Raw genomic sequence first — 57671 nt, 5'->3', positions numbered from 1 at the left:
TTGGAAGCGGCCCGCAATGAGCTCGTCCAGGCGCAGCGCCGCGGCGAATTCCAGCGCGCTGGTGAATTGACCTATGGCATTATTCCGGGTCTGGAACAGCAGCTTACCGAATTCGAGGGCAAGCGCGGCGATGTCCTGGTCGAGGAAGCGGTGACTGCCGATCATGTCGCGCAGGTCGTCTCCCGCTGGACCGGTGTGCCGGTGGACAAAATGCTCGAGGGCGAGCGCGAGAAGCTCCTGCATATGGAGGAATTTCTCGCCAAGCGCGTGGTCGGTCAGGCGGAAGCGGTCAAGGCCGTCTCGACGGCCGTCCGTCGCGCGCGGGCCGGCTTGCAGGATGCCAATCGGCCGATCGGTTCGTTCATGTTCTTAGGACCGACCGGCGTCGGCAAGACCGAACTGACCAAGGCGCTGGCTGGCTTCCTGTTCGATGATGAAAGCGCGCTGCTGCGTATCGACATGTCCGAATATATGGAGAAACATTCGGTCGCGCGGTTGATTGGCGCCCCTCCCGGCTATGTCGGTTATGAGGAAGGTGGCGCCCTGACCGAGGCGGTGCGCCGCCGCCCCTATCAGGTGGTTTTGTTCGACGAGATCGAGAAAGCGCATCCGGATGTGTTCAATGTCCTCCTGCAAGTGCTGGACGATGGACGTCTGACTGATGGCCAGGGCAGGACAGTCGATTTCCGCAATGTCCTGATCGTCATGACCTCCAATCTCGGTGCTGAATTCCTGGTCCTCCAGAAGGAAGGTGAGGATTCCTCCGCCGTCCAGACGGAAGTCATGCAGGTGGTGCGCAATCATTTTCGGCCCGAATTCCTCAACCGGATTGACGAGATCATCCTGTTCCACCGGTTGCGGCGCGAGGATATGGACCAGATTGTTGACATTCAGTTCAGCCGACTCGGCAGGCTTCTGGAAGAGCGCAAGATCCAGCTCGACCTGACGCCGGAAGCCCGCACCTGGCTCGCTGAGAAAGGCTATGATCCCGCCTATGGGGCGCGGCCGCTGAAGCGGGTGATCCAGAAAAATGTTCAGGATCCGCTCGCCGAGCAGATCCTCGCCGGCACGATCCACGATGGCGAGACCGTCACCATTGGTGCCTCGCCCAATGGCTTGCTGATCGGTGACAAAGCGATGCAAGTCGCGGCGGAATAAGCCGAAATTAAAGTCCCCGGTCCCATTTAAAATGGACCGGGGACTTGATTTTACGTAAAATGCGATTTACAAAAAGGAATAGCTTTAACGAAAGCTGCCCCGACCCTAGCACCGCCCAGATGTTTAGGGCCTAAGGTCGAGGTTGTAGACGTTCATTTTTGTGTTCTACTTAGGCCTTGCTGCTCTGTCATTGGTCTGTTATTTGCCTCTCCACAATTGCTTTGTTCAACATTGAGGAGAAGCTTACATGCAGCTGGCCGAGGCCTATGCCAACAAGAGCGTGGACGAAATCAAGGCGGCGCTCGCTGGCGCGACCTTGCGTATTTATTCCTGCCCGCAGCCCGAAAATGCGGACAAGCCGATCATCCGCAACGGCCTTCTCGGCGAATGCGTGCTGAGCGGCATTGAAGGCGATCAGGCGAATGTCGCCGAAGCTTTCGTGGCCAAGAACGTTGGTACCCCTCTGTTCTCCCGCGCCACAACCCCTGACGGCGCCGTGATCGGCGATTTCAGCACGGGCCCTGGCGATTCCGACATCAAGCTCGCCGAAGTGTCCTGCTCGAAGGGTGCTCCCATCAAGATCACCCTGTTCCAGGTCCGCCCGGGTGTCGCCAATGGCGTCATGCCGGTGAACCCGCGTGATAAGATGGTCGACAAGTTCGGCATTACTCAGCTCTCGCATGAGAACACCTATGCCTGGAACGCTGATTTCGCGTCCCGCAAGACCAAGTAAGATTTGATCCTTATTTGTCGTGTTTGCACACTCGTTTCCGATTGCCTCCTCAGGCAATCGGTAAATGTGCACTGATGATCAACGAATACTAAAAAGGACCGGCGAAAGCCGGTCCTTTTTTTGCTTTAATGTGTCTTCCTGCCGCATCTTGATCTGGCGTCTTTTCCTTGACCAACTATGCGGCGTCACCGGGAATCGACGGTAGCGAGGACCAAGTCATGAAACTGGCCGAAGCCTATGCGCAAGCCAATGTTGAAGAGATCAAAACGGCTCTAGCGGGCGCTACGCTGCGTATCTATTCCTGCGCGCAGCCGGCAAGCCCGGAAAAATCTGTTGAGCGCAATCGCTTTCTGGCGGAATTCCAACTCGCTTCACCGGCTTTCGAGGGTGATCAGATCAAACCCGTCGAGGAAACCGTCAAGGCCCAGGATGTCGGCGTTCCACTTTTTGTCCGTGCTACCACGCCGGAAGGCGTTACCATTGCCGATTTTTCGGCGGGTCCTGGCGATATGGATGTCAAACTGGCGGATGTCTCCTGCACGAATGGCGCGCCTGTCCGCATCACCAAATTTCAAATCCGGCTCAAGGCCCCTCACCCGGAGCGTCACCTCAGCCCACGCGACCGCATGATGGGCTTGAAATAAGCGAGAGACGAAAAGACGAAAATCGGACCGGGAGTGAACCCGGTCCGATGGGCTGATCTCAATCTCGCGAGGTAATTTTGATTGCCGCGGAAATATCGGCGTGAACCACCTTGATCCCGGCTTTTTCGACATCCGCGACCGTCGGATACCAGGTCGATTCATGGTCGAGGCCGCCGTATTTGTTCAGGACCATCACATATTTTGATTTCTTATCCACTTCACAGCGCAAGCCCTTACCCGGATGCGCGATCGGCCGCGTCTTGCCGTCCCAATCGATAAAATAGCCATCCGGATATTCGTTGGCTTCAGACATTGTCGTCTCCCGTACAATTTATGTCGGCTCAGCATCAAACCCGCAATGGGAAGCCCCTTTGGGATCAATTCGATGCGGCCCGTGCAAGTTCGGTGCGACGCCATCGACGGATTTCCCTCCAGCCCTCATGACGCCCGTATTTTCCCTTGTGAATCAAAGCCCATGAACCGCTTTGAAATGCACTGGAAAACATGACCCGCCTGTCTTTTCGGTTTATAAGAAAGGACGATCCTTTCACCTTTTCCAATCAACAAGAGTTTCGAATTCCATGGATGAACCCGCATCGGCTCCGCTGACGAACGAAGAACAGGCCTATGGTGCCGATTCTATCAAAGTGTTGCGTGGCCTCGATGCCGTTCGCAAGCGGCCCGGCATGTATATCGGCGACACCGACGATGGCTCCGGCCTGCACCATATGATCTATGAGGTCGTCGACAATGCCATCGACGAGGCGCTCGCCGGCCATGCCACGCGCGTCACGGTCACGCTCAATGCTGATGGCTCGGTCACGGTGACGGATGATGGGCGCGGCATTCCAACCGATATCCATGCCGAGGAAGGCGTGTCGGCGGCCGAGGTCATCATGACCCAATTGCACGCCGGCGGAAAATTCGACCAGAATTCCTACAAGGTCTCGGGCGGTCTGCATGGCGTCGGTGTTTCTGTCGTCAACGCACTCTCAACCTGGCTGAAACTCCGGATCTGGCGCGACGGCAAGGAACATGAAATCACTTTCGAACATGGCGTGGCGAAGAGCTCGCTGGCCGTGGTTGGTCCCGCACCGGAAATCGACGGCAAGCCGAAACGCGGCACGGAAGTCACATTCCTGCCCTCGCCCGAAACTTTCAGCATGGTCGATTTCACTTATGCGACCATCGAACACCGTCTGCGCGAACTGGCTTTCCTGAATTCAGGCGTCCGTATTCTTTTGACGGATGCGCGCGGCGCGGAAGTCAAAGTCGAAGAACTGCATTATGAAGGCGGGCTCGAAGCCTTCGTCCGCTTCCTCGATCGTGCCAAATCGCCCCTGCTCGATCAGCCGATCCTAATTGCCGGCGAGCGTGATGGCATTACCGTCGAGGCCGCACTCTGGTGGAATGATTCCTACCATGAGCATGTATTGGCCTTCACCAACAATATCCCGCAGCGCGACGGCGGCACACATCTCACCGGCCTGCGCAGCGCCCTGACGCGTCAGGTGACAGGCTATGCCGATCGCTCTGGCCTGATCAAACGCGAGAAAGTCGATCTCGCTCCCGACGATTGCCGCGAGGGCCTGACCTGCGTGCTCTCCGTCAAGGTTCCCGATCCGAAATTCTCCTCGCAGACCAAGGAGAAACTGGTTTCCTCGGAAGTTCGGCCCGTGGTCGAAAGCCTCGTCAACGACAAGCTCGGCCAATGGTTCGAGGAACATCCACAAGAAGCACGCTCGATCATCGGTAAGGTTGTCGAAGCCGCGCAAGCGCGCGAGGCCGCCCGCAAGGCACGCGAACTCACCCGCCGCAAGGGCGCGCTTGATGTCGCTAATCTGCCCGGCAAACTTGCCGATTGTCAGGAACGCGATCCCGCCAAGGCCGAACTCTTCCTCGTCGAGGGTGATTCCGCCGGTGGCTCGGCCAAACAAGGACGCAACCGCGAATATCAGGCTGTGCTGCCTTTGCGCGGTAAAATCCTCAATGTGGAACGCGCGCGTTTCGACAAGATGCTGTCGAGCCAGGAAATCGGCACTTTGATCACAGCGCTCGGCACCGGCATCGGGCATGAGGATTTCAACCCGGACAAATTGCGCTATCACAAGATCATCATCATGACCGATGCGGATGTCGACGGTTCGCATATCCGCACGCTGCTTTTGACCTTCTTCTTCCGGCAGATGCGTCCCTTGATCGAACGCGGCCATCTGTATATCGCGCAACCGCCGCTCTATAAGGTCAAACGTGGCAGTTCCGAACAATATTTAAAGGACGAGCGCGCGCGTGAGGATTATCTGATCAATAGCGGCCTCGATCATGCTGTGCTCCGGCTTGCCAATGGCGTGGAACGCGGCGGCGCCGATTTACGCGCTATTGTCGAAAACGCCCAGCTTGCACGCCAGATCCTGAGCGGGCTGCATTCACGCTATAATCGGCGGATCGTCGAACAGACCGCCATTGCTGGCGCCCTGCAGCCAATCACCCCGGACCAAGAAACCGAGGCTCCTGCTCTGGCTGTGGAAGTCGCCGCGCGGCTCGACGAATTGGCCGAGGATATGGAACGCGGCTGGACCGGCACGGTCGAAAATGGCGGTTATATTTTCGCGCGCACTCTGCGCGGCGTGCGCCAGGCCGCCATTTTAGATGCGGGTCTCTTGGCCTCGGCCGAAGCGCGTCGCCTCAACGATCTCGCCCCTGTCTTCCACGACATTTTCGCGAGGCCCGCGCTCTTTCTGCGTCAGAATGATGAGAAACCGGTTTCGGGACCAAGCGATCTGCTCGATGCCGTCATGGCGGCGGGCCAAAAGGGCATATCACAGATGCAGCGCTACAAAGGCCTTGGCGAGATGAATCCCGATCAGCTCTGGGAAACCACTCTCGATCGCGAGGCACGTTCGCTGCTTCAGGTGCGGATCAAGGAAGGCGACGACGCCGATGATATCTTCGTCAAATTGATGGGTGATATTGTCGAACCACGGCGCGAGTTCATTCAGGACAATGCCTTGAACGTTCACAATCTCGATGTGTGACACTGTCCCACATTCAATACACATGGGCGGATAGAGATCAACAAAAGCGACATTCTCTACAAGACTCTTTAAATGGACACGCGTGATGGCAAGCACGCGTGTCTTGCGGATGAGCCTTTCAAGCTTGAGTCAAAAAAGCGACAAGCAGAGATTATCGGCCAGTGAAAACGATCAACTCACCGTCACCGGACCGCAAATTCACACATCAATCGGACACCCAAGAAATAACAAGAGAATAGTGTCCATCCATTCGGTTTTCGTGACTGGCGGCATCCTGGCCACTTGTTGCGCAAATGAAACAACAAGATTTTCCGTTTCATTTGCAACTGAAAACATACTAGCTCTCACTTTCGCGAGAAACTAACATATCTCTCAATTCACGGCTTGAGAGATCGCATGAGTGACGATGCTAATATTGGTGATATTCATGACAAGAAACGCAATGCTTTCTTGGACTTCGTCAAAGGGATCGCCATTTTTCTTGTCGTAGCTGTTCATACAGCGGCTCCGTTTTCAGTCGCCTACAAAAAAATTCCTGCCTTAGACTGGCAAATTCTCAATGTTTATAACAGCCTGTCTCACGTATGCGTGCCATTGTTCGTGATGACAACAGGCGCATTATTGCTCCCAAGAAAAATAGAGAGGCTGGACACCTTTCTCCTGCGGCGCTTGCCGCGCTCATTGATTCCCCTGGTCGGTTGGGTTGTTATCTATAGTCTCGTGGATAGCGGGGGAAAAGCAACAATTTCGGACATGACCACCGCCTTTTTCACTGCATCCGGCAAATATCATTTATGGTTTCTTTATATGATATCCGGTCTTTATCTAGTGATTCCATTCCTATCTGCGTTTTACCGCGCTGTTAATATGTCAATGAAGACACAACTGCTGGTCATATGGTTCTTGTGTGAGGCCATCCAGATGGCTGGCATTCTCACTCATGGCGCTATTTCCGGAATTTCTTTTGTGACTGCACAAATGGCTAACACTTATGCTGGATATCTTGTGCTAGGGGCCGTTCTCGCAGAAGGAAATTTCGTTGGGAAATGGTGGCATGGGCCAGCTTTTTTCACATCGGGAATGATTGCGGCGGGACTAACATGGTTCGCGACCGACAGACAGCAATCAGCGGTCACAACCTTCATTGACTATGGCTCTCCTTTCATTATTATCATGAGCGTCTTGGCTTACTTGTTCTTGAATTGGATATGGACACGACTCCGCACCGATATCCTTCTGAAGCCATTCGTCTTTTTAGGGAAATTGTCACTCGGTATCTATGTTCTCCATTTATTGATCTTAGATTTCATCTGGCTTCATATCGCAAATCCGTTGATGTATGGTGGCCCCGGAATATCATTTCTTCCGATCATTACCGTAACGATTCTGGTCTGTGTACCGATCGTCTTGATCGGCCGGCGAATTCTCTTACTGAATTGGCTGTTCGGTGCCTAGCATAGCGATAGGTTCCGCGATGTCGCGGCGGTCACACCGCGGCGCTGGACGCCCGCTTGCCGGGCAAAAGCATATGTGGCCGGAAAGTCGACGATGTCCGCTTTCTTTTATCAAAAGAACCTTTGATTTGCGCCATCCCACTCCAATCCAGCCCCGTGGGTTGGGAATGCCTTTTGCTTGCAGCATCGGCATCATGCGATACGCAAGCGAATGGTTTCAGGAGTCGATCCCGTGAGTGAATGGCAGCCTTTCTCGACAGCGCCAAAGAATGGCGAGGAAATTCTCGCCTGCAAGGCAGGTTCAGAAGAAGTTGTCGAACTCATCTCCTGGAACCCGATATTGCAGGCCTGGCTCGATCGCAATGCCGAGCCTTATCACGGGGCCACGCATTGGCTGCCGATTCCGCCGACCCCAAAACATTAAAATTCTTGCGACCAATCGCGCTGTTTCAACACTGTTGCAATGGCTCGGCACAGGCCCGCAAGATCCTCCTCCTCAATTGTCAGAGCCGGGGTCAGATAGACGATACGACCGAACGGACGAATCCAAACGTGCTGCGCGAGCAAGGCCTGTTTCAGTCCCTTGAGATCAGCGATCCAATCAAGTTCGACAACACCGATTGCCCCCTTCACACGCACATCACACACACCGGGAAGATTCCGGCACGGCGCGAGACCCTGTTCCAGCCATAGCGCGATCCGCGCCACCTGTTCGAGACGCAGCTCGCTGGCAAAAAGATCAAGCGAGGCATTGGCAACAGCACAAGCGAGCGCATTGGCCATGAAGGTTGGCCCATGCATCAAGGCATGTATATCCTTCTCGGACAGAAAAGCCTCAAAAATACGTGTGCTGGCCACGGTCGCGGCGAGCGGCAAGGTACCGCCGGTAAGCGCTTTGGATAAAGTGATGATATCGGGCACGACCGCGGCTGCTTCACAAGCGAACATCGAGCCCGTGCGGCCGAACCCCGTAAAAATCTCATCGAAAATCAGCAAGAGGCCATGCTGATCGGCGAGTCTGCGCAAGATTTGCAGCGTGCTGGGGTCATGAAAGACCATACCACCGGCGCCCTGAACCAAAGGCTCGACGATAATGCCGGCGAGTTTGCCGGCCTCGATTTCCAAGAGCTTAGCAAAGACAGCTTCACCTTCCTCTCCGCGTGGCAGATCGGCGATCGTCTGAGGCATCAACACATCGCTGAAATGTTTATGCATGCCTTCATCAGGATCGCACACGGCCATGGTCGCGAATGTATCTCCATGATAACCAAATCTGAAACTGAGAAAATGATTGCGCCCTCGCTCACCTCGATTCAGCCAATATTGCACCGCCATTTTCATCGCGACTTCGACCGCGACCGAGCCGCTGTCGCTAAAAAAGACATGCGAGAGATCACCCGGTAAAAGATCGGCAAGACGGCGCGCCAGCCGCAAGGCAGGCTCATGCACGAGCCCGCCGAACATGACATGCGGCATCAATTTCGCCTGTTCTGTCAACGCTTGCAGAAGAACGGGGTGATTGTAACCATGGCAGGCGGTCCACCAGCTCGCAATGCCGTCAATCAGGATGCGGCCATCGGCCAATTGAATGCGCGTGCCTTGCGTCGCCTTCACCGGCAAGGGCGGTAAGGTGGTCTGCATTTGCGCATAGGGCAGCCAGATATGCGGCATGCCAGCCTGGTACCAATCCGGCGCCTGTGTCATCCTCGCCTTTCCGAAACTCTTTTCATGAACGCCGCAACCCTGCCGAAAGCCAGGGCTCTCTTCATTTGCCATGTCGCGCGGCAAGTCGCTAGATCACGCAGAATTTTCCTTCTGTTTCAGGCAGGCCCATGAACTCTCTCGATGCTTTTGCCGCCGCCAAACTGGCCGATCTCGAAGAGCGCGGCCTGCGCCGGACCCTCCGCGAGAATTGGCGCGAGGACGGCCTATGGATCAGCGTGGATGGACAAAAGCTTCTCTCCTTCTCCTGCAACGATTATCTTAATCTCACCCATCATCCCGCCCTCAAGGCAGCGGCCATTCGGGCCATCGAAACCTATGGTGTTGGCGCCGGCGCCTCGCGGCTCGTGACCGGCAATCATCCTCTCCTCGAAAAACTCGAGGCGCGGCTCGCCGCGCTCAAGGGATCCGAGGCGGCTTGCATCTTCGGCGCCGGTTATCTCGCCAATACGGGCATCATCCCAACCCTTGTGGGCAAGGATGATCTTATCCTGATCGATGAACTCGCCCATGCCTGTCTGTTCGCCGGCACACAGCTTTCACCCGCAACGGTCCGTATCTTCCGCCATAATGATATTGCGGAAGTCGAATCCCTCCTCGCCACTAACCGGGCTCATTATCGCCACGCACTTCTCCTGACTGATGGCGTTTTTTCCATGGATGGTGATCTCGCTCCCCTGCCCGCTTTGGCGGAGATTTGCACGCATCACGATTGTTGGCTGATGGCTGATGATGCCCATGGTCTCGGCGTCATCGGCCAAGGACGCGGCTCCCGGCATGCTTTTGATCCCGCACCCGTGATCCCTTTGCAAATGGGGACTTTGTCCAAGGCGATCGGTGGCTATGGCGGCTATCTCTGCGCCTCGAAACCGGTGATCGACCTCATGAAGACGCGGGCGCGCACTGTCGTCTATTCGACTGGCCTGCCACCAGCGCTCGCAGCCAGCGCATTGGCGGCGCTCGATCTCATTGAAAGCGATTCTGATCTCGTCAAAAAACCGCTGGCCAATGCGCGGCTCTTCACCACCCGCCTCGGTTTATCCCCCGCGCAAAGCCCCATCGTGCCCATTATCCTCGGCACGGTCGAGGCCGTGATGAGTGCCGCGCAGACTCTCTTCACACAGGGGTTTCTGGTGACACCAATCCGACCGCCGACCGTGCCGGAAGGGACGGCCCGGCTTCGCTTTGCCTTTACCGCTGGACATGCGGCTGAAGACATCCTGCATCTCGCGGATGTGGTCGCACCCTTGATGCCGGCAAAAGCGAGATAAACCAAAACACGCGAAAAGCCTCGGGCTCCCGAGGCTTTTCGCTTTTTCTTCCGATAGAAGAAAACGATCCCGATTTTAATCAATAAACTTGATAGAATTTAAAGAAAGAGCATGATGTACCTATCTTCCTCACGCCCTGCCCATGAATTCTCCCTATCCTTTCGTTCCTTCGACCTTGTTTCCAAATAAGCGGCGATACGTCATCATCGCCAAGCGGATGGCATTTGCATGAGCGCTTGTTTCATCACCAGCACCGGCACGGATCTCGGCAAGACCTTCGTCACGGCCGGCCTGGTCCGCACCTTGCGCATGCAGGGGCGCGGCGTCACTGCCTTGAAACCGGTCGTCAGCGGTTTTGACCCGGAAAACCCGACCGGCAGCGATCCTGCGGTGCTGATCGAGGCCGCGGGCGGGCACGCCACGCTTCCCGCGATCGACGTCATTTCCCCTTTCCGTTTCCACGCGCCGCTTTCGCCCGACATGGCCGCACGGGCCGAGGGGCGCGTGCTTGATTTCGAGAAGGTCATCGCCTTTTGCCGCTCCGCTGAGACAAAGAGTGAGCCTTCAGAGGTCCTGCTGATCGAAGGCGTCGGCGGCATTATGGTGCCGCTCGATGAGCGCCATACCGTTCTCGACTGGATGGTGGCTTTGGGCCATCCGCTGGTGCTGGTCGCCGGCAGCTATCTCGGCGCGATCAGCCATATTCTCTCCGCGCTCGACGTTCTGGAACGGCGCGGCCTCACCCTTCTCGCGCTCGTCATCAGCGAGACGCTGCCGTCTTCCGTTCCCCTTGAAGATACGCTGTCGACGTTACGATCCTTCGCAAAAATCCCAATCATCACACTGCGTCGGCAGGTCCCGCAAACAGTGACGGACGCCGATTTTATCCATCTCGCCTCACTCATCACCGGCTCTTGATTTCCTGTTTCCAAGTCGAGGAGTTTTCTCCAATGCCCGCGGAATCCTTGCCTCCTGGTTTTTCCACCCTCGCTGTCCATGCTGGCGCCGCGCCCGATCCGACGACCGGCGCGCGCGTGACGCCCATTTATCAGACGACATCCTTCGTCTTCGAGAATGCCGATCAAGCCGCGGCGCGTTTCGGATTGCAGGAATTCGGCAATATTTATTCCCGCATCACCAATCCGACCAATGCGGTGCTTGAGGAACGCATTGCCGCGCTTGAAGGCGGCACGGCAGCGCTTGCGGTCGCCTCCGGCCATGCTGCGCAACTTCTCGTTTTCCATACTTTGCTACAGCCGGGGGAAACGATTCTCGCCGCGACCAAACTCTACGGCGGCTCGATCAACCAGCTCTCGCATGCCTTCAAGAATTTCGGCTGGGGCGTCACTTTCGCCGATACAGACGATCTCAAAGCTTTTGCAGCAGCGGTGACGCCGCAAACCAAGGCCATTTTCGTCGAATCGATCGCCAATCCGGGCGGCACAATCACCGATCTCGAAGCCATCGCGAATATCGCCAAGACGCACAAGATTCCGCTCGTCGTCGATAATACTTTGGCCTCTCCCTATCTCGTCCGCCCCTTTGAGCATGGTGCCGATATTATCGTTCATTCGGCGACGAAATTTCTCGGTGGTCAAGGCAATTCCATGGGTGGCCTTATCGTCGATGGCGGAACATTCGATTGGCGTGATCCCCGCTATCCAATGCTTTCAGCCCCACATGCGGAATATGGCGGCCTCGTCATCGCCGAGACCTTTGGCAATATTGCTTTTGCCTTGGCAGCGCGCGCGCTCGGCCTGCGTGATCTTGGCCCCGCACTTTCGCCCTTCAACGCCTTTTTGCTCCTGAACGGCATCGAGACCCTGCCGTTGCGCATGCAGCGCCATAGCGACAACGCGCTGATCGTCGCGACCCATCTCGCCCAGCATCATAAGGTCGATTGGGTGAGCTATGCCGGCCTCCCGGGAGACCGCTATTACGAACTCGCACGCAAATATTCCCCTCTGGGAGCGGGAGCCGTCTTCACCTTTGGCGTCCATGGCGGCTATGACGCGGCCTTGAAAACAGTCTCAAGCCTCAAGCTCTTTTCGCTTCTCGCCAATGTCGGGGATACACGCTCGCTAGTCATCCATCCGGCCTCGACCACGCATCGGCAATTGACAGACGCGCAAAAAATCGCCGCCGGTGCGGGGCCGGAAGTGGTCCGAGTCTCAATCGGCATTGAGGATGTGCGCGATATTATCGCCGATCTCGATCAAGCACTCGCGGCCTAATGGAGATTATCGGACCGCCAGATAGATCCTGTGGCGGTCCGATGCGGCCCTATCAATCCAAAAGTGGAAGCCACTTTTGGGACTGATGCTCTAAGTCGACAGAGCTGAAACACGACGAAATCGCAGCAAAGCGAGACTGAAAAAAAGCCCTCCCATGAGCGCAACGGCCAAAAACTCTTGCCACACGACCTCAAGCCCTGCGCCCCGGTAAAGGATCGCCTGAGCATAGGATACGAAATAGGTCGAAGGTGAAAAACGCATGATCATTTGAAGCAGCCAGGGCATGCTTTCCAGAGGGGTCATGCTGCCTGAGAGAATATTCATCGGGATTGCGACGAGAAGATAGAGCAAGCCGAGTTGGGGCATTGTGCGGGCGATGGTCGCGAGGAAAATGCCGACAGCCGTGGCGAAAAACAAATAGATCACCACGCCTCCCAAAAAGAGCGGCACTGATCCGGCAACCGGAATCCCTAACAGACCGCGGACGATCACAGCGAGTGAAAGACCAACCGCAAGCGTGATCACAAGCCCGTTTGCCCAAACCTTCGACATGGCAATTTCGAAGGGTGTCACGGGCATGACGAGCAGATGCTCCATGGTTCCATGCTCCCGCTCACGAATGACGGCGGCCCCTGAGAGGATGATTGCCAGCATCGTGACATTATTGATGATACCCATCACACTCGTGAACCAAGACGTTGTGACATTCGGATTGAAGGCAACGCGCACATCGAGTGAGACGGAAGATGGCGGCGATATTTCCGAATGGGAGAGAAAGTCATTGATCTGATTCATAAGAATTTGCTGGATGTATCCTGCGCCGATACCCGCCTGAACCATCACCGTCGCATCAACATTGACCTGTATGGAGGGTTGCCGCCCAGCGAGGATATCGCGCTCAAAATGCAGCGGAATATCCAGAATAAATGTATAACGTCCATTATCCATGAGGCGATTGACATCACTCAGGGCGATCGTTTGTGGCCGTTTGAAATAAGGGGGGAGAATAAAGCCCTCCCTGATAAAATGCGAAAGCTGGGAATCGTCTTCGTCAATGATCGCGATCGCTGCATTATAGAGTTCTTGCGATCGGCTTTGGGCTTGTGCATAAACCGCTAAAGAAAAAGCCCAGATGACTAGCCCGACAAGAACGTAATCTTGAAAGAAACTCCGCAGTTCCTTGGTTCCGAGCCAGAATATATTGGCTAATGAGCGCATCGGCTGTAACCTTCTCAGGCAAAGCTCTTATTCCGATCTCTTCTTGAAACAACAGAGAGAGTCACTTTTCCTGGCCACGCAGGAAACACAGGCTCAAAAGCACCAAGGCTACGGCGAAGAGCATCAAAACCAAGAGATTTCCGGCAAGATCATAAAACCCAAGCCCCTTGGTGAAGACACCAACGCTGATCGGAAGAAAATAAGTCATCGGGAATATCCGTCCCATGAAAGCCGCCGAGCCTCCCAATGAGGAGACAGGGGTCATCATGCCGGAAAATTGAAATGCAGGCAGAAACGAAAGAATGGCCGTTCCAAATAATGCCGCGATCTGGCTGCTCGCGAAAGAGGATATCAGCATGCCATAGCCAGTCGTCGTGAAGACATAAAGCAGGGTGCCGATGAGGAGCGTTGGCAAGCTTCCCTTGACCGGAACGGCGAAAACAACGGTCGCCATCAGGAAGAGAAGCACGAAGCTCATCATCGCAAGAGCGATATAAGGAAGCTGTTTGCCGAGTAAAAACTCGACCCGCGTGACCGGGGTGACATAAAGATTGATAATCGACCCAAGTTCTTTCTCACGGACGACGGCCAGCGCCATGAGAATGGCTGGAATCAGAATGAGCAGAAACGCAAGCGTGCCAGGCACCATCGCGTAAATACTGTAGAAATCCTGATTATAGACCCACCGTGTCTCGATCTTGGCGGGTTCAGCCTGGATCGCCGAATGACCTTCCTGCATCGCAAGATCGGCGAGATATTGCTGATGCATCGCCTGTAAATAGCCACGGATGGTTTCCGCTCGAAACGGCATGGATCCATCGATCCAGGCACCGACCGATGTCGGGACCCCTTTCTTGATGTCTCGGCCAAAACCTGGCGGGATCTCGATAGCGGCGCGTATATCCGCGCTGGTGAGACGGCGTTCAAGCTCCGTGTAATTGCCTATAGGGCGCTTTTCCTGGAAATAGCGTGATCCACGAAGTTCCTCGAGATAGGCAAGGCTTTCTGGTGTTTTGTCATGATCAAGAACAGCGAAGGTGAGATTATTGACATCGGTGGAGATGCCCGCTCCCATGACCAACATTAAAAAGGCCGTACCGATCAATGCAAATCCCAGCCGGATCGGATCGCGCAGGAGTTCGAGTGCTTCACGAATCGTATAAGCGAACAGACGGCGCGGACTGAACCAGGAACCGGGTTTCGCCGGAGGCTGATCCTTATACGCATTCACGGAGCCTGTCTTCGTCCTCACCGCAAGGGCTTGCTCGCGCGGTTTCGTATGCGTAGCCAGGGCTTCTTCCAAATAGGAAATGAAAGCATCCTCGAGATTTGCGGCGTGACGGGCCTTGACCAATTCCGCTGGTGTCCCAGTGGCAAGAACGTGCCCCGCATCCATGAGTGCAATTCTGTCGCAGCGGGCCGCTTCATTCATGAGATGTGTAGAGATGAAAATCGTGACGCCCTGATTGCGGGATAGATCGATGAGAAGCTCCCAGAACTGGTCGCGCGCAATCGGATCGACACCTGAGGTCGGCTCGTCCAGGATCAGCATTTCCGGCTGGTGAACGACAGCGACGGCGAGCGAAAGACGCTGGCGAATGCCCAGAGGCAGTTCCGAGGCCATATGATCGAGATAGGGCGTCAGGCCAAATTGACTGAGAAGCGTGTCGATCCGCTCCCGAGCTCGCGCTGGCGGTAGACCAAAGAGGCGGGCATGGAGGTCGAGGTTTTGTTGGACCGTAAGCTCTGCATAAAGCGAGAATGATTGCGACATATAGCCAACACGCGCGCGCGCACTCATTCCACCGGCTTCGATCGCCTGGCCAAAGAGAAGGGCTTCTCCCGACGTTGCCGGCAGCAAACCCGTGAGCATTTTCATGGTTGTCGTTTTGCCGCAGCCATTTGAACCCAAAAAGCCGAAGATTTCACCGCGTTCGATCGTGAAATTGACATTCTCGACGGCTGTGAAATCGCCAAAGCGGCAAGTCAGATTACGGGCGGCGATGACTATTTCCGTCTCGGAGGACGGACGCGGGGGGATGACGAAAGTTGTGCCCTTTGTCGATCGAGCGGTTGGGACCAAGGCCGTGAAGACGGCTTCCAGGCTCGCAGCGCCCGTTTGCTCCTTGAGCTGCTGCACGGTGCCTGTCGCAATGATTTTGCCTTCATGCATGACGACAAGCCCATCGAAATGCTCGGCTTCCTCCATATAGGCGGTTGCGACCAGCACGGTCATATTCGGTTGCTGTTGCCGGATTCTGTCGATGAGTTCCCAGAATTGCCGGCGTGATAAGGGGTCGACGCCTGTTGTTGGCTCGTCGAGAATGAGCAAAGTCGGATGATGGACGAGCGCGCAACACAGACCGAGCTTTTGCCGCATGCCGCCTGAAAGTTTTCGGGCCGGGCGATCTTTGAAGGCACTTAAGCCAGTGCTCTCGGTCAATTCTTCAATGCGTTGCTCACGTTCGGATTTCCCCAGATCGAACAACCGGGCAAAAAAGGCAATGTTTTCGCTGACGCTCAAATCAGGATAGAGATTCTTTCCCAAGCCTTGAGGCATGTAGGCTATGCGCGAACAAACCTCTGTTCGATGGCGGATCTTTCGCATATCGCCATCGAACACATCCACATTTCCCGTCTGGATGCGCCGGCTGCCCGCGATCAGGCTCAGGAGGGACGATTTCCCGACACCATCAGGCCCGATGACCGCAATTCTTTTGCCCGAGGGAATGGCAAGGGAAACATCATCAAGGGCGAGTTTGTTACCGTAGCGGAGACTCACCTCTCTGACGCTTACGACAAAAGATTCATCCCATTTAGTTGGCGGATCGGCTTTGCAGCCAGGAAGGCCATTCGACATTCGGGTCGATGCGGACATAGGCATTCCCTGGTAAGCCGGTTCGGACTGAATCGGCGTATTTTTTTAAAATGTCGGGATCAATCCGAACCTTGACGCGAAACATCAGCTTGTCGCGCTCGCTTTTCGTTTCAACAGCTTTCGGCGTGAACTGGGCCTGTGTAGCGAGGAACGTCACCTTGGATCTGATTGGGTGCTCGGGATAGGCATCAAGCACGATGCGGGCGTCATTGCCGATCTTGACACGGCCAGCTTCAAGCGTTGGGAGATAGATATCCATGTAAACATCTGAGATATCGATCATGCTGAAGATCTTGCCTCCAGCGGGAAGAATCTCACCGAGGCTGGAAATACGGTACTGGATACGTCCGGCACGGGGAGCAACGAGCGTATTGTCGTTGATATTGACCTGGTCCAGTTCAACATTGTGTTTCGCCGCATCATAGGCGTGATGGGCTTCAACGACACGAGCTTGCGCCGCTTTCAAAGTCTCATTGGCTCCATTCAAGGCTTGAAAACGCTGATCATAGAGTTCCCGCGTAGCATAGCCCCGTTTGAATAAGGCACTCGTCCGATCGAGTTCCATTTGCGCAAGGGCCTGTTGCGTCTTCAATTGGGCGACATTCGCTTCGGCTTCCGCGATAGCATGCTCATTTTGGCGCACGAGCGCCTCCTCGCGTCCGAGCTGAGCCTGAAGATCACGTGTATCCATACGGGCGACGACCTGCCCCTCCGTCACCATATCGCCTTCATCGACGAGAAGTTCATAAACCCGGCCGGCAAATTTGGTGTCGATATCGATTTCCCTGGCATCGATACGGCCATTGCCCCAGACGATCCCAGCCGGGACGATGTTTCGAGGCTGATGCCACCAATACCAGCCGCCGATTGCGGAGCCGATCCCAAGCAAGAGCAAAAGGACGGTCAGGCTTCGTCGCCACCAGCTTTTGCCAGGAGCGGGACGTTGGGTCTCAATCTCGACGGGCAACGCAGGCGCGGCGGTAACCGTCAACATCCCCTTCTGCTCAGGGGTGACGGCACCGACAGCAGTGTCGACTTTCGGCGTGGTCGATGTCTCTTCCGTCACCGTTTCGTTTCCCGCAGCAGAAGATCATTCGGTCCGCCGATGGAACAAGCCAAGCCATCGTCATTGTGAGCCGAAGGCTATCAGCCCCAGAGCCTAGCGTATACTCTCTTCGCGGAAGATATAATCGAGAAACGGTGCGTCAAGAGCGCGTGTTGAGTAGCGTAGCATACTCGCAGAGCAGCGGAAACGGGGCGGCGAGGAGTCAACGTCTGCAGAACGTCATCGCCCTTGCGACAAAGCCTGAAGATGGGCGACGGCCATGCCGAGCACCAACATGGCAAAGGCCTGATGGAGCAACCCGGCCCAAAGCGGCACGACGAGGACGAGGGTTAGAATACCCAAGATCACTTGCGCGAGCACGAGCCCAAGAAGCGCGATCGCCCGTTTTGTCGCCCGCCCGGACCCCAGTGTTCCCGATGTCCAAAAAACTTGAAGCAGGGTCAGTCCCAGAACCAGATAAGCCACCATCCGATGCTGGAACTGGACCGTCAGGAGATTATCCACAAAATTGCGCCAGAGAGGCGTCAAAAGGGTCAGGCTCTCGACCGGCGGCAGGAAATTCCCCTCGATCAGCGGCCATGTATTATAGGCTCGTCCGGCGCGCAGACCCGCGACAAGGGCGCCAAGGCCGATCTGCACCAGAATGGCAAGAAGAATAAGGCCTGCGCCCCAAGCAAGACCCGAGGCCTTGGACGGGCTGATCTCCCTTGGGCGCTTACGCAACGATGCCGCGAGCCAGACAATGAAGCAAAAGGTGAGCGAGGCCAAAATCAAGTGAATGGCGAGCCTTTCCTGCGCCACCTCGACACGATCCGAAAGGCCGGATTTCACCATCCACCAACCGACGAATCCTTGCAGGCCTCCAAGGGCCAGAAGGCCCAAAAGCTTCAGTCTATACCCTTCGGGCAATCGGCCACGCAGCCAGAAGAAAAGTAACGGCAGGGCTGTTGCCACGCCGATGAGCCGACCGAGCAACCGGTGGCTCCACTCGAAGAAGAAGATGAACTTGAATCCCGCCAGATCCATATCCGGGAAGAGCGCCGCATATTGCGGAATGCGTTTGTAATTCTCGAATTCGGCCTGCCAAGCTTCCGCCGACAGCGGCGGGAGCGCGCCGCTGATCGGTTTCCACTCGGTGATGGAAAGGCCGGATTCGGTCAAGCGTGTCGCGCCGCCGAGCACCACCATGAGAAAGACGAGGACAGCGAGCGACCAGAGCCAAAAAGCGACGGCGCGTGTCCCGCGCTGGGCGTGCGTTTCTGCCAGGCTGCCCGCTGGTGCGGTGTCGAGAGCGCTCATAGAGTCTCATTTCGGGATGAAAACGGGATAAGCCTTATGACTCAGATGCGCGCCCGCGCGCAACGTTCCGAAAAGCCGCAGTGCCAGGAAAGGCAAACCGGCTTTTGCTCCGGCGCGGTTTCGGCTATAGCGGCCGCATCCTTCTTCCCGCCAACAGCTTGAGAGTTCCCATGCGCCGCCGTACCCGGAAATTCATCGGCGCCGTTCTCATGCTGAGTTTCGTCATTGTCTATGCGTTGGTCGCCATGGCGCTCGCGCAGGCACGTATTTTCCAGGAAGCACCGGGAATCGTTCAGGGAATCGCTTATGCCCTGCTCGGCCTCGCCTGGATCTTTCCGGTCATGCCGCTGATCGCTTGGATGGAGCGGTCCGACGCGAACTGATCGAAACGCTAGAGCATCGGACTTTCAAATTGAACCCTGCCCAATGCTCTATCTTTTTGAAAACGCATCAGCCCCAAAAGTGGGAGCCACTTTTGGGGCTGATGCTCTAGATTTCATGCTGCATTTTCAACGAGGCGCGGCATGAGCCTGCCGCCGACCCCGATGACGAGCACTTCACAGCCCGTATTTTGCCGCAAATCCGCATGGGCGGATTCAATCAGGCGCTCATGCTGCGCGAGCGTCGCCAGAATCACGAGATTCGCCTTGGCGGTGAGTCTGCTGGCGAGCGGGCTTTGATCCAGCGGCGGCGCGGTGACCAGGACAAAATCATAGGTTTGCGACAAGGCCTCGAACACGACATCGAAGGCGCGCAGGTCGAAAGACCGGTCCGGCTCAGCGAGCAGAATATGCAGGCGCGAGGCCGGATCGCGCCGAATGGCTTCGGCGAAGGAGGCCTGCCCGTCCAGCACTTCCGCAAGGCCTGGCTTTTCCTCAACCTTGTCGGAGGCGGGATTTTCCCCCTGCCAGGCGCCGTCGAGATCGACGAGAATTGTGCGGCCTTCCTGGGCCAATTGGCGGCCAAGGCCGATCATCGGCCGCGCACTTTTGCCAGCGAGATTGACTCCCGTCACGACGATGTGGGTCGCAAGGTCATCCCGCCGGCTTTTGCGAATGCGCACGGCAATCTCGGCCGCATCCGCCATCTCATTTGCCTGCGGTGATGGGAGAGGATAAAGGCCACCCGGCCCTTCGGCCGAAGGTCTTTCATCGAAACGCGCGAATAATTTGATTTCGCCAAGGGCGCGCGGCTGCTGGAGCATGGCGGCGCTCGCCGGCGCCAAGCGTCCTGCCCGATATTCCCTGGCAAAGAGGGCCGCGAAACCGATCATCAAAGTCGCCAGAGGACCCAGCACCAGCACGGAAGGGTGATGCGGGAAAGCGGACTGCCGCGCTGCCACAGCCGCCGCGACGCTATTCGCGGAGGGCTGCAGGTCGAGATAGAGCTCGGCATATTTATTGGCGACCTTGGCCGCAAGCCCGGCATCCTCGGCCTCGAAAGTGATGGAAAGATCGCTCGTTCCTTCACGCACCTTGATCGCCAGCCCGCGACGCAGCCAGTCAAGGAGAAGGCTGTCGGGGGCGGATTCCGCAGCGGCCTGGAAACCGATCCGTCGTAACAGCGGCCGTAAAGCCTGCCCTGTCCTGGCAGAGACGGCGCCATTTTCCAGATCGGCAAGCTCAACGCTCGTCGGCAGATCCCCGCTGTCGCGCAATTCCGAAAGGGCGCGGCGGGCGAAATCCTCGGAGGAAAGCAAAAGGAGTTGATTTTTCAGAGCCTTCGGCTCCAAAACGGACTGCGGCGCGTCCTGTGAGGAGGCGCGCGCCAATGTCACCCCGTCCAACGGGCTTTCGAGCCCATTCTCCGGCGCCACCCCGGCAACCCGCGCCACCGCTGTATAGCGGGGCGGCACCAAGGCCAGCCACAAGCCGAGTACGGCAAGAACGACCAAAGCCGGCGTGACCAGCCGCCATTTCTGGCGCAAGACAGCCTGCCACAAGGCATGGAAATCCAGTTCCAAGCCATTGGCGTCGCGGCCATTATTGTTTCGCGCGTCCCAATCGAACCGCTTGCTCATCGCCACCTCGAATTCGGGTGACGCTATCAAAAAGGTTTAAGGTTGCCGCAAGGTTAACAAAGATAAAATAAACGACATTTCATAAAACCCTGTGGCCAAAAAGCGACTATCCTCGCAAGTCGCCTCTATAGACCAGCGTAAGCTTCAGCCGCGCGCAATGTATTGGCCATCAACATGGCAATCGTCATGGGGCCGACGCCACCCGGCACGGGCGTGATAGCGGCCGCGCGTGTCAACGCCTCCTCGCGCGCGACATCGCCGACGAGCCGGCTCTTTGGCTTGCCGGAAGCGGTTAATCCCTCAGCCGGCAGGCGATTAATGCCGACATCAAGGACGATGGCACCGGGCTTGATCCAGTTCCCACGGATCATTTCCGGCCGCCCGACCGCGGCGACGAGAAGATCGGCGCGGCTGATGATAGCGGGCAAATCCCGGCTTTTCGAATGCGCCAGGGTCACGGTCGCATTGCGGGCAAGCAGCAATTGAGCGATCGGCTTCCCGACGAGATTGGATCGGCCGACGACAACCGCTTCCGCCCCGGCCAGATCAACGCCGAGCTCCGCCGCTGTCTGATCAAGCAGATGCACACATCCAGCCGGCGTGCAGGGAATGAGTGCGCGGTGAAAATTCCCGACTGCCAAAAGTCCGGCATTGAGCGGATGCAGCCCATCGACATCCTTGGAGGGCGCGATCGATTCGATGATCCTTGTGGGATCGGCGCCGCCCGGCAAGGGCAATTGCATCAAAATGCCATGAATCGTCGGATCAGCGTTGAGCCTTGCGATAAGGTCGAGAATTTCCTCCTCGGTGGTCGAGACCGGCAGATCATGCTGCACCGAATGGAAGCCGCAGGCCACGGCCGTATGGCCCTTCGATTTGACATAGACCTGGCTCGCTGGATCCTCCCCGACCAGAATGACGGCGAGTCCCGGCTTGATGCCGCCATTGATAAGGATTTGGGCTTTTTCGGCGATGGAGGCCAACATCCGCTCGGATGCGCGTTTGCCATCGATCAGGAGAGCGCTGCCAGTGGAAGGGCGTAGAATTCCAGTCTCGTCCAAAACCCCGGTTTTCGTCTCCATTCCCATGCGTCCCGCCTCCGGCCGTATCCAAACATCCATCCTCCGCGCGGGAGAATGGAAAAGATGCGGCGTTTCTAGAGCATCGAACCGGAAAGGGATATCCCCTTTGGGTCCGATGCCTCAGTCCTTCGGGACGAAGGATTTAGTTACATTTGGTCACTTCCGCATATTCCGGATGGCGTTTGACATAGGAGGCGACGAATTCGCAGCAGGCGACAATCGGCCGGCCATTGCGGCGCGCGTCTTCGAGAATGGCTTGGGCCATGGCTGAGCCTATGCCGCGTCCGCCCAGGCTTGGCGGCACTTCCGTATGCAGCAGGATCAAACGGCCGTTGTCTTGTTCATAAGTAATGAAAGCGACATCTTCGCCGACTTTCATTTCGAAGCGATGACGAGCAATGTTATCGACGACTTCATGCATCCGATATCCTCCCTTTTTCAAATGTCTGCAGAGCCAACGCAAAACAGGTTCAGACGGTTTCGCGGCAAAATGTCCAAGTTACCGCGTGACGCCCGGTAGCACCTGGCGCCAGCACGAGCATTGAAGGCTTGGCATAGAGGTCACCCTCGAAATCGGCGGGATCGCCATGTCCGGTCCAGGCTTCGATCGACAGGAAAGGCGCTGGTGGCCGCGCCCAGAGCGCCAGATGGGGGAAATGATCCAGATCAACACGCAGCGCAGCGCCAGCACCTTGATGGAAGGTGAGGCCCCGGCCGTGGAGGTTCAAGAAGCACAAAGCTTCCTGCGTCAAAAGATCCGCCGACAAATCGAGCCTTTGGCCTTGCAGGGGAATCGGCCGCGTTTCCGGCAGGAACAAGCCGTGCTCGGAGATCAGCGGCACGGATGGATCCTCGCAAGCATCGAATTCGATCCAGGCCCCCTCGCCTTGATGCCGCCAGGCAAAACCCGGATGCAGGCCGCAGGCATAGGGCATGGGGCGATCATCCTTGTTTTCCACGAGGAGCGTCACAACGACGCTCTGCGGGTGCACGGCATAGTGGACCGTCAGGACGAAATCGAACGGATAAAGGGCTTTCGTCGTCTCATCCGCCGCAAGGCTCAACCAGGCCTCATCCGCTTTGCGGTTTATGAGTGTGAAATCGCGTGTACTGGCGAACCCATGTAAGCCGAGCGGATAGGACCGGTCATCGACCCGGATCTCGCCATGACGCGTCCAGCCGACCACGGGGAAGAGAATCGGTGCGGTCGCATTCCAGATCGCTGGATCTTTACGCCACAGAAGATCGCGCCCGCCGATCTTCCAGAGAAGAATTTCGGCACCGCGCCGATCGACGCGGATCTCGGCACTGCCATTGTATAAAGTAAAGGTCCCGCTCATGAGCCTCGACGAACCCTGTTTTGACCGCGAAAGCTTTGCTTCGAAGACACATTGAGTGCAGAGGTTTTACAATTTCCTTATGAACGTAGCCCAACGACCCACTCTTTATTTAGCCGGCCCCGAAGTGTTTCTCGTCAATGCGGCCGAGATCGGCCGCCGCAAGCAGAGGCTGTGCTTAGCGCATGGCTTCGAGGGCCTGTTCCCCCTCGACAATGACATCATCGGACTGCCGACCGGTACTCGAATCGATCAGGCCATCTACAAGGCCAATCTCGCCATGATGGAACGAGCCGATGCGGTCATCGTCAATCTGACGCCCTTTCGCGGTCCCGGCGCGGATGTGGGCTCGGTCTTCGAACTGGGGTATATGGCGGGCCGTGGCAAACCGGTCTTTGGCTACACCAATGTCGCAGCGGACCTCGCCGCCAGAGTCGCGCGATTCGATCACGTCACGTTCGACGAACAAAGCGGATATTTGCGCGATTCCACGGGCTTGATGGTCGAAGATTTCGGCAATGCGGATAATCTGATGATCGATGCCTGCCTTGCCCTGCAAAATCATCCGCTTGTCGTTGTCGACGCGCCGCAGGACCAGCTTTATGAAGACCTGACGGGCTTCGAACAATGTTTGCGCATGGCAGCGGCTGTGCTTCAGGCGTCGTGACCGGTCAGGAAAGGTCTTGCCGGATCATAATCCTGTAATTCCTCGGGCGCCTGCATGCCGATCCGAAGCCGTGTGACGCCCTCCCCCTTGAAAGCCGTCAGCACATGCGCCGTTCCAGCCGGGCGGTCGCAGCTAAGAAGCAGGCCAAGGCCGAGATCCTTGCCGCTTTGATCAGCGAGGCCGCAGAGATAGGTCACGTCAGGCTCAAGGACCTCCGTTTCAAGCAACTCGAACCCTTGCCCCTGAAAAACCCTGACCTTTGCCCCAGTGAGGAGGCGCTGAAAGGCCGTTAGCCGCGCCAGGGCACGCGCCGCCGCGTTACGGGGCAGCAGGTCCGGCCAGGCAGGCAAAAGATGCAAGCGCGAAGGGTCTGCCATGGCAAGGATCGGTTCCAGCGCATCATCAGGCTTCACAAGGGCGACGACGCAATCGGGGTCGAGCGCCGAGAATTTCAAGCGTTTGAGCTGGCGGCCAGCCGGATTGACGAGGCCTGAGGTTTTGATGACGAGGCGTCCCGGCACGTCTTGCGCCAATTCAGCGCAGGCCGCGGTGATCGCCGCAAGCCTTGGCACAGGATCGACACCGCCGACGAAACGAAAGGCGCGGGTCTCCCAGTGTCCCTGCTCTCTTCCCAAAGTGACACAAGCCGGTGGCGGCATGAGATTCTGGCTGATATCGGCATCGAGAAGGAAGGATGCGATCCTCGATTCTTCAAGGCGATCAAGCAAAAGACGGCAAAACAGCGCCTTGCCGCGATCCGGCCCGCCGATGACCATCAGCTTTTGCCAGCTGAGCCTCGGCAGGAGTTCAAGCAGCGCCCGCCAATCGGCGGGACAATCCGAAAGGGGAACCAAACCGTCTGCCACCGAAGGACGCTTTTATCGCCGGACGAGAGGAAGAATGCGCGCCTCATGCGCCGGCTCGGCATCGGAGAGATAGCCGGTGAGGGTGTCCGCCGCATCAAGGGCATCCCGACGCAACCGGCGAAGAGCCTCTTGCGATTCAGGGGGCTTGGCCTTCAGGGCCTCGACCAGGATCGAACATTTGGACACAAGATTGTCGATCGCGAGACTTTGCGTGCCGTTAACCGCCATGTAACGGCGAAAAGTCTCGGCGCAATGCCGCGCCGCGACGATAAAGGAGACATGATCGGCCAGATCAACGCTTTTAATCTGGCTTTTGAGGTCGGCGAGATGTTCGCTGACCGTTCTCGGCACCGCCATTGGCCTCTTCCCTTGCCCCGATCACGACCCAAAAAAGGACATTGTGTTCGTGACCAGGCTGCATGTCCAAGAAAACCCGAAATGATCAGGATTTCAAGAGCGGTTCACGGGATAAGCCTCATGCGTCACACCGTCGAGCGTTTGCCCGACCGGACTGGCGCTTTCCTGCGCGGGAACATGCTCGCCCCATTGCGTCCAGAAAAAGGCCGTCCCATTGGCGGCGCATTGATCCCGCACGGCTCGCGCCCAATCGGGCTGGCATTTCTGCGCCTCGCTTCCGGTTTCACCGCCGGCTAACACCCAGTCGAGCCCACCGCCCCCTTCTTTCAGCCAAACACCTGATTTCAAATCGATCTTTTCCAGCAAGGGTTCGGCTGCGGCAAACCGCAGGGCGGCCGGGGTTTCAAGCAGAAGAGGAATCCGCCGATCCGCCTCCTTCTGATTTTCCGCCGTGACGCCAAGCCAGACATTCGGCAGCGGCCAAGCCCCAATCTTCGGCGCGTCTTGAGAAAGCTCGGCCATGGCCGCCTCGATCCGCGCCGGAGTTGCGGGATCCTTGATATAGGGCTGCATGGTTTTGGGGCGCTTGGTCAACACCTGAAAGGTGTGGCGGGGCGCAAGCGCCATGACCGCGAAGATCTTGTCGATCGTCGCATTGTCCAGGGATTCATGGAACAGATCCGACAAAGCATTGACGAGAATCCGCGCCGGCTCCTCCCATTCGAGCGGCAGAAGGAGCCGTTCAGGGCGCAGATCCACCTTGCCTGTCCAAGCGCCCGCCTCCGCAAATCCTTGTGCCCATTCCTCCCCCGCCTTGGCCGCCTCGCTCGTCAAAAGCTCTGCATAGCAATGGCGGCAGGCGGCGCTTTTCCGGGTACAGCCGGCAAGCGGGTCCCAGACCTTGTCGGCGTGGCGGATATCGAGAATAGGCATAGGCGATCGGAACCTTAGCGGGTGGCCATGACGGCATCCCAATCGGGCTTGCCGGTGGTCAGGAAATTCAAGATGGCGCGCGCGGCCTGCGGCCCCTTGGCCCGCCAGCCCGGATGCGCGTGATTGACGGTGAGATCAGGGAAGAACAAAGGCGTCAGCGCGCCGCCGTTTTGCACATAGCGCCGGGCGCCGAGAACTGAAATGCCATGGGCAAGAGCGATATGCCCGCCGATGCAGCAGATTGTTCCGCCGTCGGAAGCGGCACGGCGCATGTCGAGGGGGGCTACTTCCATCATCAGCTTCGGCCAGAGCGCGATCAATTCGTCGCGTTCCCAGGCCTCAATGCCCAAAGCTTCCGCCGTCAAATAAGGAGCGTAATGCCGCATACTTGCCTCCATGATGGAGCCGGTGGCGCGCCTCTCCTCGCCTTCCGGCACGGATGAAAGAGCTGATGTGGTCCTCCTCGCCGATAAGGCAAGGATGATGCCCAAAATTCTAGTGCTAAAATTCTAATGCATTGAAGCCGATTTCAGATAGCGCTCCCGATCGGCGGATGTGAGATGAACCTCAAACACATCCCCTTCCCGTTCAAGCGTGAGCGGAACATCGCATCCGGCGGCCCCCAGGGCCCAGATATGCCGAAACAAATCGACGAGCGTCGAGACCGGATGGCCAGCGACAGCCAGGATCGTATCCCCCTCGTTCAGTCCCGCGCGCTTGGCTGGACCATTACCGGCAAAGCCAATGACCACGATCCTGTCATGATCCTCGGCGGCAAACAGGCCGAGCCAAGGACGCGGTGGCCGATTGGGACGACCATACATCCGCAGATCCGCGTAGATCGGTCCCAATAAATCGATCGGCACCATCATATTGAGCTGCAGCACCTGTTCGCCATGAACCTGATGCGGCACTTGCAGGGAGCCGATGCCGAGCAGCTTGCCGGTCACGCTGATCATGGCCGCGCCGCCCCAATCGGGATGCGCCGGAGCAGTGAACAAAGCCTCGTCGAGGACATATTCCCAATAGCCGGCAAATTCCTGTTTGGCGACAATATGGGCGATGAGCGCATGCGCGACACCGCCAGCGCCACCAATGATCACCCTCTCGCCGACCCTTGTGCTGTGCGATTCCCCAAGCGGCATAACGGGCAATTCCAGCCGGCCGAGCGCTTGCACAAGGGCGAAACCCGTCGCGGGATCAATGCCGAGCACATGGCCGGCAACGACCACACCGTCATTGGTGGTGAGCCAGACTTCCTCGGCTTCGGTCACGAGATAGCCGATCGTCAGGACAATACCATCGGCGTCGATCAGCACGCCATTGCCGGACCGTTCCGTCCCCAAAATACCGGCGGTAAAGGCATCGGCCGGCACACGTGAGCGTATCGAGACGATGGAACTCATCGTCTGTTCGAGATCGAAACGAAAATTGCCTTGTTTGGGCTGGGCCTCGGGTGGAATTTTCCAGTCTTCGTCCTTGAGCACCATGAGGTCTCTCCCCATCGAACCGGCCCATTGATCATCCGCCGTTGTGATCCTGGGCGCTTTTCTCGATTCTAGACTCTATCTGCACGCCGCGTTCCTGTCGGCTGATTTTTTCTGACGGCTGCATCCGCCCATCATGCCCTAACTCTTGCCGGCGATCTTGTAGAAATCGCGATACCAATCAACAAAATGCGAAAGGCCCTGAGCAAGCGTGGTTTTCGGCGCAAAGCCCGTATCCTTTTGGAGATCGTCTATATCGGCCCAAGTCGCAAGGACATCACCCGGTTGGAGGGGCAGAAAACGTTTTTCCGCCTTACGGCCCAACAGGGTCTCAAGGGTTTCGATCATATCCAGCAGGCGTTCCGGCCGGTTATTGCCAATATTATAAAGCTGGTAGGGCGCGGTGCTGGTCGCCGGTGAAGCCCCATTGGTCGCCCAATTCGGATCGCCTTTCGGCACGTGATCCATGACTTTGCGCACGCCATCGACGATATCGTCGATATAAGTGAAATCACGCGAGAGATCGCCGTGATTAAACACATCGATCGGTTCGCCAGCGAGAATTTTCCGCGTGAAGATGAAATAGGCCATGTCAGGGCGTCCCCACGGGCCATAGACGGTAAAAAACCGAAGGCCCGTCACAGGCAGCCCATAGAGATGCGCATAAGAATGCGCCATCAACTCATTAGCCTTTTTCGAGGCAGCATAAAGGCTTACGGGATGATCGACATTGTCCCGCGTGGAAAAGGGCATGGTCGGGTTGGCGCCATAGACAGAACTCGACGAGGCATAGACCAGATGCTCGACTCCCATCGCACGGCAATTTTCCAGAATATTGAGAAAGCCGACAATATTGGAATCGACATAGGAACGCGGGTTTTCGAGTGAATAACGCACCCCCGCCTGCGCCGCGAGATTGACGACGATTTTGGGCCGCGTCTCGGTGAACGCGGCGCGCATGAAATCCGTATCGACGAGATCGCCTTCAAGAAACCGAAAGCCCGCACGCGACGAGAGTTGTGCGAGGCGCGCCCGTTTCAAAGCCGGATCATAATAGGCATTCATATTGTCGATTCCGACCACTTCCCGATTCTCATCGAGAAGCCGCGCGGCTAGGAAAGACCCGATGAAACCCGCGACACCGGTCACAAGGATCAGCGCTTGCTCATCATTCATAATGGCCTGCCCCCAGTGAGAGAAAGCGCCATGATGGATTGTCCCTCGCTCCAGCTTTTTGACAACGGCTCGCGTTTATCCAAAAACATCGACTTTCGGTTTAATCCTCTAGAATTTAACGTATTTTCTTGGCGCAAAGCTAACAGAACTCGCTCAAAAAGGCTCTAAACGGCTGGAAGGGCGGGACCATACACGACTTTCGTGGGCGCGCCAGTTGTGCTCGACGTGGTGGCCACCCATCGAGCCTCCTCGTGAAGATCATAAAAATGGTGAAGATCATGAAAATGCCGTATCTTCCATGAACAAGCCTGCGCCTTGTTCATGGATGACAATCCTCTGAAAATATTTCATAAATTCTGGCCTTAGCGGAATCGAATCGGAGCATTCATCGGGAGGCCATGGCGGGTTCAACCCGGCGACTTCAGGCTCCACATTTATAAAAAGCGATGATCGCCTCTGAAAATCCTCTTTTGGATCTTCTCTCGACGTCGCGGCTGATCGATTTTCCGATCCTTACAGAAGACTGGTCACTTCAGCTCGGCCTTGGGGACAAACATGCGTATAGCGGTGGTGGGTTCTGGATATGTCGGTCTTGTCTCTGGCGCGTGTTTCTCGGATTTCGGGCACATCGTGTCCTGTGTCGATAATGATGCAAGCAAGATTGCTTCGCTCAATGCCGGCAAGATGCCGATCTACGAACCGGGCCTCGCGGAACTCGTCGCCAATAATGTCCGCCAAAAGCGCCTGTTCTTTTCCACCGAATTGAAAACCGCCGTCCGCGAGGCGGAGGCCGTGTTCATCGCGGTCGGCACACCTTCGCGGCGCGGCGATGGCCATGCCGATCTGTCCTATGTCTATCAGGTGGCCCGCGACATTGCCGGGGCCCTTGAGGGCTTTACCGTCGTCGTCACCAAATCCACCGTGCCGGTCGGGACCGGTGACGAAGTCGAACGCATCATCAAAGAAGTGCGTCCCGACGCCGATATAGCGGTCGTCTCCAATCCGGAATTTCTGCGTGAAGGCGCGGCCATCGAGGATTTCAAACGGCCCGATCGCATCGTTCTTGGCGTAGAGGACAAGCGCGCCGAGGCGGTGATGACTGAAATCTACCGGCCGCTCTATCTCAACCAGGCGCCCTTCGTCTTCACCAGCCGCCGCACGTCCGAACTCACCAAATATGCGGCCAATGCCTTTCTCGCGACCAAGATCACCTTCATCAACGAGGTCGCTGATCTTTGCGAAAAAGTTGGCGCCAATGTCCAGGATGTCGCGCGCGGCATCGGGCTCGACAAGCGTATCGGCGGAAAATTCCTGCATGCGGGGCCAGGGTATGGCGGCTCCTGCTTCCCCAAGGATACGCAAGCTCTGATCAAGACGGCGCAGGATTATGGCGCGCCGATCCGCATCGTGGAAACCGTCAGCGCCGTCAATGATCAGCGCAAAAGGGCCATGGCGCGCAAGGTGCTCGCGGCCTGTGATGGCTCGGTGCGCGGCAAAACCATCGCCGTGCTGGGCCTGACCTTTAAACCGAATACCGATGATATGCGGGATTCGCCCGCCATTTCCATCATCACCGCCTTGCAAGACCATGGCGCATTGATCAGGGCCTATGATCCGGAAGGCGAGGAGCAGGCCAAGCTCGTCCTCAACAATATCACCTATACGAAAGACCCCTATGAGTGCAGCACCGGCGCCGACGCTTTGGTGATCGTCACGGAATGGGACGAATTCCGCGCCCTCGACCTGCCACGCCTGACCGGTCTCCTGACCAAGCCTATCCTGATCGATCTGCGCAATATCTACGACCCCGCGGAAGTCAGGCGCCAGTCCTTCACCTATGCCAGCATCGGACGGTCCTGAGCACGACGCCATAGCGTCATGCTTTTGAAGCGATTCCTGCGGACATCAACCCAATTTGGGTTCATTGATCCCAGACGAGCCAAGCCTCTCCTAGAACATCAGTCCCAAAAGTGGGAGCCGCTTTTGGGACTAATCTGATGTGTCTTCAAAAAGATAGAGCATCGGATAGGACTCAATTTGAAAATCCGATGCTCTAGCATTGAATGGATGAGCATCGGAGCCGACAGAATTCGCAACAACGCTCTCGTTAAACGCCATAAACGGGCTTTTTAAGCAAATTATCAGGCGGTATTTTTGACCGATCCATGAAATGAAATTAAAATATATAACGAGAGCGGATTGACTGACATACCCATAATGGGGACTATCGTTCATCTTTTGCGATTGGAACGACAGCCCCCATGCTCGAGCGAGATACGTTTTTTACGGACATCAATGCGGTCATCAGCGAATTTGACGAGCAGCTCGGCCCACGGCCTGCCGCGCGCGAACGCCTCGAACGAGTCCAGAGTCAAGCCCGCTGCTCGGCGCGGATCGCCGCGAAGAAAAGAGCCGAGGCTTTCATCAACAATCCGCTCTTGCTGGAGCTTATTCAAAAGGATCTCTCGCGAGCCGATGCGCAAGGCTTGATCGCCACGGCCAGGAAACTGCTTGCGACGAAAACCGCGCGGCACGGGAGGATTTCCGTCGGCGGCAATACGAGCCTCATCAATGTCAATGCGCTGATCCTCTACGGCCGCTGGATGCGTTTCGTGGAACGCCGGCTCGTATATCTGCCCGCACCTGACATGATCACGGATCAGTCCTGAGCAGGTTTAGCCGCCTTCGCCTTCATCAGTGAGTAAAAGCTTCCCGACAATGGATACATTGATTCATTATATTCTCGCGCAAGCCGAGCGGACAGCCACCTACAAGAATGTCGATCTCACCGGAATGACAAAACGCATTTCGGCGCAGCAAGCGACCCTCTATGCGCTCGATTGCTTCAATCGTCTGACAGAACGGGAGCAGGATGACATCATCCTGAACTGGAAGGAAACCACGGCGGATCGGGAAGCCGTGGTTTGATAACCGTTGCCGTGAGATCGCCAGGCGTCAGGGAAGAACCCGTTTTTCCTTGAGTTTGGAGAGCGCACCGAGAAGAGACTGTGTCGAATCCATGCGTTCCGTAAAACCATACGCATAGATCTTGTTGACGTCCGAGATCACATCGGTCTCGGTATGGAAAATGAAGTCCCCAAAACCCCAACCGACCAGCCTGGACAAGTCGGATTCAACAAGATCATGCGCTGCCGCAATATCCTGCCAGAGCGGTCCCTTATCCGCCATGTGACGGCTCAGCGTCAGGGGAATCGGCGGCGCGGTTTCCAATCCAAAATGGCGAGCAACATCCTCCCACATACGCTCCCAACGGAAGATATCACCATTAGTGACATTGAAAGCCTCGCCGCCGGCCTTGTTGCTGGTCGCGGCCCATAGGCTCGCACGAGCCAGAAGATCGGCATCGGTGAATTGCACGAGCTGTCCAAAAGCCTTGTCAGTCCCTGGGAAACGAAACGGTACGCCCAGCGCTCGCGAGATTTCCGCGAAAACGCCGACGACAAGAGCGATATTCATCGGATTACCCCAGATGTCACCAACGACGACATCAGGCCGCAAAGCCACATAATCCCACCGGCTTTTTTCGGCACGAGCGCGCAATTGCGCTTCCTGTGCGAGATAAAGATTGGGCGGCATATGGATCGGATCATTTTCCCGGGCCGGCGTGCGCACTTTGGCGCCGAGATGAATGCCGTAGATCTTGAATCCCTGATAGATCACCACCCGTTCCAGCGGTGCGCGGACAGATTCGAGACCATCGAGCAGACGGCCAAGCATCCCGGCATTGCGTTCGGCTTCTGTCGCAAGATTGGGATCCGGGCTGAGAGCCGCATAGAAGACATGCGTGGTTTCGGCCGCCTGAGCCAAAGCGGCCTCAAGCGTCGTGCCATCGGTCAAATCGGCCACGATGGATGGGAAACCATCGACCGGCCGCCGCCCCAACGCCCGAACCACCCATCCCTGGCGCGTCAATTCCTGCGCCATGGCATGGCCAATAATCCCGCCAGCACCCGCTACAAGAGCCACTCCCGGTTTCATATCCGGCTTCATCTCAGTCTTCCTTCTCGGGCCTCACCTGCCCTCTTCACAAGCGAAGTGAGAATGACCTCAATCGCGCGTCACAAGAATAGACGCTTTGAAAGATGGTCTGTTGTGATATTTGCAAGAATATGGGCCATGACTTTCTCGACATGCTGGTGTTTGTGCGGATCATCGAGGCGGGCAGCCTGTCTGGCGCCGCGCGAGAGCTCGATCTTTCTCTGGCGGTCGTCAGCCGCAGGCTGGCGCGTTTGGAAGAGCGGCTTGGCGTTCGCCTGATCAACCGCACCACCCGCACGCTAGCCCCTACCGAAGAAGGGGCTGCTTTTCATGCCCGCTGCGCCCGCATCCTGGCCGATCTTGATGAGGCCGAGCAGGAGGTCACGCAAGGGCGCGATGTGGCGACTGGCCTTCTGCGCCTCACCTCTCCGGTAGCCTTCGGACAAAGATGGCTCGCGCCGCTTCTGCATGATTTCCAAGCTCTCCATCCGCGCCTACAAATTTATTTGGATGCGTCCGATACAGTGATGAATCTCGTCGAGTCCGGTTACGATCTCGCGATAAGACTCGGTGGTCTTTCCGATTCGAGCCTGATCGCTCGCCAGATCGCACCGGATTATCGTGTCATCTGCGCCGCGCCCTCCTATCTCGCCCGGCGTGGCCGGCCGCACACAATTGAGGATCTCGCGCAACACGATTGCATCATACACGGCCGCCCACCCATGGATCATTGGACGTTCGCAGATGGGCGCACAATCAAGGTGCGGGGCACACTCGCCAGCAATCATGGTGCTCTTGCCCAGAGCTGGGCTCTTCAAGGCGCAGGTCTCGTTCTTAAATCAATGTGGGACGTTCGCGATGATGTCATAGCCGGGCGCCTGGAAATTGTTTTGCCCAACTTCCCCTTGCCAATGACGCCGATCCACGCCGTCTATCCTCACAGCCGCTATGCCGCTGCCCGGGTGAGGCTCTGCGTTGATTATTTGATTGAACGCTTACGCCGGGAAGTGGACGCTCTACAGCCTGACTCTGCCGATGCGTATCGGTGAAGCCACGCATTCGGCAGGGGTATAGCGGGAGCCCGACTGCAACTTCCTGAAGTTTGTGGCGTTTGCCTTCATTTGCGAGGAGGCAAGAGGATGAATAAGCTTTTCTTGAGTGCCCTGATCATTCTTGGAACATTGATGAGCGGCACACATAGTCAAGCCCAGACGGTGGCTGACCAAGCCTCTCCCCCACCGGGGGATCACCTGCTCAACGCGCCCTATTTAACCCCAACTGGCGAGACGGTTGCACATCCCGGCGAATCGCAAAGCGGCGGCCCAACCAAGCTCGACCAGCGAATTGAACGTCAAGATGATGCTATTGATAAGAGCATTTGCAGCAATTGCGGTCAATGATCCGGTCGTCACAGCGACAAAGAAGACAGGCTCAAGATTATAGCAACGGTCAGGTAGAATGCTGTTGGGCAATCTCACGCTTTTTCTACAAAAACTTGAGAAAGGAGCCAATAAAGCCATACTGGCGACTCTTTGTATTCGCGACAAATTCGATTGACTCTGTGTAACAAACAAGCAGAGCAGACTGAACATCGTCTGTTTTGTTCATCATACACTCTAAAGCTGTTTCACGGAGAACGGACGTCAGCTTCACCTGAGTTGAATTCCGGCTATCCCATCGTCAATCTTGGAACCGCTGAAGGACCCATGAAGTTGAGAGATTGCTTTATACGTGTAGATCTTGGCACGGACCGATTGAAGCACTTCCGCATGAAGAAATTAAACAGGAATTGAGTTTAGCCGTCTGCGGAAAGCGGCTTGTCATAGCCCGCGCCACTCAAAAGGAGTCAATAACATGGACTACCTTGGCAAACTGATGGGTGCTGCCGCGCTAGGCGGGGCATTAATGTTCAGCGGTATGGCTTCTGCTCAAGAAAATATTATCTATGTAGCTCCTGGCTCTGGCCCTTTGTCTTTTGCTCATGGCATGTACTATCCTCCTGGAACGCCCTTGGTTACCGCACCTGAGAGCACACCTGGTTCGCCGCTCATGACGGGACGGAGTGCGGCGATCGGCGTCGTAGGAAACCATTGCACGACACCGACGAAGACTTGTCTCCTCTATCATTCCTCAGTTCAAAATGGTGGCTGCTCTTGTAAGACACCATCCGGACGGAGCTATGGCACAGTCTCGCCATAACGGGTCAGGGGCTGGGCTCCTGTCCCAACCCTGTGCTAAAAGCGTATTTCCTATACGGGGTGGTGACATCGAGATGACCCTGTAGCAGGCAAGAGCAATGCGCTCGGCGTCAATGCCAACCACCCCCTTTGTTTCCTCGGAGCATAGCCTTTGGCTTCGAGCGATGTGACATCCTCGCTAACAGGCGGCTGTCTACGGGTTCATCGATATCCCTGTATGCACGCCCCTTCACGCACTCACAAGATCAAGCCGCCGCAACGCTTCCTTATCGAGCTTGATGTCCACGGACCACATCAGATCCTCAAGCTGCGCCAAACTCGTCGCACTCACGATGGGCGCCGTCACACCCTTTTGCGCAAGCAGCCACGCAAGTGAGATCTGCGTCACGCTGGCATTCAGTCGCGCGGCGATCTTGTCGAGCTCGGCCAGAATATCGAGGCCGCGCGGATCGAGATAATGATAGACGGAACCCGCCCGCGCACTGCCTTCGAGATCCTTGGTCGAGCGATATTTGCCGGTGAGGAAACCGGCCGCCAAGGCATAATAGGGAATGACACCCAATCCTTCGGCGAGGCAAAGCTCCTGCAACGCGCCTTCGAACAGGGAGCGATTGACGAGATTGTAATGCGGCTGCAGGCAGGTGAAAGGCGTGAACCCCTTGGCGCGGCTAGTGCTCAAGGCTTCATCGAGCCGTGAGGCAACATAATTCGACGCCCCGATCGCCCGCACCTTGCCGCTTTTCACGAGACTGTCGAAAGCCTCCAGAGTCTCTTCGAGCGGTGTCGCGGGATCATCGAAATGGGCCTGATAGAGATCGATGTAATCCGTCTTGAGACGCTTCAACGAAGCCTCGGCGGAACGCAGAATATGCTCCTTCGAAAGCCCCTTGCCGAACCCGCGCATATCGCCGCCGACCTTGGTCGCGATCACGATTTTGTTGCGCTTGCCGGTCTGTTGCAGCCAATCGCCGATAATGCCTTCGGATTCTCCCCCTTGATGGCCATCGACCCAAATCGAATAGACATCGGCCGTATCGACGCAATTGAAGCCGCGATCGACGAAAGTGTCGAGCAGAGCATATGAGGTCTTGGCATCGGCCGTCCAACGGAACACATTGCCGCCAAGGACAAGCGGGGCGATTTCCAGGCCTGAACGGCCGAGTTTGCGTTTTTCCATCGATCACCCCACGTCCAGACAGGCCGAGTCGTTTCAGGCCATGCGGTTTTATCCCAGCATAAATCAGCATATTCGGGATGCCGTCGGCAACTTTAGAGTTTATGATCTCAGCTTTCGATTCTCCTTTTGTTCCGGTTTTCAGGAGGCCAACGCGCCTTGACCGATCCTTCCTCCCGTCATGATCACGATGTGCCTCTAGATTCGTCCATGGAATCCCCCATGCCGAAACCGGGCGGCATTGCCGATCGCGCGCGTGCCCGGCGGGGAGATTTTGCCTATCTCGATGGCCTCAACCCAGAACAACGCCGCGCCGTGGAGGCTTTGGAAGGACCCGTTCTGGTGCTGGCCGGCGCCGGCACCGGCAAGACGCGGGTGCTCACGACCCGCATCGCTCATATTCTGGCGACCGGAAGAGCACGGGCGCATGAAATTCTCGCCGTGACCTTCACCAACAAGGCCGCGCGGGAAATGAAAGAGCGCGTCGCGGCTCTCGTTGGCCCGGTGGCCGAGGGCATGCCCTGGCTCGGTACGTTCCACGCCATTTCCACCAAAATCCTGCGACGCCATGCCGAATTGGTCGGTCTGCAATCAACATTCACCATTCTCGACACGGACGACCAGATCCGGCTTTTGAAACAGGTGCTGCAAGCCGCCAATATCGACGAGAAACGCTGGCCGGCGCGCTCCTTGAGTTATCAGATCGATGCCTGGAAGAATCGAGGGCTCGATCCCGCCCATGTGCCGCCGGGTGAAGCGGCCGCCTTTGCCAATGGGCGCGGGGCCGATCTCTACGCCCATTATCAAGAACGACTCAAAACCCTGAATGCCGCCGATTTCGGTGACCTTTTGCTCGAAAGCCTGCGGCTGCTGCGCGACAATCCCGATGTTCTGCGCCTTTATCAGGACCGTTTCCGCTATATGTTGGTCGATGAATATCAGGACACCAATAGCGTCCAATATCTCTGGCTGCGGCTGCTGGCGCAGGGGCGCCATAATGTCTGCTGCGTCGGCGATGACGATCAATCGATCTATGGCTGGCGCGGCGCCGATGTGGACAATATCCTGCGTTTCGAGACGGATTTCCCCGGCGCCACGATCATTCGCCTGGAGCGCAATTACCGTTCGACAGGCCATATTCTCGGCACGGCCGCGCGCCTTATCGCCCATAATGACGGAAGGCTGGGCAAAACCCTCTTCACCGATGACGCGCCGGGCCTGAAACCCGCCGTGACGGGCGTTTGGGATTCGGAGGAGGAAGCCCGATCCATCGGTGAGGAGATCGAACAATTACAACGCCAGGGCGAGGGGCTTGACGAGATCGCCATTCTGGTGCGCGCTTCGTTCCAGATGCGCGAATTCGAGGAACGTTTCATTACCCTCGGCCTGCCCTATCGCGTCATCGGCGGCCCCCGTTTTTATGAGCGCGCCGAAATCCGCGATGCGCTCGCTTATCTGCGCTGCGTGGCGCAACCGGCCGATGATCTCGCCTTCGAGCGCATTTTCAACGTGCCGAAACGCGGCCTCGGCGATGCGACCCTGCAGCTTCTCTACGATGCCGCGCGGCGCGAGCGTATTCCGCTCATGCAGATGGCAGCCATCATGGTCGAAACGGAGGAGTTGAAGCCCAAGCAGCGCCAGACCCTGCGGAGCCTTCTTGAGGATTTCAATCGCTGGCGCAGCCTCATCGAGGCCAAGCCACAAGGCGAACTCGCCGAAATGATCCTGGAGGAATCCGGCTATACCGACATGTGGCAGAAGGACCGCACAGCGGAAGCGGCGGGCAGGCTCGAAAACCTCAAGGAACTCGTCCGCTCGATGGAGGAATTTCCCGATCTCGGCTCCTTCCTCGAACATATTTCTTTGGTCATGGATGCTGAGAACCAGGCTGGCGGGCCGCGTGTCTCCATCATGACCCTGCATGCCGCCAAGGGTCTCGAATTCGAGACTGTCTTTCTGCCTGGCTGGGAGGAAGGCTTGTTTCCGCACCAACGCTCGCTGGATGAATCAGGCCGCGCCGGGCTCGAGGAGGAACGCCGCCTCGCCTATGTCGGCATTACCAGAGCCAAGCGGCGGCTGCATCTTTATTTCGCCACCAACCGGCGCATTCACGGCCTTTGGCAGACGACGATCCCCTCACGTTTTCTCGATGAATTACCGGCGGAAAATGTCGAGGTGCGGGAAGCAGCATCCGGCACCGCCTATGGCGGCTATGCGCAATCGCGCTTTGCCAATATGGATTCCTATGGCTCCTCCTATTCGACGCCGGGCTGGCAAAGAGCGCAGCGGCATCAGGAGAGCAAACAGCGCGGAAGCAGCGGGCAAACCGGCGGGGGACAAGAGGCTTTCAAGCAAAAGAATGCGCGGCGTGGCCCTTTGCAGATCGAGGGGGAACTCGTCGCGAAATCGAGCGCCGGATCAAGTTTTGCGCAAGGCGCGCGAGTCTTTCATTCCAAATTCGGTCCCGGCACTGTCGCTGCAATCGATGGCAATAAAGTCACTGTCGATTTCGACAAGGCCGGACGCAAAATGGTGCTCGAAAGCTTTTTACAAGCGGGTTGAAAGGGCTCGGCTCTCCAAATCATATCCTGACTCTGTATGCGACGCATCCAGAGTCAGGACGTTGTTCTTTGTCTAATCCGGCAGTCGACAATCGACATCACCCGTTATCCCTGAGGCCAGGAAGGTGATCGGCGTTTCATTCTTTCGGAGCCGCTTCAACGGGGGAGCGCATGTCTTGATGTCAGCGCCCGTGGATGTCACCTCAACGATAAATGGTGCTCCGTTCGGGATCGGCGCAAGCGTTTGACACTTATGTTCGCCAACAATGAAATCCTGGCTCCATTCACTGACATAATGCGGGGAATTGATCCTCATCTTCGCGATATAGCCCGCACCGGTCTGCATGTTGACACATGCTGCCGATTGCGCCGCTGCCTGTTGAGGGCCGAGGCACACGAGCGCGCCCGCCACAACAACCATGCCGAAGATTGGAGACGTCATTGTCATTTCACTCTTCCTGACTTTTCTTCCATTGTTCATGATCTGGCCATGAAGGCCAAGGCAACAATGATCTGTTTGGTGCAGTGAGAGGATGTCCTGCGCGAAGAGCATACATGTTTTTTAAGGAGAGGCGAATGACCAGAGGCCTGTCCTAAAGACACATAGGCGTTATCGAAGAGTCTATTGAATCGGTACACGCCCAATGGGACTCCTTGACCATGGAGAGTGTCAACATGATCCAGTGGAAACTTTAGCACGGAAAATCCGACAGGACCAAAAACATAAAGTCACCGGGATCAATGACTTTTGACAGGTAGCCATGCCGCCTTCCGATGTATTCGAAAGGCGGCATGGCCGCTCAAGTCTCATGCATGGGTGAAAGTTCACTTAAGACACGCATTTTTGTTCAGGCAAGCGGTTCGCGAATGCTCATGCGGACAAACGCTCTATCCCATCAGCGCCTGAATCCACCCGGGTCATTCATTCCCCCTGGCATTCCTCCAGGTATTCCTCCCGGCATTCCGCCGGGGCCGCCCGCTGGCCCCCCTGGTCCGCCAAATCCGCCTTGTCCCCCACCATGGCCATCAAAGCCACCATGACCGAACCCGCCTCCAAATCCTTCGCCAGAGCCGCCCATTCCATGCGGTTCATGCGGCATAGAGGAACCGGGCCTAAAGCCGCCGTTCTCATGAGGTGTCTGACCCGTATCAAAACGCTGGAATCCGCCCGGCCGGCCCGTTCCATTCGGCGCACGGCCCCAATCGCGTGGATCCGACGCACCCCCTTCGCGGCCTCCATGGCCGCCCGGCATCGTCTCACTACGCCGTAAGCCTCCGAAATCCCGGCCATTCTCCCCGGGCCGTCCTTCATGCGGGTTGAAACCTCCCCGTTCCTGCCCGGCTCCATCGCGTGAAAGCGGGCGGATCGATTCGATCACGGCTTGCCCGTTTTGATCGAGGCGAGTCGAAATCACGGCGCGTTGTGGACCCTGGCCTTGCGGCAAGGTGAGCCCTTGCCCCCCTGCGAGATCCCAGCCGGAGCCGAAACGCAAGCTGCCTCCTTTGGCATGCTCCACATAAGTTTCGAGCGAAAGTTGCGATGGCCGCGTCTCGAATAATGTGGCCTCGGCCGCGCCGCGCCGGACATCATAGGTCTCGCCAGCCATCTGGCCCTCCAGAACGGCACGGCGTCCGATCAAGCCCGGATCGACGCCCGCAAGGCGCAAGCCTCCGATTCTGATGCCGCCATCCGCTCCCGTTGAAACAGGGCCTGCCACCTTGGTCATGCCGGCGGAACGGTGCTCGATCAGGCTCGCAATGATCGTCCCGTCCGGACGCCGCAGGCCACTGACCGCGACCTGATCGCCAAGGCGCCAGCTTGGCGATCCCCGCAGACTCGCCGTCGAGACTTTCTGACCCAAAACAACCATGGTCTTGTTCTTGGCGATCTTTTCGACAGGACCGACCACCTCGCTCGTGACATCAATGGCATTGGTCGCAAAACCGCCGTCCTGGCTATGGGCCACGGTGCGGACTACCTGCCCGAGCTTGAGATCAGCCGGGCTTGCAGGAACGCCATCGATTCGCACTTTCACAGTGTCAGGGTAGGCGATGCGCAGATCATTCACATAAATGCTGCCAAACCGGCGGATCGTGCCAATGACGCCTGTGCCGCCAATGCCCCGGTCTCCGAGCGGACCGGAACCGTTGCCCTGCCCTGTGCCTTCTGGGGTTTGCGGCGTAACGCCAGTCCCGCCGATCCCTTGGTCGCGCGGATCGGCCAAACCTCTTCCCCGCATGGCAACGAGCGCGATCGCTCCTTTCGCCAGGCGTTTCAACCAGTCGCGGCGGGTCATGGAAAGCAGCGTCCTCAAGACGCATCCTTTCCAATGTCCTTGTCCGCAGGCTTCATCTGCTCGCGATAGACATAAATGCCAAAAATCCAGCGCCAGTCGCCGCCCGCATCCGTTTCACAAGCGCTATGAGCCTCGCGATTGGCTTCCTGCAAGACATTCATGGCGAGATCGCGCGAGCGCGTCTCCAGCTTCGCGGCAAGCGGGCCGGACAGATCATCATAATGCACGGCGCGTTCGAAAAAGGCCGGCGCTTGTCCCAGAACATTCTCGACGGCTGCGGCAATATGATCATGCAGATTGCGCCCGAAATAATAGAGCTGCTGCTCGCTGCCGTTCTGCGGCACGAAGGCTTTTTCCTCAAGCCTGATACGGCCCTCCTCGTCAAGGCTCACGAGCTTACGGTCGAGCCATTCGTCCAGCACGGCGCGGGCGCGCACATCCTTAGTCAGGGTGCTGACCAGAGCCTCGAAGGAGGGCGCCTCACCGGCGCGTGGCAGCGGCAATGGCGCACCTGTGGTATCGGTATAATCCGGCGCGGCGAGCCAATAAGCGATGATGCGACTGGTGCGAGAAAGTGCGGCGGGCACGACATTGACGGGCGCACCCGCGCCCCGCAACCGGCTCACTTCCTTGCGGTGAATGCCAGTCAGCAGGCTGACCCGGCTATCGGTCTGCGCTTTGTCCGGCAGAGCAAAATCATATTCGGCGACATTGATGTAAAGCTCACGCAGAAGCTGGCTCAAGGCGGGAAAGGTCATCCCGGTCCGAATGAACAAGCGCACGAGCGGCCGCAACAGCCGCGCGAGCGGTCCATGCAATTGCAAAGCATCAACAGACGTGTCTTCGGATCGAGCCAAGCCGGCACCATCAATCGTTCCAAAGGCCACAAGAATGGCCAAAAATCTCAATGAAGTGGGATACTATCCCACGCTAAAATTTCTTAAGATTGGATCACATATTATTTGAACAGAGAGCATCTGGCCAGAAAGCCACGGCGTTTCAGGTTCAGGCTGATTGAGTGGGTTTCCAACAGCAGGCCTCCGTCTTGACGTGGGAATAATACCCACATAATGAGAAGAGGTGAAGAGATTTAAATGAAGGATGTATCGTGATCGATTCAATCCCCATTCCGCCACCGGCAAATTCCGCCCGGACCCGGCGCAAAAGCCTCCTGCCACGCCTGCCGAAAAGCGGCTCTCATTTCTCCAGCTTGTATCGTGGTCTCGTTTTCCTCCTGGTCGCGGCCATGCTTCTGGCGGCGGCCTCATTCGCGCCAGGTCTCACGCCAGCCGAGGAAACATATGTGATCCCACGCAAAAATGTCGGCCTCGATTTCAACGAAGCCGACTCTTGGACTTTCATTCTTGGAAAGGGACAGAAAGATCAGAGCCTCACTCCTCTATCCGGTGAGGCTTCCCCTCTGTAATGGAGGTCAACGATCTTCGACTCGCGCGGATTCTGTTCAGCCCAGAGATTGGACGATCATTACCCCACGGCCACGCGCGCGGCGATCAACGGTTCGATCTCCTCTTTGTCTTCTTCGACGGACGGCGCGGGATTTTCCTCGTAGAAGGGCCGTGAGAAACCGGAAGCGGCCCAGGCCGCACGCGTCGTCCATTCGCAGATCATCACTTTGCGGGTTCCGTTCGAATTGAGGCAATCAACGGTGCCATGGACAAGGGCCGGATTGAAGAAGATCACATCGCCCTTCTTCATGTCGAAGGATAGTTTCGCATTGCCATCAATCCGTTCTGGCACTTTCGCATTCACCTTCGGCCAGCCGCGAGCAAACAGACGCCACCAGGACGCTGGTTCCTCGCTGATCTTTTGCGACAAGGCGAGAAGTTCCGGATTTTCCTCCAGAACCTCGTCACAGAGGCGTGGAACCAAGGTGCGATGCGAGCCAGGAATCAGATAGAAGCGGCCGCTCTCGGGATCGATATCTTCCAGCGCGCACCAGGTCCGGCAAACGCTATAAGGCGCATCGGGTGAACGGAACGCCGTATCGACATGCGCCCGCATATTTCCGGGCTCCCAAAGAGAGCTGCGTGCGAAGGAGAGAATCGGTTCGTCGCCGAACAATTCGGACAGCATATGCCGCATGATGCGATTGAAGATCAGCTTGCGGGCCAATTCATTGCGATAATGCAGATCAAGCATGGCCTGCATGAACTGATCGTCGGTTTCGATCGGCAGCGCGGCGAGGCTCGCCGTATCGACGACGCCATAGCGGGTGCAAAGCGCTGCGACTTGTTTCACATGGTCGTCGATGAGATCGGGCGGCAGGATGTTTTTACAAATAACATAGCCTTGAGCGCTAAAATCCTCACGCCAATCCCGCTGCATGATGACTCCTGACATGCTTGCCACAAAAGTTTCGCCCCGACCCCGGAGCAAGACGAGGAAACCTCGTCGCAGGGCGTTGACCGCCCAGTTGAAAAATGAAAATCCCCCGCGTCAGAGAATGATCGACGGGCGACACGCACCCGATAAGACTGCCCGGAAAGATCGGACTTCCGGGCGAAATGGCTTCGCGGGAGGAGCGTCAGACAGAGTCCGACGCTCTCTTTATTTGTCACGCCATCGAAAGGGGCCCTGGAATCGGTGCAAATTCCAAGTTCGACGCCGGGAGCAGCATGCGCTCGCCGGACATACTATATAAAAAAATATACAGTTCAAGTCCGCATTTCACGTCGGTTTTCATTTTCTCGATGAGGGGGAAACAGCCGCGCAAGCTTCGTGAGCACAGCCCCTTAGGATGCTTCACCCAGGACCGTCATGTCCATGACATGAAGCACCTCTCGCTTTCAAGCGAGAAAATGAAATGTTATCAACAATGATTACGAAAAATATAGCCGGTTCCAATGCGGGAGCCTGGACAGGCGGTCAAGAAACCTTGCCCTTTCACGGCGCTGGATCTGTGCCAGACTCATCGAGAAAGGGCTATTCTCCTTAAGAGTGCGAAAGCGAGTTCCTCGCAGCGCCCAGCGGACGGCGGGCGGGCTTGCGCTCGACAATCACGGTCCGGCCGACAGTCCTTTCGCGTCCCGCCGACAAAACGATCTGCGCCGATTTGCGCGGAGCGGCGGATTTCAGGATCTCGGTGCGGACTTCGGCCTCAGGCAAGTCCATCAGAGAGGCGGCAATCTCAATCTGTTCATTCAATTGATCGGTCAAGCCCTGCGCCGCGATAATGGCTTCCTTCAGGGTCGGCGGATCATAGCGAACACGACGGGGGCCGAATTTCGTATTCCAGACTGATGACATGAATCATACCCTTCTCAATGAACGGACTGGCATTTCAAAGCCCGCGCCGACCTTCTCCCCATGGAGCCATGAGGACACCAAACCCTGGCTGAACACATGGCCCAACCAGCGCACGAATCGAGAAGATTTCACGGAAAGGAATGAAACGCCCCCCTGAACCTGATCTTCATCGTCAGTGATATTGCAGTGCAATATAGAAGATTGACGCTTTAAAATCAATCAGGGGGGCCTTGCGTCAAACAGGCGCGGGCAAAAAGCTGAAAGGCGCGCGCCCGATGCGACAGGGCCTGCGAGCCATCGGCGGGCAGACCGTGCTTTTCCTCTGCCTCCATTTCCCCGAAGGTTCTTTCATAGCCATCCGGTAAGAAAATCGGATCGTAGCCAAAACCGCGCGTGCCGCGAGGCGGAAAGACCAAAATTCCGAAAACCTTGCCCTCGAAAGTGGAGATCGTGCCATCCGGCAGAGCCAGAGCGAGCGCGGAGACGAAATAGGCCCGATGCGGAGGTGGCACCTTGGCCTTTTCGAGCTCCATTGCGATACGGCTCATGGCGGCAGCGAAATCCTTGCCCTCGCCCGCCCAGCGCGCGGAATAAATGCCCGGCGCGCCGCCAAGTCCCTCGACACAGAGGCCGGAATCATCGGCCAGCGCCGGAAGGCCCGAACGCTCGGCGGCGGCTTTCGCCTTGATCTCGGCATTGGCGATAAAAGTTGCGCCGGTTTCCTCCGGCTCAGGCAGCCTCAATTCGCCCGCCGAGACAGCCGTGATGCGATAGGGCGCGAGCAATTCGCGCATTTCCCGCAGCTTGCCGGCATTATGCGTGGCGATCACCAATCGGTCGGCACCGGAAGGGGATAAAGGCATGGGGTCAGCCGATCGCGAGCTTCTGGATATTCACCAATTGGGCGATCCCGCCCTTGGCCAAAGCCAAAAGGACGCTCAACTCGTCCTCGCTGAAGACGGCCCCCTCGGCGCTCGCCTGCACCTCGACCAGAGCGCCGCCGCCCGTCATGACGAAATTTGCATCGGTCTGGGCGACAGAATCCTCCTCGTAATCAAGATCGAGAACCGCTTCGCCCTGGTAAATGCCGCAGGACACCGCCGCCACATGTTCGCGCAACGGAAATTCCTTGATGATCGAGCGGCCATGCATCCATTTGCAGCAATCATGCAAGGCAACCCAGGCCCCGGTGATCGCGGCCGTCCGCGTGCCGCCATCGGCTTGCAAGACATCGCAGTCGAGGGTGATCTGACGCTCGCCTAAAGCCGGAAGATTCGTGACCGCGCGCAGGCTGCGCCCGATCAGGCGCTGGATTTCCTGCGTCCGCCCGGATGGCTTGCCGGACATGGATTCACGGCGCGTGCGTGTATGAGTCGCGCGGGGCAACATGGCATATTCAGCCGTCACCCAGCCACGTCCCTGCCCGCGCAGCCACGGCGGCGGCTTATCCTCGAGCGAGGCCGTGCAAAGGACATGAGTGCCGCCAAATTTGACGAGGCAGGAGCCTTCGGCATAGCGGGCGACATTGCGTTCGAGCGTCACCGGACGCAAGTCCTGGGCGGCACGTTTGGAGGGACGCATGAATCTTCCTCAATGGGGTGAGACTGATCAGAGGACATCCGATCTTCAACCTCGCGGCGCTCGCCTTTAGCGCGGTTTCAGCGCGAGTGAAACCCGTAAAAGGCGCCCTTCCCAATAAGATTTGGTTTTCCGAGGGTCTCTGAGAATTTCTACCTGGAAGGGAATTGGCGTTTCATCGCGTTAGCGTTGCCCTACAGACTGGCGCCGCCGGCAGGCAGGCAATTCCAGGCGTCGAACAATGGATCGCCCCTTCAGCCTCCCTGATACAGACGACACATCCATCGGTCCATTCGGCGCAATCATCTCGCGCCAGCCCGAATTGTTCCACCGAAATCACCCTCGGCGGCAATTCTCCCGTCGCAGAGGGAAAGATCAAGAAGACCAGGATAAGGCCTATAAAACATAATGTGGTGGATCGCACGGAACTGACCTGCTGGCTGCGTCGAATTGTCCAAGTATGCGTGATCACATTTTACGCACAAGCAAAAGATTCGGTTCGTGAAGATCACCAAACAGTTGCGACCTGTTGGCGCAGTCACATACCCAAATATGACGCAGGCCTCATGACGACTTCTCAAAACGCCGGCGACTTTTCGATGATAGCGCTTTGCTATCATCGCTTTTGAGAAAGAATGCGGCGAAGATCACGCTCCATTTACACAATTTGTTCAAAAAAACCCTGCCGTGAAACATATTTGAACGATTCCAAAAAGCACCGCGATCGTTGCCTCGCTGCCACAGACAGTCAATTAACAGTCGAGACCACCTTATAATTCAATCGGATCGCCGTTAGTCGTCGTTCATCCGAGCAGAATCAACAATCACGATGACGACTCTCTGCGAAGATCCAATCAGCCAGGCCAGTATTAAGGAGTTGCCCTTGCGTAAATTCATTCGGTTTGTTCTCGCTGCTTTTCTCTTGAGTTCGGCAGCGGTCGAAGCAACGGCGGCTGATCTTCCTCCTGTTCCGGCAACGCCCGCGCCGACTCTTCCGGATGCCTTCCAGCCCTGGCAGATTCGTCTGCGCGCCGTCGGCCTCATCACGTCATCGGGCGGCGGCAATACTGTTCGCGCGCAAGCAAACGGTGCTTATGTCAGTGATGGCATCAAGGCGAGCAATGCTGTTATTCCGGAAATCGATATCAGCTATTACCTGACCAAGAATTTCGCTCTCGAACTCGTTTGCTGCGTCTCCTATCACAAGCTCTTCCTGAAGGGCGGCCCGTTGGCGAATACGCAGGTAGGCGATACCTGGGTCTTCCCGCCCACGGTCATGCTGCAATATCACTGGACCGATTTTGGCAAGTTTCAGCCCTATATCGGCGTCGGTGTGAACTATACGCATTACTTCAACCAGCAGGCGGCCTATGGCGTTCTCAGCCATCTGAGTGTCAATGATTCCTGGGGCATCGCCGGTCAGGTCGGTTTTGATTACATGATCAATGATCATTGGGGCGTCAACGTCGACGTCAAGAAGATCATGATGGAGCCGAGCGTCACGGCCAACCTCGGCAACGGCACCCTGCTGCGCGGCGGCGCGAGGATTGATCCCTGGCTCATCGGCGCCGGCATCACTTATCGCTTCGGTGGCCCGGATGCGGCGCCAGCCCCGGTTCTTGCGAAATATTGATTTCGGCCGCTTCATCAGCGCCGGACAGAAAGGCCCAACGGCGCGCCACGGGCCTTTCTTGTCGATCCGCCGATCGCGCATAACCGCCCTGTTACAAAACGCGCGGACATGCTAGAGCAGGCTCCGATCAGAAGGTTTCCCTCTGATCGGAGCCTGCTCTCGTTTTAAGTTCAAAGCGCTTTCGAGCCTTATTGTTCCGGATGGATTTGTGAGCACCGATACGTCCACCGTCCTGCGTCTTGATTGCGAGGAAGCAATCGCCGAACAGATCGCCGATCTTGTCGCCGAAACCTTCTCCTCCGATGAAGCCGCCGCCAGCACATTCGAACTGAAACCCGCTGAGAGGAAGGAAGGCCTGCCCGGCTGGCGCGTCGAAATCTTCCTCACCGCCTCGGTCAGCGAGGAAGCCGTGCGCGCACTCGTGGCAACGATCGCCGGCGCGGAGGTCGCGACGGCCGCCACCAGCACGCCCATCGAGCAACGTGATTGGGTCGCCGCCGCTCTCGAAGGCCTGGCACCTGTGCGGGCCGGCCGTTTTCTCGTCCATGGCGCCCATCGCCGCGATGCCGTGCGGGTCAATGATCTCGCCATCGAGATCGAGGCGGCGCTCGCATTCGGTACGGGCCATCACGGCTCGACGCGCGGTTGCCTCTTGATGTTTGATCGTGTGACCAAGGCGAGACACCCCAAACAGATCCTCGACCTCGGCACGGGCTCCGGCATTCTTGCCATGGCGGCGGCCCGCCTGCTGCACCGCAAGGTCGAGGCCTGCGACATCGATAAGGATTCGGTTCTCGCCGCGCGCGGCAATGCCCGGCACAATGGCGTCGCGCGCCTCGTGCGCCCGGTCGTCGCCTCGGGTACGAGTCATCCCGCAATCCACGCGGGGGCGCCTTATGATCTCGTCTTTGCCAATATTCTTGCCCGTCCCCTACGCGGGCTTGCGCCTTCCGTCGCACGTGTGACACAGCGCGGCGCCGATATCATTCTGTCCGGCCTGCTCGCGCGCGATGTCCCCGGTGTCCTGAGCGCCTACCGCATACAGGGCATGGCCTTGCGCGATCGGCTCGATCTTGAAGGCTGGGTCACGCTGCATCTTCGGAAACAATAATCGCACGGAAACGATCACGCGTTTCCGTGCGATGAATGAATGCCTGTCGATGATGAAGCTTACGCCGGATGATCGATGGGCACGACATTGATCAGTTTCTTGTTCACGAACTCCTCAATGCCGAGAGCTGACAATTCACGTCCGAAGCCCGAACGCTTGACGCCACCGAAGGGAATATCGGCCTTGGTCCAGGTCGGATGGTTGATATAGACCATGCCGGTATCGATCTGTTTCGCCACCTCGACACCGTGCTCCGTGTTCTGCGTGAAGACCGAGCCCCCAAGACCATAAGGATTGTCATTGGCGAGCTTGATCGCCTCCTTGTCATCCTTGACCTTGAAGAACATCGCGACCGGGCCGAAAAGCTCCTGATAATAGACCGGATTTTCGGGCTTCACGTCGGTCAGGATCGTCGTCTGGACAAAGGCGCCCTTGTTGGGTGGCACAGGCCCGACGCGAAGCGCGTGAGCGCCATGTTTCACTGCCGTTGCGACCTGCTCGTTGAGCTGATCCGCTGCGCCTTGCGAGGATAAGGGCGGCAGGCCGGTGGCCTCATCCATCGGATCGCCGGGTTGCAGTTTGCCAAGCTCTTCGCCGAATTTCGTCAGGAACTTATCAGCGATTGAATCGACAACGATGATCCGTTTGGACGCGACACAGCATTGGCCGCCATTGTTCATGCGGCCCCAGACCGCCCATTTCACGGCCTTTTCGAGATCGGCATCCTCCAGCACGATGAAGGCGTCGCTGCCGCCGAGCTCAAGCGTGGTCTTTTTCAAATTCTGTCCAGCCTGCGCGGCAATCTTAGCCCCCGCTCCCTCGCTGCCTGTCAAGGCGACGCCGACAATGCGGGGATCATCGACCAGTCGTTCGAGCTGCGCACGGGTCGCATAAAGATTCGTGTAAAGGCCGGCCGGCGCGCCGGCATCGCGGAAGAGCTTTTCAAAGGCCGCCGCCGATTGCGGCACACAGGAGGCATGTTTCACCATCACGACATTGCCGGCCATAAATTGCGGCCCAACAACGCGCGCGAGCTGATAATAGGGAAAGTTCCAAGGCTCGATGGCTAAAATGATTCCGAGCGGCTGATTGACGATCATCGCCTTGGCGCCATAGGCCTGCGCTTCGGGCAGTTCCTTCGGCGCCAGAAAGGTCTCGGCGTTCTTCGCATAATAAGCCAGAATGTCAGCGGAAAGCTCCACCTCAGCCAAGCTTTCGCGATAGAGTTTGCCCATTTCGAGCGTCAAAAGGCGGGCATAATCCTGCGCTTGCGCGCGCAGGATCTCGGCGGCCTTGCCGACGATTTTCGCCCGATCCGCATAAGAGGCGACGGACCAGGTTTCATAGGTCTTTTCCGCCTGATCGGTCAGCCTGGTCAGCTCAGCGTCCGTGAGGTCGGGAAAAGTCGCCACGACTTCATTGGTATAAGGATTGACAGTTTGGTAAGCCACCTTGTCCTCCTTTGCTCGTTTGCAATATCGCCCATCGGCAGAATCAGGATCTGTAATCGATCACGATACGGCCATTGACCTTGCCGTGTTGCAGGCGATCAAAAATCGCATTGATATTGTCCAGCCTGTCGGTCGCGACAACGGTCGAAATCTTGCCCTGCTTAAAGAAGTCAAGCGCTTCCACCATATCGAGACGCGTCCCGACAATCGATCCGCGCACGGTCGTGCCATCCATGACCATGTCGAAGATGGAGATGGGAAATTCGCCCGGCGGCAGACCATTCAGGACAATGGTTCCGCCACGGCGCGTGACCTTCATCGCCTGCGAGAAAGCCTTGGGAGAGACAGCGGTAATCAAGGCGCCATGCACACCCCCAACCGCTTTGTGTATCTCTTCGCCCGGATCTTGATGCAGGGCATTGATGGTCAAGGCTGCCCCGAGCTTTTTCGCGGTCGCAAGCTTTTCTTCGTCGATGTCGATGGCGATGACATTCAATCCCATGGCAATACCATATTGCACTGCCATTTGCCCCAATCCGCCAACACCGGAAATCGCCACCCAATTTCCGGGCTTTGTATCCGTCATCTTGAGGCCCTTGTAGACCGTCAACCCGGCGCAAAGGACCGGCGCGACCTTGATCGGGTCGAGACCTTGCGGCAGATGCGCGACATAATTGGGATCCGCGACGACATATTCAGCGAAACAGCCATTGACCGAATAGCCGGTTTCCTGCTGATGCTCGCAAAGTGTTTCCCAGCCGGCCAGGCAATGATCACAATGGCCGCAGGCGGAATAAAGCCAGGGCACCCCGACGATATCACCTTCCTTGACCCATGTGACCGATTGTCCGACCGCTGCAATTTGCCCCACGCCTTCATGCCCAGGAATGAAAGGCAGTTTCGGTTTGACCGGCCAATCACCACTCGCCGCATGCAGATCCGTATGGCAGACACCACAGGCCGTCAATTTTACGAGAATCTGGTCTGGACCAATCGAGGGAATATCGATCTCCTCAATGCTCAGCGGCTTCCCGAATGCATGGACAAGCGCCGCCTTCATCTTAGTCGCCAATGTTTAGTCTCCTGGTGATCGATCATTCAATCGATTGAACAGCGTCATGGTCATGTGATTGCGGGAAAGCGCTCGAACATGATCGTTGATTCCGATTGATGGAATCATGCTCTGAAGGCGAGAGCATCGAACGAACATACAGGCCAGTATTCACCCCGTTCACCCGATACAGGCGATAAACTTCAGCCGGAGATTATCGTTCCCTCCGTCACAAGAATTTGAATATTCTTGCAGATTTGCCGCTGCGCTTTAGCGAAATCACTTCCGGACGGTGCGCAGGATATAGACCCTGATCGCAGAGGATAGATTTTTGCGCGATGGCGAACTCTCGACACGCGCGGCATCGATCTCGGCAATGAGTGCGGCGACAGAAAGAGTGCGCGCCTCGGCAATCTCCTTCAACGCATCCCAAAAAGCAGATTCGAGCGAAATGCTGGTGGCGTGGCCAGCGATCGTGACGGAATGTTTGATAATGCTCGCCGGCGTCGGGGATGCGGCCTTGTGTGACGGCACGTCCTGCATGGCCGTTCAGGAGCTGGAGTCGCTAGTGCCCTTCTCCTGATCTTTCAGGAGCAGATGCGCATCGAGACGACGCTCGGCCAGACCTTTCTCGGCATCGAGTTTTTCGCGCTCGGCGCGCGTGCGGCCATGGAGGAGGCGATTGGCGGCGGCGCGCTCATCTTTGGCCTGCCGTGCCTTGTCCTTGCGCGCACGGCGCAGGTTGACGAGTTCCCCCATCAAGCTCTTCCCTTCTACTCTCCTCAAGTCTTCTTGCGGAAAGCGTCGATCGAGACAACCTTGGCCTCCTCGGGCGCCGGCAGTGAAGAGGATTCCGAGGAACCTGCGGCGGTGGACGATCCCTGCGCTGGACTTTCGCTCGCAACAAGCAAAGGCACAGCCCCATCGGGCCGGCCCTGGTCCGGCGTATCCGTGTCATTGGCACCGGCTTCGACAGCCTCGTCCTCAAGCTCGAATTTGAGGGCGAAGCGCACGGAAGGATCAAAGAACCCTGTCACGGCGTCGAATGGGATGCGGAGAATTTCCGGCACGCCCTTGAAGGACAGACCGACCTCGAACGCCTGTTCATTGACGCTCAAATCCCAGAACTGATGCTGGAGAATGATCGTCATTTCATCGGGATATTGCTCCCGCATCGCAGCCGACAGTCGGACGCCCGGCGCATGTGTCCTGAAGGTGATGTAGAAATGGTGTTCGCCAGGCAGACCTTCCCGCACGGCATCGGTCAGAACCTTGCGGACGACGCCACGCAAGGCATCTTGAACGAGGAGATCGTAGCGGATCAGATCAACGGCCATCGACAGTCCAATCAGCGGCGAGGCCGCGCGCGGGGAACAGAAGGCGAAATCAAGATGCGTTATCTTGAAGTGGAGGCTTCTGTTGCCAGGTGCCTCCGAACCCCGCCTTGAAGTGCTACCCACAAGGGCTTTGAATCGGTACTATTACCGCATTACGCGGCAACGGCCACCGGAGCATAGTTGTCGTTGGCAACTATAAAATCGGCCCGATGACGGCGGAACCATGCCGAGCGAAAGGTCATCCTTTACACCCCCCGTCGAACCTATTTCGCCCCCGCCAAAAACCAATGGCCAAATCGAGCCTTTGGGCTTTGGTGGAGGCGCCGGGTACCGCCCCCGGGTCCGAAGAGCTTATTTCGAAGCCGTTTATCGCCATAGCCGCAGAGCGGCAGGTTCTATATAAAGCGTCTCGCCCAATTTAAAAAGGCCGGGAAGGCATCGCTCAAGCCAAATAAGGCGGAATTTTGCGAATGAGCCTCGCCTCATCCGATCAAATGCCAGGGAAAGCAAAGCCTTACGAATTCTTCGGGCTTTGCGTCAGCCTGCTTGTCATTGCCGGCCTCACTTTGCTTTTCTGCCTTATTTGCACAGGCCTTGTGATTGGCCTCGGTCAAATCTTCTCTCCGGCCGCGCATATTGCAAATCTGTTGCGAGGCCTCTTCGAGGCCAATCGCAAACAGGCTTTGTCCCAAGCCGCGTTGCGCGACCTCGGGCTCGCGACGTCCTTCCTGTTTTATGCGGCGGCGACCGCCGCGATCCTGGTCGTCGCGCGCTGGCGCGGCGGGCGAGCGTTTCGCGACGTCATCGGCTGGCGGCCCTGGAACCCCTTTCGCGCGGATAAAATCTTCTGGCTGATCGCAGGAGCTACTCTTGCCTATAGTTTCGCCGCCGATTTCGCCCTCACCCATTTTTATCCGCAATCGGAAAACTGGTTCAACATCCCCAAGGACTTGGGCATCGCCGGCCTCGTTCTGCTTCTGACCGTTGTTTTCGCGCCGATCTGCGAGGAATTATTTTTCCGTGGCTGGATTTATACGAGCCTCAGAGCCCAATTTGGCTTGATCCTGGCCCTTCTCGTCAGTTCCGGCATTTTCGCTTTTCTGCATTATGAAAAGACGCATCTTTACGCGCTCATCATCTTTCCGATCGGCCTCGCTTTGGGCGTGATTCGCGAAAGGAACGGCCTTGCCGCCTCGACCGGCTTTCATGCCCTTTTCAATTTTGCCGCTTGCGCCGTGAGTTTTATTGGAAACGATTAGTCAAGTTGGTAGTGAGGACTCACTTCATTAAACTTATAAATTCCCACCTCTCACGCATCGTCAGGCCGCCATGGCATCGCAAAATGCCGATCATGCTGATCGGCTCGAATCGTCCTTATCACTGTCCGAAGTGCGCCGGAGGGACATTGCCGAAGCGCGGCAAAACCCTGCGCAAACCCTGCGCCCCACCGTGCCGGCGCTGGAAGCTCTTCTGCACGAACTGATTCCCGTGCTCGATCACGGCTTTGTTCGCGTCATCGATTATATGGGCGATGATTCCGCCGTGGTGCAAGCCGCGCGCGTCTCCTATGGCCGGGGGACCAAAAAGGTCAGCGAGGATCGCGGTCTCATCCGCTATCTGATGCGCCATCGCCATACGACGCCTTTTGAAATGTGCGCGATCAAGCTGCACGTGAAATTGCCGATTTTCATCGCGCGGCAATGGATCCGGCACCGCATGGCGAGCGTGAATGAAATTTCAGCACGCTATTCAATTCTCGATAATGAATTCTATCTGCCCTCGGCCGGCCAGCTCGCCGCCCAATCCACCGATAACAGGCAGGGACGCGGCACGGTCCTCGAAGGCGAGGAAGCCGCACGCGTTCTAGAAATTCTACGCGAGGATGCGCTGCGCACTTATCGTGATTACGAATTCATGCTGAATGAAGGGGAGACACGCGATCCGGCGCGCCAGGGTCTCGCGCGCGAACTGGCACGGATTAACCTGACCCTCAACACCTATACCCAATGGTATTGGAAGGCGGATCTCCACAATCTTCTGCATTTCCTGAGCCTGCGCGCCGACAGCCACGCCCAATATGAGATTCGCGCCTATGCCGAGGCGATTTTGAAGATCGTCGCGGCCTGGACGCCCCTCACTCACGAGGCTTTTATCGACTACAGGCTCGGCGCGGTCACTTTGTCGAAAACCGCGATTGGCCTCGTCGCCCGCATGATCCGCGGGGAAAAAATTACGCAAACATCGAGCGGGCTCGGCGAGCGCGAATGGCGGGAATTCACCGCCGCTTTGGGGCTGGAAGACCTTTGAGCACCAGGTTGATGATGTTGATGATTATGCCGCCTTGGCCAAAGCAAAGGCCTTCAAGGCCGCCGCGACTTCCGTGACTCGGCGGCCCTGAAAACGGGCCACTTCGAGATCATCCGCCGTCGGTGGCTCCGCCTTGCTAAAGGAGATGGCGCTAGAGCCATAAGGCGTGCCCGCCTTGTAGAGGCTGGGATCGGCATAGCCTGTCGGAACGATAATGAAGCCGAGATGCGCCAGCGGATTATACATGGACAGCAAGGTCGATTCATTGCCGCCATGCGGGGTCGAAGTGGAACAGAAGACCGAGCCCGCCTTGCCAACCAGCTTCCCTTTCACCCAAAGCCCGCCCAGCCCGTCAATATAGGCCTTGAGCTCCGAGGACATCGCGCCGAACCGTGTCGGCGTCCCCAGCACCAAGGCATCAGCCCATTCGGCATCGGCACTCGTCGGAGCCTCATATCGCGCATTCATGGCCTCGGCGGCTTCCTTCCAGCCGGGTGCGAGCGCCATGACTTCAGGGGATACGAGTTCGCGCGCCCGCCGCAGGCGAACAACCGCGCCCGAAGCCTCCGCTCCCTCGGCTATGGCTTTCGCCAGAGCCTCGGTCACGCCACTGCGCGAATAAAAGGCGATCAGGACATTGGTTTCCGCCATGAGAGTGATCTCCCCTGCGACAATTTGCAGGCCATGAATTGCGAGGAGAAACCGCCCGCAAAACAGCTTGGTTCCTGCGTTCAAGCCCAAGGTCGGTTGCGAGATCGCAAGAAAATGATATCACATTTTCGTGATGTCGCATCCGTCTCAAAGCCGAGAGAGGGAAAGACGACAGGCTGATAAACTCACAAGGTCCCGCTTAGGGATTTTCCTTTTTCGATATTTTGCCAGGATCTCTTGCTCGCATGTCAAAAGACCGTATCCGTCGGCCCTCCCTCCTGTCCAAGGTCGTCAGCGCTGACCAAGCCGCCAGTCTCATCCACGATGGTATGACCGTCGGCATGAGCGGTTTCACACGCGCCGGCGAAGCCAAGGCCGTTCCCCTCGCGCTTGCCGCCCGCAACGCCGCCCATCCCATCAAGATCACCCTCCTGACGGGCGCTTCGCTGGGCAATAATATCGACAAACTCCTGACCGAAGCTGGCGTGCTGGCCCGCCGCCTGCCGTTCCAGTCAGACGCCACTCTGCGTAATGCGATCAATCAAGGCGACGTCCTGTTCATCGACCAGCATCTTTCGGAAACGGTCGAATTCCTGCGCTCGCATCAGATGAAGCCCGTCGATGTCGCGATCATCGAGGCGGTGGCAATCACCGAGGACGGCGGCATCGTGCCGACCACTTCGGTCGGCAATTCCGCGTCTTTCGCTTTGTCCGCCAAGCAGATCATCGTCGAGCTCAATTCGAGCCATGCCGCCGAGCTCGAGGGCCTGCACGACATCTATATTCCTGGCAAAAGGCCCCTTCGCGATTCCATTCCGGTCGTCGCCAGCAACAGCCGGATCGGCACGCATGCCATTCCGGTCAATCCCGACAATATAGCGGCCATTGTTCTCACAGACAAATTCGATAGTCCCGCCTCTCTCGCCGCGCCGGACTCGGAAACCATTGCCATTGCCGCTCATCTCACCGACTTCCTTTCGAATGAAGTCAAGCAGGGACGGCTCAGCAATAGCCTCAACCCGCTTCAGGCCGGCATCGGCAATATCGCCAATTCCGTTCTCTATGGATTGGTCCATAGCCCCTTTGAACAGTTGACCATGTATAGCGAGGTGCTGCAGGACAGCACGGTAGCCCTGCTCGATTCCGGCAAGCTGGTCTTCGCCTCGGGCGCGTCGATGACACTCAGCCAACCCGTCGCCGACGCTTTCTTCCCCCATATCGCCAAATACAAGGATCGCCTGGTCCTGCGTCCGCAAGAGATCAGCAATCATCCGGAAATCATCCGCCGCCTCGGCATCATCGCCATCAATACGGCGCTGGAATGCGACATTTATGGCAATGTCAATTCCACCCATGTCAATGGCACGCATATGATGAACGGCATCGGCGGTTCGGGCGATTTCGCGCGTAACGCCTATATGGCGATCTTCGTGGCCAAGTCGACAGCCAAGGACGGCGCCATCTCGACCGTCGTTCCCATGGTCACCCATTGCGACCACAACGAACATGACGTCGATATTCTGGTGACCGAACACGGCCTCGCCGATCTGCGGGCACTTGCCCCGCGCGAACGCGCGAAAATCGTCATCAACAATTGCGTCGATCCGGCCTATCGCGATCAGGCGCTCGATTACCACAATCGGGCCTTGGCGCGCGGCGGTCAGACGCCGCATGTCCTGGAGGAAGCCTTCTCCTGGCACCAGCAACGGGCCAAAACCGGCAGCATGCGGCTCAGCTGAGGCACGCGTCAGCCATCACCGGTTTCGATCGGAAGGAATCGCAAGGGCCGCATATGCGGCCCTTGTCTTTTCGAGCATAATTGTCGGCTGACAAATATAATGTCACTCTGGCAGACGAATGGTCACCGTGAAATGTCACCAGATCACAGGTGACATTTTTATATATTGCATCCTCAGCCCTGCCAAAATCTTATGGCGGTCTTTCTAGGCGCCACTTGACGGCTCGACTATTGCTAACCCCAATGGGAAGGCCACCGAAGGAGTGTAAGCATCGATCCTTCTATCAGGTTATGCTATCAAATTGATCGGATCGCTTTACCAAAGACATCATGCACCTTCAGTCCGCAGCCGGCCCGCGACATACTCTCGCTTCGCGGCGCGAAGCAGCACTTGGCTTTCCTCAGAATGGGATTATGAAGAACGATCACACGCTTCAGCGTATTAGCCGCCGAAGCGTGCAACTGAGAACCATTCCTCTGCGAACGGCCGAAATCCCGCCGGTGAACGGCTGCCTCTAAGCCTGCAGCGCTTCCGCATCGATGCCAGCGGATATATTCTTGAAGTGGCGAATCAGAGGTAGAATTCACAAAGCCTGGACAGCGAGCGTGCAGCGAAAATCAATTGAAATCCAACCGCGCTACACGGCTGGAGAAGTTTTTTGTGGAATCGGAGGCTTGTCA

Annotated in this window: 56 protein-coding genes and 1 other RNA gene (2 of these 57 cut by a window edge); 25 read left to right on the top strand and 32 right to left on the bottom strand. The window is 57.1% G+C overall.

The features are described 5' to 3' along the window. The 3 genes from clpB to BIND_RS04170 all read left to right on the top strand — a co-directional run. Positions 1-1158, top strand: the final stretch of a protein-coding gene (gene clpB / locus BIND_RS04180) for an ATP-dependent chaperone ClpB (RefSeq protein ID WP_012383830.1). The gene continues 1440 nt to the left of window position 1, outside the view; the window shows 1158 of its 2598 coding nt (coding positions 1441-2598); its start codon lies beyond the left edge, outside the window; its stop codon occupies positions 1156-1158. A gap of 247 nt (positions 1159-1405) precedes the next feature. Next, complete coding sequence (locus tag BIND_RS04175; RefSeq protein WP_012383829.1) at positions 1406-1891, top strand: hypothetical protein; 486 nt, start codon at positions 1406-1408, stop codon at positions 1889-1891. A gap of 167 nt (positions 1892-2058) precedes the next feature. Continuing rightward, the gene (locus BIND_RS04170; protein ID WP_158304351.1) at positions 2059-2535 is read left to right on the top strand and encodes a hypothetical protein; all 477 of its coding nucleotides are present in this window, start codon (positions 2059-2061) and stop codon (positions 2533-2535) included. A gap of 58 nt (positions 2536-2593) precedes the next feature. On the opposite strand, the gene BIND_RS04165 is transcribed toward BIND_RS04170, so the two are convergent. Then, positions 2594-2848, bottom strand: a complete 255-nt coding sequence (locus tag BIND_RS04165) for a hypothetical protein (RefSeq protein ID WP_012383827.1) — start codon at positions 2846-2848, stop codon at positions 2594-2596. Positions 2849-3116: 268 nt separating this feature from the next. Here BIND_RS04165 and gyrB point away from each other — a divergent pair, with 268 nt between their 5' ends. From gyrB to BIND_RS04150, 3 genes are all read left to right on the top strand, one after another. Further along, entirely contained in the window at positions 3117-5570 is a 2454-nt protein-coding gene (gyrB, locus tag BIND_RS04160; RefSeq protein WP_012383826.1) for a DNA topoisomerase (ATP-hydrolyzing) subunit B, read from the top strand. Between the two features lie 396 nt (positions 5571-5966). Next, the gene (locus BIND_RS04155) at positions 5967-7025 is read left to right on the top strand and encodes an acyltransferase (RefSeq protein WP_012383824.1); all 1059 of its coding nucleotides are present in this window, start codon (positions 5967-5969) and stop codon (positions 7023-7025) included. A 231-nt stretch (positions 7026-7256) separates the two neighbouring features. Then, positions 7257-7448, top strand: a complete 192-nt coding sequence (locus tag BIND_RS04150; protein ID WP_244395958.1) for a hypothetical protein — start codon at positions 7257-7259, stop codon at positions 7446-7448. Here BIND_RS04150 and BIND_RS04145 read toward each other — a convergent pair. Beyond that, entirely contained in the window at positions 7445-8728 is a 1284-nt protein-coding gene (locus BIND_RS04145) for an adenosylmethionine--8-amino-7-oxononanoate transaminase (protein ID WP_012383822.1), read from the bottom strand. The genes BIND_RS04150 and BIND_RS04145 overlap by 4 nt on opposite strands. 128 nt (positions 8729-8856) lie before the next feature. On the opposite strand from BIND_RS04145, the gene BIND_RS04140 reads away from it, so the two are divergent. The 3 genes from BIND_RS04140 (at position 8857) to BIND_RS04130 (ending at position 12251) form a co-directional block, all read left to right on the top strand. Next, positions 8857-10017: an aminotransferase class I/II-fold pyridoxal phosphate-dependent enzyme gene (locus tag BIND_RS04140; RefSeq protein ID WP_012383821.1), complete on the top strand. Its 1161-nt coding sequence runs from the start codon at positions 8857-8859 to the stop codon at positions 10015-10017. 228 nt (positions 10018-10245) lie between these two features. Continuing rightward, positions 10246-10935 (top strand): dethiobiotin synthase, encoded by a 690-nt coding sequence (gene bioD, locus BIND_RS04135; protein ID WP_012383820.1) that lies wholly within the window; start codon positions 10246-10248, stop codon positions 10933-10935. Positions 10936-10967: 32 nt separating this feature from the next. Then, positions 10968-12251, top strand: coding sequence for an O-acetylhomoserine aminocarboxypropyltransferase (locus BIND_RS04130; protein WP_012383819.1), 1284 nt, complete (start codon positions 10968-10970; stop codon positions 12249-12251). 90 nt (positions 12252-12341) lie between these two features. Here BIND_RS04130 and BIND_RS04125 read toward each other — a convergent pair whose 3' ends face one another. The 4 genes from BIND_RS04125 to BIND_RS04110 all read right to left on the bottom strand — a co-directional run bounded on the left by BIND_RS04125 (position 12342) and on the right by BIND_RS04110 (position 18712). Then, positions 12342-13469 carry an ABC transporter permease gene (locus BIND_RS04125; protein ID WP_012383818.1) on the bottom strand — a complete coding sequence of 376 codons (1128 nt, stop codon included), beginning with the start codon at positions 13467-13469 and terminating at the stop codon, positions 12342-12344. 61 nt (positions 13470-13530) lie between these two features. Then, positions 13531-16329 (bottom strand): ribosome-associated ATPase/putative transporter RbbA, encoded by a 2799-nt coding sequence (rbbA, locus tag BIND_RS04120; protein ID WP_012383817.1) that lies wholly within the window; start codon positions 16327-16329, stop codon positions 13531-13533. Beyond that, positions 16286-17413, bottom strand: a complete 1128-nt coding sequence (locus BIND_RS04115) for an HlyD family secretion protein (protein WP_244395957.1) — start codon at positions 17411-17413, stop codon at positions 16286-16288. Before BIND_RS04115 ends, rbbA begins: the two co-directional genes overlap by 44 nt. Before the next feature lie 219 nt (positions 17414-17632). Continuing rightward, positions 17633-18712, bottom strand: a complete 1080-nt coding sequence (locus tag BIND_RS04110) for a COX15/CtaA family protein (RefSeq protein ID WP_012383815.1) — start codon at positions 18710-18712, stop codon at positions 17633-17635. 170 nt (positions 18713-18882) lie between these two features. Here BIND_RS04110 and BIND_RS04105 point away from each other — a divergent pair, with 170 nt between their 5' ends. Beyond that, on the top strand, positions 18883-19095 hold the full coding sequence (locus BIND_RS04105; RefSeq protein WP_012383814.1) for a DUF2842 domain-containing protein: 213 nt from the start codon (positions 18883-18885) through the stop codon (positions 19093-19095). 113 nt (positions 19096-19208) lie between these two features. On the opposite strand, the gene BIND_RS04100 is transcribed toward BIND_RS04105, so the two are convergent. From BIND_RS04100 to BIND_RS04085, 4 genes are all read right to left on the bottom strand, one after another. Then, positions 19209-20732, bottom strand: a complete 1524-nt coding sequence (locus BIND_RS04100; RefSeq protein ID WP_012383813.1) for an LPS biosynthesis protein — start codon at positions 20730-20732, stop codon at positions 19209-19211. Positions 20733-20857: 125 nt separating this feature from the next. Beyond that, positions 20858-21814, bottom strand: a complete 957-nt coding sequence (locus tag BIND_RS04095) for a bifunctional 5,10-methylenetetrahydrofolate dehydrogenase/5,10-methenyltetrahydrofolate cyclohydrolase (protein ID WP_050764101.1) — start codon at positions 21812-21814, stop codon at positions 20858-20860. A gap of 142 nt (positions 21815-21956) precedes the next feature. Further along, a complete protein-coding gene (locus BIND_RS04090; RefSeq protein ID WP_012383811.1) occupies positions 21957-22235 on the bottom strand; it encodes a GNAT family N-acetyltransferase in 279 nt (92 codons plus the stop codon). A gap of 49 nt (positions 22236-22284) precedes the next feature. Then, on the bottom strand, positions 22285-23154 hold the full coding sequence (locus BIND_RS04085) for an aldose epimerase family protein (protein WP_012383810.1): 870 nt from the start codon (positions 23152-23154) through the stop codon (positions 22285-22287). Between the two features lie 79 nt (positions 23155-23233). Between BIND_RS04085 and BIND_RS04080 the strand changes: the two genes are divergently transcribed. Then, positions 23234-23818, top strand: a complete 585-nt coding sequence (locus BIND_RS04080; protein WP_012383809.1) for a nucleoside 2-deoxyribosyltransferase — start codon at positions 23234-23236, stop codon at positions 23816-23818. Here BIND_RS04080 and BIND_RS04075 read toward each other — a convergent pair. The 6 genes from BIND_RS04075 to BIND_RS04050 form a co-directional block, all read right to left on the bottom strand. Continuing rightward, positions 23806-24684, bottom strand: a complete 879-nt coding sequence (locus tag BIND_RS04075) for a Clp1/GlmU family protein (protein ID WP_148210548.1) — start codon at positions 24682-24684, stop codon at positions 23806-23808. The genes BIND_RS04080 and BIND_RS04075 overlap by 13 nt on opposite strands. Before the next feature lie 12 nt (positions 24685-24696). Continuing rightward, positions 24697-25041, bottom strand: coding sequence for a hypothetical protein (locus tag BIND_RS04070; RefSeq protein ID WP_012383807.1), 345 nt, complete (start codon positions 25039-25041; stop codon positions 24697-24699). Between the two features lie 93 nt (positions 25042-25134). Next, a complete protein-coding gene (locus BIND_RS04065) occupies positions 25135-25974 on the bottom strand; it encodes a phage Gp37/Gp68 family protein (RefSeq protein WP_012383806.1) in 840 nt (279 codons plus the stop codon). Between the two features lie 14 nt (positions 25975-25988). Then, positions 25989-26360, bottom strand: coding sequence for a hypothetical protein (locus BIND_RS04060; RefSeq protein WP_012383805.1), 372 nt, complete (start codon positions 26358-26360; stop codon positions 25989-25991). Positions 26361-26483: 123 nt separating this feature from the next. Continuing rightward, positions 26484-27464, bottom strand: a complete 981-nt coding sequence (locus tag BIND_RS04055) for a S1C family serine protease (RefSeq protein WP_012383804.1) — start codon at positions 27462-27464, stop codon at positions 26484-26486. Between the two features lie 138 nt (positions 27465-27602). Next, positions 27603-28637, bottom strand: coding sequence for an NAD-dependent epimerase (locus BIND_RS04050; RefSeq protein WP_012383803.1), 1035 nt, complete (start codon positions 28635-28637; stop codon positions 27603-27605). Between the two features lie 555 nt (positions 28638-29192). Here BIND_RS04050 and BIND_RS04045 point away from each other — a divergent pair. The 3 genes from BIND_RS04045 to BIND_RS04035 all read left to right on the top strand — a co-directional run bounded on the left by BIND_RS04045 (position 29193) and on the right by BIND_RS04035 (position 31565). After that, the gene (locus BIND_RS04045) at positions 29193-30497 is read left to right on the top strand and encodes a UDP-glucose dehydrogenase family protein (protein ID WP_012383802.1); all 1305 of its coding nucleotides are present in this window, start codon (positions 29193-29195) and stop codon (positions 30495-30497) included. A 401-nt stretch (positions 30498-30898) separates the two neighbouring features. After that, entirely contained in the window at positions 30899-31306 is a 408-nt protein-coding gene (locus BIND_RS04040; RefSeq protein ID WP_012383801.1) for a hypothetical protein, read from the top strand. Positions 31307-31355: 49 nt separating this feature from the next. Further along, on the top strand, positions 31356-31565 hold the full coding sequence (locus BIND_RS04035; RefSeq protein ID WP_012383800.1) for a hypothetical protein: 210 nt from the start codon (positions 31356-31358) through the stop codon (positions 31563-31565). A gap of 27 nt (positions 31566-31592) precedes the next feature. On the opposite strand, the gene BIND_RS04030 is transcribed toward BIND_RS04035, so the two are convergent. Further along, on the bottom strand, positions 31593-32648 hold the full coding sequence (locus BIND_RS04030; RefSeq protein WP_012383799.1) for an SDR family oxidoreductase: 1056 nt from the start codon (positions 32646-32648) through the stop codon (positions 31593-31595). A gap of 119 nt (positions 32649-32767) precedes the next feature. Here BIND_RS04030 and BIND_RS04025 point away from each other — a divergent pair, with 119 nt between their 5' ends. Both BIND_RS04025 and BIND_RS04020 read left to right on the top strand, forming a co-directional pair. After that, positions 32768-33685, top strand: coding sequence for a LysR family transcriptional regulator (locus BIND_RS04025; RefSeq protein WP_041777914.1), 918 nt, complete (start codon positions 32768-32770; stop codon positions 33683-33685). A 90-nt stretch (positions 33686-33775) separates the two neighbouring features. Next, complete coding sequence (locus tag BIND_RS04020) at positions 33776-34036, top strand: hypothetical protein (RefSeq protein ID WP_012383797.1); 261 nt, start codon at positions 33776-33778, stop codon at positions 34034-34036. Between the two features lie 1027 nt (positions 34037-35063). Here the strand turns inward: BIND_RS04020 and BIND_RS04015 are convergent. Continuing rightward, the gene (locus tag BIND_RS04015) at positions 35064-36011 is read right to left on the bottom strand and encodes an aldo/keto reductase (protein WP_012383795.1); all 948 of its coding nucleotides are present in this window, start codon (positions 36009-36011) and stop codon (positions 35064-35066) included. Between the two features lie 207 nt (positions 36012-36218). On the opposite strand from BIND_RS04015, the gene BIND_RS04010 reads away from it, so the two are divergent. Then, positions 36219-38570: an ATP-dependent helicase gene (locus BIND_RS04010; RefSeq protein ID WP_041777913.1), complete on the top strand. Its 2352-nt coding sequence runs from the start codon at positions 36219-36221 to the stop codon at positions 38568-38570. Positions 38571-38642: 72 nt separating this feature from the next. On the opposite strand, the gene BIND_RS04005 is transcribed toward BIND_RS04010, so the two are convergent. The 3 genes from BIND_RS04005 to BIND_RS03995 form a co-directional block, all read right to left on the bottom strand. Beyond that, positions 38643-39122: a hypothetical protein gene (locus BIND_RS04005; RefSeq protein WP_041777912.1), complete on the bottom strand. Its 480-nt coding sequence runs from the start codon at positions 39120-39122 to the stop codon at positions 38643-38645. 343 nt (positions 39123-39465) lie between these two features. After that, entirely contained in the window at positions 39466-40884 is a 1419-nt protein-coding gene (locus tag BIND_RS21590) for a DUF5666 domain-containing protein (protein ID WP_050763900.1), read from the bottom strand. Further along, entirely contained in the window at positions 40881-41723 is an 843-nt protein-coding gene (locus BIND_RS03995) for a DUF6502 family protein (RefSeq protein WP_041778424.1), read from the bottom strand. Before BIND_RS03995 ends, BIND_RS21590 begins: the two co-directional genes overlap by 4 nt. A gap of 251 nt (positions 41724-41974) precedes the next feature. Here BIND_RS03995 and BIND_RS03990 point away from each other — a divergent pair, with 251 nt between their 5' ends. Further along, the gene (locus tag BIND_RS03990; RefSeq protein ID WP_012383790.1) at positions 41975-42292 is read left to right on the top strand and encodes a hypothetical protein; all 318 of its coding nucleotides are present in this window, start codon (positions 41975-41977) and stop codon (positions 42290-42292) included. Positions 42293-42351: 59 nt separating this feature from the next. On the opposite strand, the gene BIND_RS03985 is transcribed toward BIND_RS03990, so the two are convergent. The 4 genes from BIND_RS03985 to rph form a co-directional block, all read right to left on the bottom strand. After that, complete coding sequence (locus BIND_RS03985) at positions 42352-43212, bottom strand: phytanoyl-CoA dioxygenase family protein (RefSeq protein ID WP_012383789.1); 861 nt, start codon at positions 43210-43212, stop codon at positions 42352-42354. Positions 43213-43818: 606 nt separating this feature from the next. Then, complete coding sequence (locus BIND_RS03975) at positions 43819-44133, bottom strand: hypothetical protein (RefSeq protein WP_012383787.1); 315 nt, start codon at positions 44131-44133, stop codon at positions 43819-43821. Between the two features lie 215 nt (positions 44134-44348). Further along, on the bottom strand, positions 44349-44996 hold the full coding sequence (gene rdgB, locus BIND_RS03970) for an RdgB/HAM1 family non-canonical purine NTP pyrophosphatase (protein ID WP_012383786.1): 648 nt from the start codon (positions 44994-44996) through the stop codon (positions 44349-44351). Between the two features lie 4 nt (positions 44997-45000). Continuing rightward, positions 45001-45714 carry a ribonuclease PH gene (gene rph, locus BIND_RS03965; protein WP_012383785.1) on the bottom strand — a complete coding sequence of 238 codons (714 nt, stop codon included), beginning with the start codon at positions 45712-45714 and terminating at the stop codon, positions 45001-45003. A gap of 164 nt (positions 45715-45878) precedes the next feature. Between rph and BIND_RS21195 the strand changes: the two genes are divergently transcribed. The 3 genes from BIND_RS21195 (at position 45879) to BIND_RS03955 (ending at position 48455) form a co-directional block, all read left to right on the top strand. Beyond that, positions 45879-46340 carry a hypothetical protein gene (locus BIND_RS21195; protein WP_148210547.1) on the top strand — a complete coding sequence of 154 codons (462 nt, stop codon included), beginning with the start codon at positions 45879-45881 and terminating at the stop codon, positions 46338-46340. A gap of 254 nt (positions 46341-46594) precedes the next feature. Beyond that, a complete protein-coding gene (locus tag BIND_RS03960) occupies positions 46595-47344 on the top strand; it encodes an OmpW/AlkL family protein (RefSeq protein ID WP_041778423.1) in 750 nt (249 codons plus the stop codon). Positions 47345-47552: 208 nt separating this feature from the next. Next, a complete protein-coding gene (locus BIND_RS03955; RefSeq protein ID WP_012383783.1) occupies positions 47553-48455 on the top strand; it encodes a 50S ribosomal protein L11 methyltransferase in 903 nt (300 codons plus the stop codon). Between the two features lie 59 nt (positions 48456-48514). Here BIND_RS03955 and BIND_RS03950 read toward each other — a convergent pair whose 3' ends face one another. From BIND_RS03950 to ssrA, 6 genes are all read right to left on the bottom strand, one after another. After that, the gene (locus tag BIND_RS03950; RefSeq protein ID WP_012383782.1) at positions 48515-49906 is read right to left on the bottom strand and encodes an NAD-dependent succinate-semialdehyde dehydrogenase; all 1392 of its coding nucleotides are present in this window, start codon (positions 49904-49906) and stop codon (positions 48515-48517) included. A 43-nt stretch (positions 49907-49949) separates the two neighbouring features. Further along, positions 49950-50978, bottom strand: coding sequence for an alcohol dehydrogenase AdhP (gene adhP / locus BIND_RS03945; protein ID WP_012383781.1), 1029 nt, complete (start codon positions 50976-50978; stop codon positions 49950-49952). A gap of 258 nt (positions 50979-51236) precedes the next feature. Continuing rightward, positions 51237-51500: a ribbon-helix-helix domain-containing protein gene (locus BIND_RS03940; protein ID WP_012383780.1), complete on the bottom strand. Its 264-nt coding sequence runs from the start codon at positions 51498-51500 to the stop codon at positions 51237-51239. 6 nt (positions 51501-51506) lie between these two features. Continuing rightward, positions 51507-51716 carry a DUF4169 family protein gene (locus BIND_RS03935; RefSeq protein ID WP_012383779.1) on the bottom strand — a complete coding sequence of 70 codons (210 nt, stop codon included), beginning with the start codon at positions 51714-51716 and terminating at the stop codon, positions 51507-51509. A 23-nt stretch (positions 51717-51739) separates the two neighbouring features. Then, positions 51740-52294 carry an SspB family protein gene (locus BIND_RS03930; RefSeq protein ID WP_012383778.1) on the bottom strand — a complete coding sequence of 185 codons (555 nt, stop codon included), beginning with the start codon at positions 52292-52294 and terminating at the stop codon, positions 51740-51742. A 68-nt stretch (positions 52295-52362) separates the two neighbouring features. Continuing rightward, positions 52363-52723, bottom strand: a transfer-messenger RNA (tmRNA) gene (gene ssrA, locus BIND_RS20460). A gap of 41 nt (positions 52724-52764) precedes the next feature. Here ssrA and BIND_RS20010 point away from each other — a divergent pair. Together BIND_RS20010 and thyX are read left to right on the top strand one after the other, a co-directional pair. Then, positions 52765-53553 carry a CPBP family intramembrane glutamic endopeptidase gene (locus BIND_RS20010; protein WP_012383777.1) on the top strand — a complete coding sequence of 263 codons (789 nt, stop codon included), beginning with the start codon at positions 52765-52767 and terminating at the stop codon, positions 53551-53553. A 70-nt stretch (positions 53554-53623) separates the two neighbouring features. Then, complete coding sequence (gene thyX / locus BIND_RS03920) at positions 53624-54601, top strand: FAD-dependent thymidylate synthase (protein ID WP_012383776.1); 978 nt, start codon at positions 53624-53626, stop codon at positions 54599-54601. 24 nt (positions 54602-54625) lie between these two features. Here thyX and wrbA read toward each other — a convergent pair whose 3' ends face one another. Continuing rightward, positions 54626-55252 (bottom strand): NAD(P)H:quinone oxidoreductase, encoded by a 627-nt coding sequence (gene wrbA, locus BIND_RS03915; RefSeq protein ID WP_012383775.1) that lies wholly within the window; start codon positions 55250-55252, stop codon positions 54626-54628. Positions 55253-55497: 245 nt separating this feature from the next. Here wrbA and BIND_RS03910 point away from each other — a divergent pair, with 245 nt between their 5' ends. Next, a complete protein-coding gene (locus BIND_RS03910; protein ID WP_012383774.1) occupies positions 55498-56991 on the top strand; it encodes a succinate CoA transferase in 1494 nt (497 codons plus the stop codon). Between the two features lie 605 nt (positions 56992-57596). After that, on the top strand, positions 57597-57671 hold the start of the coding sequence (locus BIND_RS03905; protein WP_202944766.1) for a DNA cytosine methyltransferase. The gene runs 1326 nt beyond the window's last position; 75 of the gene's 1401 nt are visible here — the first part of the coding sequence; its start codon is at positions 57597-57599; its stop codon lies beyond the right edge, outside the window.

Source organism: Beijerinckia indica subsp. indica ATCC 9039 (genome assembly GCF_000019845.1).
In the GTDB taxonomy this organism is placed as follows: domain Bacteria; phylum Pseudomonadota; class Alphaproteobacteria; order Rhizobiales; family Beijerinckiaceae; genus Beijerinckia; species Beijerinckia indica.
This window is presented reverse-complemented; position numbering and strand designations above follow the sequence as displayed.

What these genes read in the sequence shown, in the direction of transcription:
- BIND_RS04040 (WP_012383801.1), top strand. Translation starts at nt 30,899, where the DNA reads ATGCTCGAGCGAGATACGTTTTTTACGGACATCAATGCGGTCATCAGC.
- BIND_RS04045 (WP_012383802.1), top strand. Translation starts at nt 29,193, where the DNA reads ATGCGTATAGCGGTGGTGGGTTCTGGATATGTCGGTCTTGTCTCTGGC.
- wrbA (WP_012383775.1), bottom strand. Translation starts at nt 55,252, where the DNA reads ATGGCGGAAACCAATGTCCTGATCGCCTTTTATTCGCGCAGTGGCGTG.
- rbbA (WP_012383817.1), bottom strand. Translation starts at nt 16,329, where the DNA reads ATGTCGAATGGCCTTCCTGGCTGCAAAGCCGATCCGCCAACTAAATGG.
- BIND_RS04080 (WP_012383809.1), top strand. Translation starts at nt 23,234, where the DNA reads ATGAACGTAGCCCAACGACCCACTCTTTATTTAGCCGGCCCCGAAGTG.
- rdgB (WP_012383786.1), bottom strand. Translation starts at nt 44,996, where the DNA reads ATGCCTTTATCCCCTTCCGGTGCCGACCGATTGGTGATCGCCACGCAT.
- BIND_RS04055 (WP_012383804.1), bottom strand. Translation starts at nt 27,464, where the DNA reads ATGGTGCTCAAGGACGAAGACTGGAAAATTCCACCCGAGGCCCAGCCC.
- BIND_RS04100 (WP_012383813.1), bottom strand. Translation starts at nt 20,732, where the DNA reads ATGAGCAAGCGGTTCGATTGGGACGCGCGAAACAATAATGGCCGCGAC.
- BIND_RS04060 (WP_012383805.1), bottom strand. Translation starts at nt 26,360, where the DNA reads ATGCGGCATTACGCTCCTTATTTGACGGCGGAAGCTTTGGGCATTGAG.
- BIND_RS03935 (WP_012383779.1), bottom strand. Translation starts at nt 51,716, where the DNA reads ATGGGGGAACTCGTCAACCTGCGCCGTGCGCGCAAGGACAAGGCACGG.
- bioD (WP_012383820.1), top strand. Translation starts at nt 10,246, where the DNA reads ATGAGCGCTTGTTTCATCACCAGCACCGGCACGGATCTCGGCAAGACC.
- BIND_RS04050 (WP_012383803.1), bottom strand. Translation starts at nt 28,637, where the DNA reads ATGAATGATGAGCAAGCGCTGATCCTTGTGACCGGTGTCGCGGGTTTC.
- BIND_RS04155 (WP_012383824.1), top strand. Translation starts at nt 5,967, where the DNA reads ATGAGTGACGATGCTAATATTGGTGATATTCATGACAAGAAACGCAAT.
- BIND_RS04070 (WP_012383807.1), bottom strand. Translation starts at nt 25,041, where the DNA reads ATGGCGGTGCCGAGAACGGTCAGCGAACATCTCGCCGACCTCAAAAGC.
- BIND_RS04030 (WP_012383799.1), bottom strand. Translation starts at nt 32,648, where the DNA reads ATGAAGCCGGATATGAAACCGGGAGTGGCTCTTGTAGCGGGTGCTGGC.
- BIND_RS03910 (WP_012383774.1), top strand. Translation starts at nt 55,498, where the DNA reads ATGTCAAAAGACCGTATCCGTCGGCCCTCCCTCCTGTCCAAGGTCGTC.
- BIND_RS04085 (WP_012383810.1), bottom strand. Translation starts at nt 23,154, where the DNA reads ATGAGCGGGACCTTTACTTTATACAATGGCAGTGCCGAGATCCGCGTC.
- BIND_RS04175 (WP_012383829.1), top strand. Translation starts at nt 1,406, where the DNA reads ATGCAGCTGGCCGAGGCCTATGCCAACAAGAGCGTGGACGAAATCAAG.
- BIND_RS20010 (WP_012383777.1), top strand. Translation starts at nt 52,765, where the DNA reads ATGAGCCTCGCCTCATCCGATCAAATGCCAGGGAAAGCAAAGCCTTAC.
- rph (WP_012383785.1), bottom strand. Translation starts at nt 45,714, where the DNA reads ATGCGTCCCTCCAAACGTGCCGCCCAGGACTTGCGTCCGGTGACGCTC.
- BIND_RS04025 (WP_041777914.1), top strand. Translation starts at nt 32,768, where the DNA reads ATGGGCCATGACTTTCTCGACATGCTGGTGTTTGTGCGGATCATCGAG.
- BIND_RS03930 (WP_012383778.1), bottom strand. Translation starts at nt 52,294, where the DNA reads ATGGCCGTTGATCTGATCCGCTACGATCTCCTCGTTCAAGATGCCTTG.
- BIND_RS04065 (WP_012383806.1), bottom strand. Translation starts at nt 25,974, where the DNA reads ATGCCTATTCTCGATATCCGCCACGCCGACAAGGTCTGGGACCCGCTT.
- BIND_RS04090 (WP_012383811.1), bottom strand. Translation starts at nt 22,235, where the DNA reads ATGCATGAAGTCGTCGATAACATTGCTCGTCATCGCTTCGAAATGAAA.
- BIND_RS04130 (WP_012383819.1), top strand. Translation starts at nt 10,968, where the DNA reads ATGCCCGCGGAATCCTTGCCTCCTGGTTTTTCCACCCTCGCTGTCCAT.
- BIND_RS03940 (WP_012383780.1), bottom strand. Translation starts at nt 51,500, where the DNA reads ATGCAGGACGTGCCGTCACACAAGGCCGCATCCCCGACGCCGGCGAGC.
- BIND_RS04010 (WP_041777913.1), top strand. Translation starts at nt 36,219, where the DNA reads ATGGAATCCCCCATGCCGAAACCGGGCGGCATTGCCGATCGCGCGCGT.
- BIND_RS03985 (WP_012383789.1), bottom strand. Translation starts at nt 43,212, where the DNA reads ATGCAGCGGGATTGGCGTGAGGATTTTAGCGCTCAAGGCTATGTTATT.
- BIND_RS04035 (WP_012383800.1), top strand. Translation starts at nt 31,356, where the DNA reads ATGGATACATTGATTCATTATATTCTCGCGCAAGCCGAGCGGACAGCC.
- BIND_RS04145 (WP_012383822.1), bottom strand. Translation starts at nt 8,728, where the DNA reads ATGACACAGGCGCCGGATTGGTACCAGGCTGGCATGCCGCATATCTGG.
- BIND_RS04140 (WP_012383821.1), top strand. Translation starts at nt 8,857, where the DNA reads ATGAACTCTCTCGATGCTTTTGCCGCCGCCAAACTGGCCGATCTCGAA.
- BIND_RS04020 (WP_012383797.1), top strand. Translation starts at nt 33,776, where the DNA reads ATGAATAAGCTTTTCTTGAGTGCCCTGATCATTCTTGGAACATTGATG.
- BIND_RS04005 (WP_041777912.1), bottom strand. Translation starts at nt 39,122, where the DNA reads ATGCTCTTCGCGCAGGACATCCTCTCACTGCACCAAACAGATCATTGT.
- gyrB (WP_012383826.1), top strand. Translation starts at nt 3,117, where the DNA reads ATGGATGAACCCGCATCGGCTCCGCTGACGAACGAAGAACAGGCCTAT.
- BIND_RS04165 (WP_012383827.1), bottom strand. Translation starts at nt 2,848, where the DNA reads ATGTCTGAAGCCAACGAATATCCGGATGGCTATTTTATCGATTGGGAC.
- BIND_RS03975 (WP_012383787.1), bottom strand. Translation starts at nt 44,133, where the DNA reads ATGTCATCAGTCTGGAATACGAAATTCGGCCCCCGTCGTGTTCGCTAT.
- BIND_RS04105 (WP_012383814.1), top strand. Translation starts at nt 18,883, where the DNA reads ATGCGCCGCCGTACCCGGAAATTCATCGGCGCCGTTCTCATGCTGAGT.
- thyX (WP_012383776.1), top strand. Translation starts at nt 53,624, where the DNA reads ATGGCATCGCAAAATGCCGATCATGCTGATCGGCTCGAATCGTCCTTA.
- BIND_RS04095 (WP_050764101.1), bottom strand. Translation starts at nt 21,814, where the DNA reads ATGGAGACGAAAACCGGGGTTTTGGACGAGACTGGAATTCTACGCCCT.
- BIND_RS04110 (WP_012383815.1), bottom strand. Translation starts at nt 18,712, where the DNA reads ATGAGCGCTCTCGACACCGCACCAGCGGGCAGCCTGGCAGAAACGCAC.
- BIND_RS04015 (WP_012383795.1), bottom strand. Translation starts at nt 36,011, where the DNA reads ATGGAAAAACGCAAACTCGGCCGTTCAGGCCTGGAAATCGCCCCGCTT.
- BIND_RS04125 (WP_012383818.1), bottom strand. Translation starts at nt 13,469, where the DNA reads ATGCGCTCATTAGCCAATATATTCTGGCTCGGAACCAAGGAACTGCGG.